The sequence below is a fragment of the Corynebacterium gottingense genome, assembly GCF_007559235.1.
In the GTDB taxonomy this organism is placed as follows: domain Bacteria; phylum Actinomycetota; class Actinomycetes; order Mycobacteriales; family Mycobacteriaceae; genus Corynebacterium; species Corynebacterium gottingense.
Map to the genome: position 1 here is coordinate 1 of NZ_VMHH01000006.1, position 55,947 is coordinate 55,947.

General features: G+C 66.1%; 56 protein-coding genes (1 of these 56 only partly in view). 39 read left to right on the forward strand and 17 right to left on the reverse strand.

The window, feature by feature from the left end:
* The 9 genes from alr to groL form a co-directional block, all read left to right on the forward strand.
* Nucleotides 1-811, forward strand: an 811-nt coding sequence (gene alr, locus FPH17_RS07710; RefSeq protein WP_154879612.1) for an alanine racemase, incomplete at its 5' end; no start/stop codon positions are given.
* A gap of 20 nt (nt 812-831) precedes the next feature.
* A complete protein-coding gene (tsaE, locus tag FPH17_RS07715; RefSeq protein WP_244288081.1) occupies nt 832-1,341 on the forward strand; it encodes a tRNA (adenosine(37)-N6)-threonylcarbamoyltransferase complex ATPase subunit type 1 TsaE in 510 nt (169 codons plus the stop codon).
* Nucleotides 1,342-1,351: 10 nt separating this feature from the next.
* Nucleotides 1,352-1,885 (forward strand): hypothetical protein, encoded by a 534-nt coding sequence (locus FPH17_RS07720; RefSeq protein WP_154879614.1) that lies wholly within the window; start codon nt 1,352-1,354, stop codon nt 1,883-1,885.
* Nucleotides 1,885-2,601: a tRNA (adenosine(37)-N6)-threonylcarbamoyltransferase complex dimerization subunit type 1 TsaB gene (tsaB, locus tag FPH17_RS07725; RefSeq protein ID WP_154879616.1), complete on the forward strand. Its 717-nt coding sequence runs from the start codon at nt 1,885-1,887 to the stop codon at nt 2,599-2,601. The genes FPH17_RS07720 and tsaB overlap by 1 nt, the downstream gene beginning before the upstream one ends.
* Nucleotides 2,602-2,610: 9 nt before the next feature.
* Nucleotides 2,611-3,135 carry a ribosomal protein S18-alanine N-acetyltransferase gene (rimI, locus tag FPH17_RS07730; RefSeq protein WP_154879618.1) on the forward strand — a complete coding sequence of 175 codons (525 nt, stop codon included), beginning with the start codon at nt 2,611-2,613 and terminating at the stop codon, nt 3,133-3,135.
* Nucleotides 3,132-4,184 carry a tRNA (adenosine(37)-N6)-threonylcarbamoyltransferase complex transferase subunit TsaD gene (tsaD, locus tag FPH17_RS07735; RefSeq protein WP_154879620.1) on the forward strand — a complete coding sequence of 351 codons (1,053 nt, stop codon included), beginning with the start codon at nt 3,132-3,134 and terminating at the stop codon, nt 4,182-4,184. Before rimI ends, tsaD begins: the two co-directional genes overlap by 4 nt.
* 113 nt (nt 4,185-4,297) lie before the next feature.
* Nucleotides 4,298-4,792: a hypothetical protein gene (locus FPH17_RS07740; protein ID WP_233125644.1), complete on the forward strand. Its 495-nt coding sequence runs from the start codon at nt 4,298-4,300 to the stop codon at nt 4,790-4,792.
* Nucleotides 4,793-4,969: 177 nt separating this feature from the next.
* Entirely contained in the window at nt 4,970-5,269 is a 300-nt protein-coding gene (groES, locus tag FPH17_RS07745; RefSeq protein WP_038588532.1) for a co-chaperone GroES, read from the forward strand.
* A 22-nt stretch (nt 5,270-5,291) separates the two neighbouring features.
* Entirely contained in the window at nt 5,292-6,917 is a 1,626-nt protein-coding gene (groL, locus tag FPH17_RS07750; RefSeq protein ID WP_154879622.1) for a chaperonin GroEL, read from the forward strand.
* A 76-nt stretch (nt 6,918-6,993) separates the two neighbouring features.
* On the opposite strand, the gene FPH17_RS07755 is transcribed toward groL, so the two are convergent.
* Nucleotides 6,994-7,311: a WhiB family transcriptional regulator gene (locus FPH17_RS07755; RefSeq protein WP_095546773.1), complete on the reverse strand. Its 318-nt coding sequence runs from the start codon at nt 7,309-7,311 to the stop codon at nt 6,994-6,996.
* Between the two features lie 386 nt (nt 7,312-7,697).
* On the opposite strand from FPH17_RS07755, the gene FPH17_RS07760 reads away from it, so the two are divergent.
* Nucleotides 7,698-8,285, forward strand: coding sequence for a sigma-70 family RNA polymerase sigma factor (locus FPH17_RS07760; RefSeq protein WP_154879624.1), 588 nt, complete (start codon nt 7,698-7,700; stop codon nt 8,283-8,285).
* Nucleotides 8,269-9,264: a hypothetical protein gene (locus FPH17_RS07765; protein ID WP_154879626.1), complete on the forward strand. Its 996-nt coding sequence runs from the start codon at nt 8,269-8,271 to the stop codon at nt 9,262-9,264. The genes FPH17_RS07760 and FPH17_RS07765 overlap by 17 nt, the downstream gene beginning before the upstream one ends.
* A gap of 18 nt (nt 9,265-9,282) precedes the next feature.
* On the opposite strand, the gene FPH17_RS07770 is transcribed toward FPH17_RS07765, so the two are convergent.
* The gene (locus FPH17_RS07770) at nt 9,283-9,654 is read right to left on the reverse strand and encodes a DUF5319 domain-containing protein (protein WP_203085461.1); all 372 of its coding nucleotides are present in this window, start codon (nt 9,652-9,654) and stop codon (nt 9,283-9,285) included.
* A 124-nt stretch (nt 9,655-9,778) separates the two neighbouring features.
* On the opposite strand from FPH17_RS07770, the gene guaB reads away from it, so the two are divergent.
* The 5 genes from guaB (at nt 9,779) to guaA (ending at nt 19,249) form a co-directional block, all read left to right on the forward strand.
* Nucleotides 9,779-11,302: an IMP dehydrogenase gene (guaB, locus tag FPH17_RS07775; RefSeq protein WP_095277789.1), complete on the forward strand. Its 1,524-nt coding sequence runs from the start codon at nt 9,779-9,781 to the stop codon at nt 11,300-11,302.
* 20 nt (nt 11,303-11,322) lie between these two features.
* Nucleotides 11,323-12,468, forward strand: coding sequence for a GuaB3 family IMP dehydrogenase-related protein (locus FPH17_RS07780; protein ID WP_154879628.1), 1,146 nt, complete (start codon nt 11,323-11,325; stop codon nt 12,466-12,468).
* Nucleotides 12,469-12,509: 41 nt separating this feature from the next.
* On the forward strand, nt 12,510-13,802 hold the full coding sequence (locus tag FPH17_RS07785; RefSeq protein WP_154879630.1) for a PAS domain-containing protein: 1,293 nt from the start codon (nt 12,510-12,512) through the stop codon (nt 13,800-13,802).
* Nucleotides 13,803-13,937: 135 nt separating this feature from the next.
* Nucleotides 13,938-17,615, forward strand: coding sequence for a Rib/alpha-like domain-containing protein (locus FPH17_RS07790; protein WP_154879632.1), 3,678 nt, complete (start codon nt 13,938-13,940; stop codon nt 17,613-17,615).
* Nucleotides 17,616-17,683: 68 nt separating this feature from the next.
* On the forward strand, nt 17,684-19,249 hold the full coding sequence (gene guaA, locus FPH17_RS07795) for a glutamine-hydrolyzing GMP synthase (RefSeq protein WP_244288082.1): 1,566 nt from the start codon (nt 17,684-17,686) through the stop codon (nt 19,247-19,249).
* 97 nt (nt 19,250-19,346) lie between these two features.
* Here the strand turns inward: guaA and FPH17_RS07800 are convergent, their stop codons facing one another.
* From FPH17_RS07800 to FPH17_RS07815, 4 genes are read right to left on the reverse strand one after another with little or no spacing between them, the layout of a single operon-like run.
* Complete coding sequence (locus tag FPH17_RS07800; RefSeq protein WP_154879635.1) at nt 19,347-21,089, reverse strand: FtsX-like permease family protein; 1,743 nt, start codon at nt 21,087-21,089, stop codon at nt 19,347-19,349.
* The gene (locus tag FPH17_RS07805; protein ID WP_095553399.1) at nt 21,086-21,760 is read right to left on the reverse strand and encodes an ABC transporter ATP-binding protein; all 675 of its coding nucleotides are present in this window, start codon (nt 21,758-21,760) and stop codon (nt 21,086-21,088) included. Before FPH17_RS07805 ends, FPH17_RS07800 begins: the two co-directional genes overlap by 4 nt.
* Nucleotides 21,750-21,968, reverse strand: a complete 219-nt coding sequence (locus FPH17_RS07810) for an ATP-binding cassette domain-containing protein (protein ID WP_154879637.1) — start codon at nt 21,966-21,968, stop codon at nt 21,750-21,752. The genes FPH17_RS07805 and FPH17_RS07810 overlap by 11 nt, the downstream gene beginning before the upstream one ends.
* Nucleotides 21,969-22,019: 51 nt before the next feature.
* Nucleotides 22,020-23,186 carry a PspC domain-containing protein gene (locus tag FPH17_RS07815; RefSeq protein ID WP_167496795.1) on the reverse strand — a complete coding sequence of 389 codons (1,167 nt, stop codon included), beginning with the start codon at nt 23,184-23,186 and terminating at the stop codon, nt 22,020-22,022.
* A 132-nt stretch (nt 23,187-23,318) separates the two neighbouring features.
* On the opposite strand from FPH17_RS07815, the gene FPH17_RS07820 reads away from it, so the two are divergent.
* On the forward strand, nt 23,319-24,515 hold the full coding sequence (locus tag FPH17_RS07820) for an ATP-binding protein (protein WP_154879641.1): 1,197 nt from the start codon (nt 23,319-23,321) through the stop codon (nt 24,513-24,515).
* Between the two features lie 20 nt (nt 24,516-24,535).
* Complete coding sequence (locus FPH17_RS07825; protein WP_154879643.1) at nt 24,536-25,195, forward strand: response regulator; 660 nt, start codon at nt 24,536-24,538, stop codon at nt 25,193-25,195.
* Here FPH17_RS07825 and FPH17_RS07830 read toward each other — a convergent pair whose 3' ends face one another.
* Complete coding sequence (locus FPH17_RS07830; RefSeq protein ID WP_154879645.1) at nt 25,196-25,603, reverse strand: hypothetical protein; 408 nt, start codon at nt 25,601-25,603, stop codon at nt 25,196-25,198.
* Between the two features lie 205 nt (nt 25,604-25,808).
* Here FPH17_RS07830 and FPH17_RS07835 point away from each other — a divergent pair, with 205 nt between their 5' ends.
* From FPH17_RS07835 to FPH17_RS07845, 3 genes are read left to right on the forward strand one after another with little or no spacing between them, the layout of a single operon-like run.
* A complete protein-coding gene (locus FPH17_RS07835) occupies nt 25,809-26,492 on the forward strand; it encodes a DnaE2-dependent mutagenesis accessory factor ImuA' (protein WP_203085462.1) in 684 nt (227 codons plus the stop codon).
* Entirely contained in the window at nt 26,493-28,040 is a 1,548-nt protein-coding gene (locus FPH17_RS07840; protein WP_154879647.1) for a Y-family DNA polymerase, read from the forward strand.
* 55 nt (nt 28,041-28,095) lie between these two features.
* Nucleotides 28,096-29,034, forward strand: a complete 939-nt coding sequence (locus FPH17_RS07845; RefSeq protein WP_154879649.1) for a sucrase ferredoxin — start codon at nt 28,096-28,098, stop codon at nt 29,032-29,034.
* Here FPH17_RS07845 and FPH17_RS07850 read toward each other — a convergent pair.
* Nucleotides 29,000-29,776 carry an HAD family hydrolase gene (locus FPH17_RS07850; RefSeq protein ID WP_154879651.1) on the reverse strand — a complete coding sequence of 259 codons (777 nt, stop codon included), beginning with the start codon at nt 29,774-29,776 and terminating at the stop codon, nt 29,000-29,002. The genes FPH17_RS07845 and FPH17_RS07850 overlap by 35 nt on opposite strands.
* A 78-nt stretch (nt 29,777-29,854) precedes the next feature.
* Between FPH17_RS07850 and FPH17_RS07855 the strand changes: the two genes are divergently transcribed.
* Nucleotides 29,855-31,015: a hypothetical protein gene (locus tag FPH17_RS07855; RefSeq protein WP_095277752.1), complete on the forward strand. Its 1,161-nt coding sequence runs from the start codon at nt 29,855-29,857 to the stop codon at nt 31,013-31,015.
* Nucleotides 31,016-31,173: 158 nt separating this feature from the next.
* On the opposite strand, the gene FPH17_RS07860 is transcribed toward FPH17_RS07855, so the two are convergent.
* The 5 genes from FPH17_RS07860 to FPH17_RS07880 form a co-directional block, all read right to left on the reverse strand.
* On the reverse strand, nt 31,174-31,854 hold the full coding sequence (locus FPH17_RS07860; protein ID WP_095277750.1) for a methionine ABC transporter permease: 681 nt from the start codon (nt 31,852-31,854) through the stop codon (nt 31,174-31,176).
* Nucleotides 31,851-32,882 carry a methionine ABC transporter ATP-binding protein gene (locus FPH17_RS07865; protein WP_095277747.1) on the reverse strand — a complete coding sequence of 344 codons (1,032 nt, stop codon included), beginning with the start codon at nt 32,880-32,882 and terminating at the stop codon, nt 31,851-31,853. Before FPH17_RS07865 ends, FPH17_RS07860 begins: the two co-directional genes overlap by 4 nt.
* A complete protein-coding gene (locus tag FPH17_RS07870; RefSeq protein ID WP_095277744.1) occupies nt 32,882-33,766 on the reverse strand; it encodes a MetQ/NlpA family ABC transporter substrate-binding protein in 885 nt (294 codons plus the stop codon). Before FPH17_RS07870 ends, FPH17_RS07865 begins: the two co-directional genes overlap by 1 nt.
* 21 nt (nt 33,767-33,787) lie before the next feature.
* Nucleotides 33,788-34,678, reverse strand: coding sequence for a MetQ/NlpA family ABC transporter substrate-binding protein (locus tag FPH17_RS07875; protein ID WP_154879653.1), 891 nt, complete (start codon nt 34,676-34,678; stop codon nt 33,788-33,790).
* Nucleotides 34,679-35,425: 747 nt separating this feature from the next.
* Nucleotides 35,426-35,773, reverse strand: a complete 348-nt coding sequence (locus FPH17_RS07880; RefSeq protein ID WP_095536509.1) for an ArsR/SmtB family transcription factor — start codon at nt 35,771-35,773, stop codon at nt 35,426-35,428.
* Between the two features lie 115 nt (nt 35,774-35,888).
* On the opposite strand from FPH17_RS07880, the gene arsB reads away from it, so the two are divergent.
* The gene (arsB, locus tag FPH17_RS07885) at nt 35,889-36,935 is read left to right on the forward strand and encodes an ACR3 family arsenite efflux transporter (protein ID WP_203085520.1); all 1,047 of its coding nucleotides are present in this window, start codon (nt 35,889-35,891) and stop codon (nt 36,933-36,935) included.
* Between the two features lie 9 nt (nt 36,936-36,944).
* Nucleotides 36,945-37,352 (forward strand): arsenate-mycothiol transferase ArsC, encoded by a 408-nt coding sequence (locus tag FPH17_RS07890; RefSeq protein ID WP_154879657.1) that lies wholly within the window; start codon nt 36,945-36,947, stop codon nt 37,350-37,352.
* Between the two features lie 160 nt (nt 37,353-37,512).
* Here FPH17_RS07890 and FPH17_RS07895 read toward each other — a convergent pair whose 3' ends face one another.
* Complete coding sequence (locus FPH17_RS07895) at nt 37,513-38,541, reverse strand: helix-turn-helix transcriptional regulator (RefSeq protein ID WP_154879659.1); 1,029 nt, start codon at nt 38,539-38,541, stop codon at nt 37,513-37,515.
* Between the two features lie 88 nt (nt 38,542-38,629).
* On the opposite strand from FPH17_RS07895, the gene FPH17_RS07900 reads away from it, so the two are divergent.
* The 6 genes from FPH17_RS07900 to FPH17_RS07925 all read left to right on the forward strand — a co-directional run bounded on the left by FPH17_RS07900 (nt 38,630) and on the right by FPH17_RS07925 (nt 44,914).
* The gene (locus FPH17_RS07900) at nt 38,630-39,187 is read left to right on the forward strand and encodes a mycothiol transferase (protein ID WP_095277736.1); all 558 of its coding nucleotides are present in this window, start codon (nt 38,630-38,632) and stop codon (nt 39,185-39,187) included.
* Nucleotides 39,188-39,220: 33 nt separating this feature from the next.
* Nucleotides 39,221-42,358 carry an error-prone DNA polymerase gene (locus FPH17_RS07905; protein ID WP_154879661.1) on the forward strand — a complete coding sequence of 1,046 codons (3,138 nt, stop codon included), beginning with the start codon at nt 39,221-39,223 and terminating at the stop codon, nt 42,356-42,358.
* Nucleotides 42,359-42,439: 81 nt separating this feature from the next.
* Nucleotides 42,440-42,676 (forward strand): type II toxin-antitoxin system RelB family antitoxin, encoded by a 237-nt coding sequence (relB, locus tag FPH17_RS07910; protein ID WP_154879662.1) that lies wholly within the window; start codon nt 42,440-42,442, stop codon nt 42,674-42,676.
* Complete coding sequence (locus tag FPH17_RS07915; RefSeq protein WP_244288093.1) at nt 42,672-42,893, forward strand: type II toxin-antitoxin system RelE family toxin; 222 nt, start codon at nt 42,672-42,674, stop codon at nt 42,891-42,893. Before relB ends, FPH17_RS07915 begins: the two co-directional genes overlap by 5 nt.
* Before the next feature lie 102 nt (nt 42,894-42,995).
* A complete protein-coding gene (locus tag FPH17_RS07920; protein WP_238397052.1) occupies nt 42,996-43,508 on the forward strand; it encodes a PH domain-containing protein in 513 nt (170 codons plus the stop codon).
* Nucleotides 43,505-44,914, forward strand: coding sequence for a PH domain-containing protein (locus FPH17_RS07925; RefSeq protein ID WP_244288083.1), 1,410 nt, complete (start codon nt 43,505-43,507; stop codon nt 44,912-44,914). Before FPH17_RS07920 ends, FPH17_RS07925 begins: the two co-directional genes overlap by 4 nt.
* 8 nt (nt 44,915-44,922) lie before the next feature.
* On the opposite strand, the gene FPH17_RS07930 is transcribed toward FPH17_RS07925, so the two are convergent.
* Complete coding sequence (locus tag FPH17_RS07930; protein WP_154879664.1) at nt 44,923-45,888, reverse strand: chymotrypsin family serine protease; 966 nt, start codon at nt 45,886-45,888, stop codon at nt 44,923-44,925.
* 80 nt (nt 45,889-45,968) lie between these two features.
* On the opposite strand from FPH17_RS07930, the gene FPH17_RS07935 reads away from it, so the two are divergent.
* Nucleotides 45,969-46,637: an MOSC domain-containing protein gene (locus FPH17_RS07935; RefSeq protein ID WP_095277725.1), complete on the forward strand. Its 669-nt coding sequence runs from the start codon at nt 45,969-45,971 to the stop codon at nt 46,635-46,637.
* 18 nt (nt 46,638-46,655) lie between these two features.
* On the opposite strand, the gene FPH17_RS07940 is transcribed toward FPH17_RS07935, so the two are convergent.
* The gene (locus FPH17_RS07940) at nt 46,656-47,126 is read right to left on the reverse strand and encodes a tRNA (cytidine(34)-2'-O)-methyltransferase (RefSeq protein ID WP_095277722.1); all 471 of its coding nucleotides are present in this window, start codon (nt 47,124-47,126) and stop codon (nt 46,656-46,658) included.
* A gap of 23 nt (nt 47,127-47,149) precedes the next feature.
* Between FPH17_RS07940 and FPH17_RS07945 the strand changes: the two genes are divergently transcribed.
* The 7 genes from FPH17_RS07945 to FPH17_RS07975 all read left to right on the forward strand — a co-directional run bounded on the left by FPH17_RS07945 (nt 47,150) and on the right by FPH17_RS07975 (nt 54,570).
* Nucleotides 47,150-48,019, forward strand: a complete 870-nt coding sequence (locus tag FPH17_RS07945; RefSeq protein ID WP_186439346.1) for a bifunctional methylenetetrahydrofolate dehydrogenase/methenyltetrahydrofolate cyclohydrolase — start codon at nt 47,150-47,152, stop codon at nt 48,017-48,019.
* Nucleotides 48,020-48,033: 14 nt separating this feature from the next.
* Nucleotides 48,034-48,351, forward strand: a complete 318-nt coding sequence (locus tag FPH17_RS07950) for a DUF3017 domain-containing protein (protein WP_095277717.1) — start codon at nt 48,034-48,036, stop codon at nt 48,349-48,351.
* A gap of 69 nt (nt 48,352-48,420) precedes the next feature.
* Nucleotides 48,421-49,278 (forward strand): hypothetical protein, encoded by an 858-nt coding sequence (locus tag FPH17_RS07955; protein ID WP_133064808.1) that lies wholly within the window; start codon nt 48,421-48,423, stop codon nt 49,276-49,278.
* A complete protein-coding gene (locus FPH17_RS07960; RefSeq protein ID WP_233125501.1) occupies nt 49,266-50,255 on the forward strand; it encodes an ABC transporter ATP-binding protein in 990 nt (329 codons plus the stop codon). Before FPH17_RS07955 ends, FPH17_RS07960 begins: the two co-directional genes overlap by 13 nt.
* A gap of 73 nt (nt 50,256-50,328) precedes the next feature.
* Complete coding sequence (locus FPH17_RS07965; protein WP_095277710.1) at nt 50,329-51,399, forward strand: ABC transporter substrate-binding protein; 1,071 nt, start codon at nt 50,329-50,331, stop codon at nt 51,397-51,399.
* 51 nt (nt 51,400-51,450) lie between these two features.
* The gene (locus FPH17_RS07970) at nt 51,451-53,211 is read left to right on the forward strand and encodes an ABC transporter permease (protein WP_244288084.1); all 1,761 of its coding nucleotides are present in this window, start codon (nt 51,451-51,453) and stop codon (nt 53,209-53,211) included.
* Between the two features lie 63 nt (nt 53,212-53,274).
* Nucleotides 53,275-54,570 (forward strand): hypothetical protein, encoded by a 1,296-nt coding sequence (locus tag FPH17_RS07975; RefSeq protein WP_154879666.1) that lies wholly within the window; start codon nt 53,275-53,277, stop codon nt 54,568-54,570.
* 322 nt (nt 54,571-54,892) lie between these two features.
* Here the strand turns inward: FPH17_RS07975 and FPH17_RS07980 are convergent, their stop codons facing one another.
* A complete protein-coding gene (locus FPH17_RS07980; RefSeq protein ID WP_244288085.1) occupies nt 54,893-55,357 on the reverse strand; it encodes a DDE-type integrase/transposase/recombinase in 465 nt (154 codons plus the stop codon).
* A 252-nt stretch (nt 55,358-55,609) separates the two neighbouring features.
* Between FPH17_RS07980 and FPH17_RS07985 the strand changes: the two genes are divergently transcribed.
* A protein-coding gene (locus FPH17_RS07985; protein ID WP_154879670.1) for a MarR family winged helix-turn-helix transcriptional regulator crosses the window boundary here: on the forward strand, nt 55,610-55,947 show its 5' portion. The gene runs 136 nt beyond the window's last position; the window shows 338 of its 474 coding nt (coding positions 1-338); the start codon lies at nt 55,610-55,612; the stop codon falls past the right edge of the window.

Consider the following 55,947-nt stretch of genomic DNA (forward strand, 5'->3'; position numbering starts at 1 on the left):
TGCCCACCGCCCGCCGGCCCACACCCCCACCCGCGTTCACCTCATCGTGGACACGGGCATGAACCGTTCCGGGCTGGACGAGGACGCGTGGCCGGAGGCCTTCGCGCGGGCGGCGCGCGCCGAGGCAGAAGGGGCGATCCGCGTCGTCGGCTTGATGAGCCACCTGGCCTGCGCGGACGACCCGGGCAACCCGTTTACCGCGGAGCAGCTCGCCGCGTTTGCCCGCGCCCAGGCGCAGGCGCGGGCGGCGGGCCTGGACCCGCGGGTCAACCACATCGCAAACTCGCCGGCCCTGTGGACCTGCCCGGAGGCGCACTGCGAGCAAGTACGCCCGGGGCTGAGCTTGTACGGCGATGAACCGGTGCCGGGCCAGAACCACGGGCTGCGGCCCGCGATGACGTGGGCGGCCCGCGTGGTGGCGGTCAAGCCGATCGCGCGCGGGGAGTCCGTGAGCTACGGCCTGACCTGGCAGGCGCCGGAGGACGGGTACACGGCGCTGGTCCCGGTGGGCTACGCCGACGGGGTGGGGCGTTCGTGGCAGGACCAGTTCGGCGCCACTATCGGCGGGCAGTGGTACCCGCAGGTGGGCAGGGTGTGCATGGACCAGATTGTGCTGTGGCTTGGCGCGGATGGTGCCACCGGTGCCAGCCCCGTGCGCCCGGGGGACGAGGCGGTGCTCTTCGGCGACGGCGGCGTGAGCGCGGACGAGCTGGCGGGCGCGGTGGGCACGATCAATTACGAGGTGCTGTGCGCGCCCAAGGGCAGGACGGTGCGGGAGTATGTTGGGGAGGGAAGAGAGGGGCGTCGATAAGCGAAAGGCGAGGGAGACACGTGCAACGAGTGTGCGAAACTGCGGCTGAGACGAAGGCGCTCGGCCGCGAGCTCGGCGCGACCCTGCGCGCGGGCGATGTAGTGATTCTGGACGGGCCGCTCGGCGCCGGGAAGACGACGCTGACGCAGGGCATTGCGGACGGGCTCGGCGTGAAGGGGCGGGTGACCAGCCCGACGTTTGTGATTGCGCGGGAGCATCGGTCGCTGTCCGGCGGCCCCTCGCTGATTCACGTCGACGCGTACCGGCTGCTCGGTGAGGGCTCGAGCGGCGACCCGCTCGGCGAGCTCGACGCGCTGGACTTGGATACGGAGCTGGACCGGGCCGTGGTGGTTGCGGAGTGGGGCGGCGGGCTGATCGAACAGCTCGGGTCGCGCTACCTGCTGGTCACGCTGGACCGCGAGACGATGGTGCGCGAGGACCCCGACTCGGAAGGGCGCATTATTGGCTGGGAGTGGCGCGGCGGCGAGCCGGGTGAGGGGCAAACTGGCGATCCTGGTCAGTCAATGTAGGCTTTAGCCCATGCTGAAGCTCTCCAACACCAACCGCGGATGGGTTGCGCTGGCCTGCGCTTTGTGGGTCGTGCTGCTCGTCGCGATGATTTTCATCCCTATGTCCCGCTCGAATGCGCAGGCGGCCTCCGCGACGCCGACGAACTCGCTGCAGGACTCCATCGAGGAACTCAACCCTAGCGGCGACGCGCTCATGGGGCAGATGCTGGACCCGAGCCAGATTTACGACGCAGAGCAGTACATGGGATTTACCACCCTGTGCCCGACCGAGCCGCCGGAGCTGCTGAACAGCAAGCTGGAGGCGCTGCACCTCTCCCAGGATGACCTGGAGATGAGCGCCGACGAGAACGCCAGCGATGACGAGAAGAACACCGCGTACGTCGCGCTGCTGAAGCAGGATGAAAACGCCGAGCCGGGTCTGGACAAGGTGGATCTGCGCTACGTGGACATCTGCCAGGCCCCGGCCACCACTGCGTACCCGCTGCAGACCCCGATCATCGTGGGCAAGCAGGACGGCAAGTGGTTCATGATGCCGGCGCAGTAATGCTTGTACTCGCACTCGACACGGCAACGACAGACCTGGTCGCGGGCCTGGCGGAGGTCTCCGACCCCGCTGACCCCGCCAGCCCTACTTCCTGCGAGGTAATCGCGGAATCCGTGACCGCCACCCGCGCCCACAACGAGTTGCTCGTCCCCACGGTGACGCAGCTCCTTCAGGGCGCGGGTCGCGCGTTTGCGGATCTCGACGCCATCGTGGTCGGCTGCGGCCCCGGCCCGTTCACCGGCCTGCGCGTGGGGATGGCAACGGCGTCCGCGTTCGGCCAGGCCCTGGGCGTCCCCGTCCACGGCGTGGTCACGCACGACGCGGTCGCCGCTTTGCTGGACGCCCCCTCGGCCCTCGTGGTCACCGACGCCCGCAGGCGCGAGGTGTACTGGGCGCGTTACGACGCCGGCGCGCGCGTGGACGGCCCCGACGTGGTGGCCCCGGCGGCGTTGAAGTGCCCGCCGGTGGCGGTCTGCTCGGTCCCCGGGCAGCTCGCCGAGCAGCTCCCCGAACGACTCACAGCGCAGGCGGAGCGGGTGACCTACCAGGCGCCCACCACCGCCGGTCTTCTCGCCGCCGCCGACCTCACCGCGACTCCCGGCCCGCTGGTGCCGCACTACCTGCGCCGCCCGGACGCCGTCCCGCCGAAGGTGACCCCGAGGTCGCCCGCCCTGCCGGAGGTGGACCTCTCCCAGTTCCGCGCGCCGGGGAAGTAAGGGGAGCACGTGCAGTTTCGGGAACTGGTCCCGGCGGACGCCGTACGCGTGGCCGAGCTGGAGCAAGCCCTGTTTGCGGGCGATCAGCCGTGGACCGAGAAGATGCTGCTGGCGGAGTTTGCCCAGCGCCACACCTTCTACGTCGGCGCCTTCGATGGCGGCGACACTGACGGCGACACTGACGGTGGCGTGCTCATCGGCTACGCCGGCCTGGCCATGCTGGGCCCGCGCGAGGACCCCGAGTTTGAGATCCACACCATCGGCGTCGACCCGGCGCACCAGCGCCGCGGCGTCGGCCGAGCACTGATGGACCAGCTCCTGCACACCGCCGACCTGCTCGACGGGCCCGTGTTCCTCGAGGTGCGCACAGACAACGCCCCCGCGATTGCCATGTACGAGCGCTACGGCTTTGCCACCACCGGCGTGCGCAAGAACTATTACCAGGCGTCGGGCGCGGACGCGTACGCTATGATGCGCCCCCGCAGGACCGCGCGGGGAAGTCATACATCACCAGAAGGGGAGCAGGAAGCATGATCGTGCTGGGGATTGAATCGTCGTGCGATGAGACCGGCGTGGGCATCGTGGATCTGCACCCGGACGGGACGATGGAGGTCCTCGCGGACGCCGTCGCGTCCTCGATGGAGCAGCACTCGCGCTTCGGCGGCGTGGTACCGGAGATCGCCTCGCGCGCCCACCTCGAGGCCATGCCGCAGGTCATGGAGGCCGCGCTGCGCGAGGCCGGCATTGCCAAGCCCGATGCCGTCGCCGCGACCGTCGGCCCGGGCCTCGCCGGCGCGCTGCTGGTCGGCGCGTCCGCGGCGAAGGCGTACGCCGCCGCCTGGGGCGTGCCCTTCTACGGCGTGAACCACCTCGGCGGCCACGTCGCGGTGGCCAATCTGGAGGGCGAGTCCGAGCTGCCGCACTCCATCGCCCTGCTGGTTTCCGGCGGCCACACCCAACTGCTCGAGGTCCAGGCCGTGGGCCGCCCGATGCGGGAGATGGGCTCGACACTTGACGACGCCGCCGGCGAGGCCTACGACAAAGTCGCCCGCCTCCTCGGCCTCGGGTACCCGGGCGGACCCGTGGTGGACAAGCTGGCGGTGCAGGGCGACCCGAATGCCATCGCGTTCCCGCGCGGCCTTTTCAAAGCGCAGGACCTGCGCGGGGAGCACCGTTTCGACTTTTCCTTCTCTGGGCTGAAGACCGCGGTCGCCCGCTACGTGGAGGCCGCTGAACGAGAGGGGCGCGTCATCAGTATGGAGGACGTGTGTGCCTCCTTCCAGGAAGCGGTGTGTGACGTGCTCACCGCCAAGGCCGTCATGGCCTGCGAGGACACCGGCGCGCGGACGCTGCTGCTCGGCGGCGGCGTGGCGGCCAACTCGCGGCTGCGCGGGCTCGCGCGCGAGCGCTGCGAGGCCCACGGCATCGAGCTGCGGGTACCGCGTTTCACGTTGTGCACGGATAACGGCGTGATGATCGCGGCGCTGGCCGGCCAGCTCATCCACGAGGGCGCGCGGCCCTCCCCGCTGTCCACTGCCACCGACACGTCGCTCGAGGTGGAAACGCCGCTCGTCGGCGCGTGACCCTGGCTCAGAGGAAATTTTGCTCCTGCACAGATGCTGGGGAGTGACTATGTTGGTGGGCGAGAGTAGATCACTGCACCAGAGCAGCACTGCGCCAGGGAGGATTGCTGACCATGACTGATGCATCACACGCCACGGGCCACACGCCGGAGACCACGACGAATCCGGAGCAGGCGGACCGGGAGCGGTTCGGCTTCCTGGTGTCGCCGGACCTGAGCTACCGCCGCATTGTGTTTGATGAGGACACGGCGCGTGACTTCCTTGGCGGGATGCACGACGACTTCGTTGACGTCGCGTTTGAGCAGGAAGGCAACCGCTTCCACGCGCTGTTCAACCCGGAGGCACGCGCTCAGGGCGCGGAGCCGAACCCAGTGGCCTCCTTGGCGCGCAACACCGCGGCGACGAACAACCCGGCGTTTCTCACGGACCCGACCCGCGCGATCTGCGGGCCGGTCATCTTTACCAACCGCGAGGGCAAGAGTGTGGAGGAGCGCACCATCGAGTCTGTGGATCAGGCGATCCGCGCGGTGCAGAACTACCGCGAGGACAATCCGGAGGAATACGAGCTCTGGCGCAACGCAGTGCTGAACGCGGATCACGCGCAGTAGCGATTTCGGGGGGCCGTGTTGTTGTGACTTAGCACTCGTGTGGGTAGAGTGCTAACCAGGTTGTGTAGAGCACAGTTGTTTACCCGCGACGACGGCTGCGCATCGAGACAATCGAGACAACTGCAAAACCTGCAAGATTGCAACGCAACATCACGAAAGGTCACCAAGGTACCGATTATGGCAAACGTCAATATCAAGCCGCTGGAAGACAAGGTTCTCGTCCAGATCGCAGAGGCTGAAACCACCACCGCCTCCGGCCTGGTTATCCCGGACTCTGCCGCTGAGAAGCCGCAGGAAGCCGTCGTCATCGCTGTTGGCCCGGGTCGTCTGGACGACAACGGCAACCGCGTCGCCCCGGACGTCAAGGAGGGCGACACCGTCGTGTTCTCCAAGTACGGCGGCACCGAGCTGAAGTACAACGGCGAGGAGTACCTGCTGCTGTCTGCTCGCGACCTGCTCGCTGTCGTCGAAAAGTAAGCGAAAGGGGGCTTAGCCACCAATGGCAAAACTTATCGCTTTTGAACAGGAAGCCCGCGAGGGCATCCAGCGCGGCGTGGACATCCTCGCCGACGCAGTCAAGGTCACCCTCGGCCCGCGCGGCCGCAACGTGGTCCTCTCCAAATCCTGGGGCGGCCCGACCGTGACCAATGACGGCGTGACCATCGCGCGTGACATCGACCTCGAGGATCCGTTTGAGAACCTCGGCGCGCAGCTGGTCAAGTCCGTCGCCGTCAAGACCAACGACATCGCTGGTGACGGCACCACCACCGCGACCCTGCTCGCGCAGGCGCTCGTGTCCGAGGGGCTGCGCAACGTCGCCGCCGGCGCGAACCCGATCGAGCTGAACAAGGGCATCGCCGCCGCGGCGGAGAAGACCGTGGAGGAGCTGCGCGAGCGTGCGACGCCGGTCTCGGCATCGTCGGAAATCGCGAACGTGGCCACGGTTTCCTCCCGCGACCCGGAGGTCGGCGAGATGGTCGCCGGCGCGATGGACAAGGTGGGCAAGGACGGTGTGCTCACCGTCGAGGAGTCCCAGTCCATCGACTCCTACGTGGACCTCACCGAGGGCATCTCCTTTGACAAGGGCTTCCTGTCGCCGTACTTCATGACGGATCCGGACGCCGGCCAGGCCGTGCTCGAAGACGCGCGCGTCCTGCTGGTCCGCAACAAGATCTCGTCGCTGCCGGACTTCCTGCCGCTGCTGGAGCAGATCGCGGAGGCGTCCGTGCCGCTGCTGATCATCGCGGAGGACGTCGAGGGCGAGCCGCTGCAGGCCCTCGTGGTCAACACGATGCGCAAGACCCTGAAGGTCGCCGCCGTCAAGGCGCCGTACTTCGGCGAGCGCCGCAAGGCGTTCATGGACGACCTGGCCGTGGTCACCCAGGCCACCGTCATTGATCCGGAGGTCGGCGTCAACCTCAAGGACGCCACCCTCGACCAGCTCGGCCGCGCACGCCGCGTCACCGTGACCAAGGACGACACAGTGCTTGTCGACGGCGCGGGGACGGCCGAGGCCATCGAGGAGCGTCGCAACCAGATCCGTCGCGAGATCGAGTCCACCGATTCCACCTGGGATCGGGAGAAGGCAGAGGAGCGCCTGGCCAAGCTGTCCGGCGGCGTCGCTGTCATCCGCGTCGGCGCTGCCACCGAGACCGAGGTCAACGAGCGCAAGCTGCGCGTCGAGGACGCCATCAACGCCGCGCGCGCCGCGGTGCAGGAGGGCGTGATCGCCGGCGGCGGTTCCGCGCTCGTGCAGATTGCGAAGGAGCTTGAGTCCTACGCTGAGCAGTTCGCGGGCGAGCAGAAGGTCGGCGTGCTGGCCGTGGCCCGCGCGCTGCGCAAGCCGGCGTACTGGATCGCTGACAACGCGGGCCTGGACGGCTCCGTCGTTGTCTCCAAGATCGCCGAGATGAACAACGACGAGGGCTTCAACGCCGCCACGCTCGAGTACGGCAACCTCGTCGAGCAGGGCATCATCGACCCGGTGAAGGTGACCCACTCCGCAGTGGTCAACGCCACCTCCATCGCCCGTATGGTGCTCACCACGGAGGCATCCGTGGTGACCAAGCCTGCCGAGGAGGACGAGGCCGCAGGTGCCGCTGGCCACGCAGGCCACGCGCACTAGCGGGACGCACACCGCGCGCCGGTTGGACCGGCAAAATGCCCCGGGACTTAAAGTCCCGGGGCATTTTGCGTGGGCGCTACTTTGCGGAGGCCGCAGCAGGCACCTTCACGCTGCTGCCGTGCCCGCCGCGCAGGATCACCTGGCGCTCGGACTCGCTCATGCCGCCCCAGATGCCGTACGGCTCAGCGACGCGGAGCGCGTGCTCGCGGCACTGCTCGAGGACGGGGCAGGTGTAGCAGATCGCCTTCGCGCGGTTCTCGCGCTGTGCGCGGGCGCGTCCGCGCTCTCCATCCGGGTGGTAGAACACCTCGGAAGCTTCGCCACGGCATGCGCTGTGGAGCTGCCAATCCCAGAAGTCTGCGTTCGGTCCGGGAAGCTGATGCGGCAGGGACATTATCGTAGAGGCTCCTTGTAGAGAATGTGCTGAAGAGAAAGCGTGTGAAGTTGTGCAGGCGGGCCGCGCGGGGCGTCACCGATTTCGAAGTGTCCACCGCCTTGGTAAACGATAGGTTTCCCATGGGTGTCCCACAGCTGTATTCGCGCAAGCAACGCCGAAAAAATGCACTGTGAGCAGGGTGGATGATAAAGGTAAAGCGCTGGTGAACTTTAAGGGAACCTTGGAAGAGGTGCGGAAAATGCCGGGGAGGTGGCGTCGATAAGCGCTCTGTGGGCGTGTGTGCCTACTGGACCGCGGTGCAACATTATGGTCTGCGACCTATTACACTTCCTACGGTTACTTAAAACGGTGGACCTTAAGCCGGCGAGCGAGCAAGGAGCGAGATGACGACTCCCCACGATGAGGACGAGCTGCAGCGGCTCGTCCCTCTCGCCGTCGACGGGGACAAGCGGGCGCTGCAGCGGGTGCTGGCCATCGTGCACCCGATGGTGCTGCGCTACACCCGCGCACGCATTGGCGGGCACCGCATGCCCACGGCGGAGGACGTCGCGCAGGAGATCTGCCTCGCGGTGGCCACCTCGATCCACCGCTACGTGGACCAGGGCAAGCCGTTTATGGCGTTCGTGTACGGCATCGCGTTTAACAAGGTCGCTGACGCGCACCGCGCGCTCTCGCGCGATAAGCTCACCCCCACCGAAGAGGTGCCGGATGCGGAGTTTCACGGCCTGACTCCGGAGGAGTTTGCACTGGTGGGGGACGGGAGTAACAGAGCGCGCGCGTTGCTCGATGTACTCAATGACAAGGCGCGCGACATCATCATCCTGAGGGTGTTCGTTGGCCTTTCCGCAGAGGAGACGGCGCAGGCTGTGGGCTCGACCGCGGGTGCGGTGCGAGTTGCCCAGTACCGTGCGCTGGCGACGCTGCGTAAAAAACTGGAGGAAGGGGAGTTGCACAATGACTCGGCGCGATGATGAGGCCACCGAGGAGTTCGCCGCGGTAGCCGACGTAGACGCTTGGCTTGATGCGATCGCCGCCGGCGAGGACCCCTCCGGCGGCGAGGATGAGCTCGCGGCACTCTTCCTGGACTTGAAGGGCGAGGTGGATCGTCCTGCGTCGGAGCCGCTGCTTATCGACGCCACGTCGACCCCCTCCGACAACCCCGACGCCTCCGACGCCCCCGACGAGACCGGTACAGCAGGTTCCGTCATCCCGTTCCGCAGCGTGTCCCGGAAGCCGCGCCGGTCGCGCCGTGGTGTGAGCCCGTGGGTCTCCGGCCTGGTCGGCGCTGCCGCGGCGACCGCCGTCGTCACTGGTAGCGGGGCGGCGCTCTACAATGCGACCCCTGGTTCGCCCCTCTGGGGCCCGGCGACCGCAGTCTTTGGTGACCGCACCGCGGCCGTCGAGCTGGCCGCCACGCTCGACGAGCTCGAGGCGGCCAACGACTCCGGCGACAAGGACGCGGCTTCCGCGCTGTTCGAGCAGGCCAGGGCGCTGCTTGCATCCATGGAGCCGCGGGCAAATCAGGGCCGGGACGGCGAAGAGGGCCGGGTCCCGATCACCACGATGCGCACCAAGGTCTCCACGGTGACGGTCACCCCGTCGCCCGCTGAGCCGCCGGCTTCCGCTCCGGAGCCGCAGACCGTGACGGAAACGGTGGTGCCCTCAGCCAGCCCGCAGCCGACCCTGGAGCAGCCGGCGTCCAGCGCTGCCGCCCGGCCGAGCGCTCAGCCGTCCAGCCAGGCCGGCCAATCCAGTGCCGTTCGCCCGAACCCACTACCTCAACCGAGCGCGGCTGCGCCAAGCCAGGGCACAGAGTCCGGCAACGAGGAAAACGCTACGGACGGGGCGGTCGCGCCGTCGCAGGTGGATTCGGGTGCAGCCGGGGAAAGCGAGGGCGCCGGGGCGGTGGAGGACCACAGCGACGCGCTTGGTCAGGCGCAGAACTACTAGGAAGCGCCGGGCCCGAAGTTAGCGGGCCTCCAGGCCGTCGAGGAACCCCATGGCGTAGTCCCAGGTGACGTAGGCGTCGTAATCAATCTCCGCGCTCGGTTCGTGCACCGGCGGGAGCTGGTTGCGCAGGGTGGCCAGCATGTTGTGTTCCATGATGGCCCAGTCGTAGTAGTGCCATTGCTCGCAGTCTTCGCACATGAAGTAGATGCCGCGGATGCCGCGGGGCTGCAGGCGGCGGATGCAGTCGCGAACGCACTGCAGGTCGCGCAGCACGTCGGCACGCTCCTGCGGGGAGAGGGGTTCCGGGAGCGCGTCATCCTCAATAAACGACGCCGGATCGTTCGGGTCATCCGCGAACGGGTCCTTGGGCATCATGTCATCAAAGTTCACACCACCAACCCTATGTGCTTTGCGGGCCCGTGCCAATTCCCCCGCCTTACGTGAAACGGCGCTGACGATATATCATGACGGAAAGTAAACGGTGTGACCCGCGCGGGAGAGGAGACGCAGCAAAATGGCAAATGAACGAGTTCTCACAGGTGGCGACGACCCGAACAAGGTGGCGCTGCGGGGCCTGACTTTTGACGATGTGCTGCTCCTGCCGGCCGAGTCCCACATCGTGCCCGCCGAGGTGTCCACGACGTCCAAGTTCAGCCGCAACATCACCCTCGGCATGCCGATTGCGTCGGCGGCGATGGACACCGTCACCGAGTCGCGTATGGCCATCGCCATGGCCCGCCAGGGTGGTATTGGCGTGCTGCACCGCAACTTGAGCGCGCAGGACCAGGCGGAAAACGTCGACGTGGTCAAGCGCTCTGAGTCTGGCATGGTGACCAACCCAGTCACCGCGCGCCCGGACATGACCGTGAACGACGTGGACGCGCTGTGCGCCCGGTTCCGGATCTCCGGGCTGCCGGTCGTGGACGAGGACGAGCGCCTCGTGGGCATCATTACCAACCGTGACATGCGTTTCGAGCGCGACTACGAGCGCAAGGTCGCCGAAATCATGACGCCGATGCCGCTGGTCGTTGCAGAAGAGGGCGTGACCAAGGAGAAGGCGCTCGAGCTGCTTTCCGCAAACAAGGTGGAGAAGCTGCCGATCGTGTCCAAGGACGGCAAGCTGGTCGGCCTGATCACCGTGAAGGACTTTGTGAAGACGGAGCAGTACCCGAACGCGTCCAAGGACGCGAACGGCCGCCTGCTCGTCGCCGCCGGCATCGGCACCGGTGAGGACTCCTACGACCGCGCCGGTCTGCTGGCCGAGGCCGGCGTCGACGCCCTCGTGGTCGACTCTGCCCATGCGCACAACAACCGCGTGCTGGAGATGGTGGCGCGCGTACAGAAGGACTTCGGCGACCGCCTCGACGTCATCGGCGGTAACCTGGCCACCCGCTCCGCGGCGCAGGCGATGATCGACGCCGGCGCGGACGCCATCAAGGTGGGCATCGGCCCGGGCTCGATCTGCACCACCCGCGTTGTCGCCGGCGTCGGCGCGCCGCAGATCACCGCGATTATGGAGGCCTCCGTGCCGGCGCACAAGGCGGGCGTGCCGATCATTGCAGACGGCGGCATGCAGTTCTCCGGCGATGTGGCCAAGGCCCTGGCCGCCGGCGCATCGACCGTCATGCTTGGCTCCATGCTCGCCGGTACCGCCGAGGCCCCGGGCGAGATCGTCGTGGTGGGCGGCAAGCAGTACAAGCGTTACCGCGGCATGGGCTCCATGGGCGCCATGCAGGGCCGCGGCCTGACGGGGGAGAAGCGTTCCTTCTCCAAGGACCGCTACTTCCAGGCCGATGTGACCAGCGAGGACAAGCTGGTGCCGGAGGGTGTTGAGGGGCGCGTGCCGTTCCGCGGCGAGCTCGACTCCATCACCCACCAGATCGTCGGCGGCCTGCGCGCAGCGATGGGCTACACCGGCTCCGCATCGATCGAGGAGCTGCAGACCAAGCAGTTCGTCCAGATCACCACGGCTGGCCTGCGCGAATCTCACCCGCACGACATCACCCAGACCGTCGAGGCACCGAACTACCGCCACTAGGATCGAGTTGTAACAACACCATGCACGAATACGTGGAAATTGGCAGCGGCCGTGAGGCGCGCAAGGCCTACGACCTCCGCGATCTGTCCCTGGTCCCGGCGCGCCGCACGCGCTCGTCCAAGGACGTCGACACCACCTGGCATATCGACGCTTACACGTTCGACCTGCCACTGTGCTCGCACCCGACGGACGCGCTGGCCAGCCCAGAGTTTGTCATTGAGATGGGCAAGCAGGGCGGCCTGGGCATCCTCAACGCGGAGGGCCTGCTGGGCCGTCACGCGTCGTTTGCGGACTCCGTGGCCAAGGTCGTCGGCGCGGCGAGCACCGACTGGCACGAGATGGAGACCATGCTGCAGTCCCAGTCGCGCGGCACCGCCGTGCTGCAGGAACTGCACCAGGCGAAGTTGGACATGGACCTGTTTGCGGAGCACATGGCGCGCGTGCGCGACTCGGGCGCGACCGTCGCGGTGCGCGTGAGCCCGCAGAACGCGCGCGAGCTGGCGCCGCACCTGATCAAGGCGGGCGCAGAGATCCTGTTTATCCAGGGCACCATCATCTCCGCCGAGCACGTGCAGCAGGGCGGCGAGCCGCTCAACCTGAAGGAGTTCATCGGCTCCCTCGACGTCCCGGTGATCGCCGGCGGCGTCTTTGATTACAGCACCGCGATGCACCTCATGCGCTCGGGCGCGGCCGGCGTGATCGTCGGCTCGGGTCAGTCGAACCAGAACATGGCGCTGGACGTCCCGCTGGCCACCGCGATCGCCGACGTGGCCGCGGCGCGCCGCGACTACCTGGATGAGACTGGTGGCCGCTACGTCCACGTCCTCGCTGACGCGGACGTGCGCACCTCTGGCCAGATTGCCGTTGCGCTCGCGCTGGGCGCGGACGCGGTCATGGTGGGCGAGCCGCTCGCTCGCGCCGCGGAGGCCTCCGGCGAGGGCATGTACTGGGAGTCGGTGCTGGGGCACCCGCGCTTCCCGCGTGGTGAGATGCGTCGGGTGGTTGCTGCCGAGGAGCGCCAGCCGCTGGAGATTGTGCTGCACGGACCGTCGCACGACCCGTACGGCACCATGAACCTGGTGGGTGGCCTGCGCAGGATCATGGCGAAGTGCGGTTACACGGACACCAAGTCGTTCCAGAAGGTGAGTCTGACCGTCCGAAACTAATCGGATATTGCGCACAAATACCTGATAGATTGAGACCCACTATGGCCTACGACGTGATTCTGGACCGGGACGTGACGGACGGCCCGCAGCACCTGGTCGAGGTGGATGACATCTTCTTCTCGGTCACGGATGCCAAGGGCATCATGACCGACGTGAACGAGGTGTTCATCTACTACGCCCAGTACCCGCTGGAAGAGATGATCGGCAAGCCGCACAACCTCATCCGCCAGGACGAGATGCCGGGCGGCGCGTTCAAGGCCATGTGGGACTGGATCCAGGCCGGCAAGCCGTTCGCCGCCTACGTGCGAAACTTGGCCAAGAGCGGTTCGGCGTACGACGTCTTGGCCACGGTCACCCCGCTGCCGGGGGACCGCTACCTGTCGGTGCGCACCCGGCCGATGACGCACTACTTCCAGGACGCCGCGAAAGTGTACCAGGAAGCGAACGTCGTTGAGCACAAGGCGAAGGCCGAGGGGGTCGGGCGCCGGAGGCGGGCCGAGCTCGGGTGGGAGCGGATCTGCGAGTTCATCCCGGACTACGACGCGTTCATGGCGGAGATCCTGCCCGCCGAGGTCGCCGCGCGCGAGGAGGCCGGCTTTGTCCTCCCCGAGGGCGAAGGTGAGGTATACGAGGCCACCGCGGCGCTGTACGCGGAGCTGGAGAGTTTCATGGGCATCCAGACCTCCATCAAGCAGTCGGCCGAGGAGCTCTCGCGCGCCTGCCAGACCCTGTTGGAGGAAAACGCCGTGACCAACCGGGTCAAAGGCGAGATGGAAAACGTGGTGGCGGAGGGCGCCACCCGCACGCTGTTGCTCGCACCGCTGCAAGTGTGGGCCACCATGCGCGGGATTATTGATGAAAACGCGCAATCGCTCGCCGAGGTCGCCGAGGAACTCCAGGACCGCGCGGCGAAGGCCCGCACTGCGATCGCCCTGGCCCGCCTCCACGCCGCGCAGACGGCGACGTTCTCCGCGGAGGAGGACCGGATTGAGTCGATGCAGATGCTTTATGACGCGATGGAGGTCGCCCTCCGCGACATGGACAACGCGGTGTTCCTGCACTCCTCGCTGGCCAACCGCGTGGAGCTGAAGGTGAACTCCATCTCCGAGCTGACCAAGATGCCGCTGGAGATGATCCGCCGCTGGTCCCAGTCCACCGCGCAGCAGCCGGTGGGCCAGAGCATCGACCCGCTGGTCGCGCAGGTGGAGCAGGCCATTCAGGCTGCCGACGCCTCCATCGCCCAGCTGCAGCTCTCGTCCAAGGACCTCGGCGAGGACCCCTCGGTCGACGGGGTGCACGACGCGCTTGAGCGCCTTCGCCGGGCCGTCTACTAGGCGTGCGCACGCACGGGCGCGCCGCTTCCTATGGAATTTTGCGCCAACGCCTACTAGTTTCTATGGAAGGCTCATGCGCCCCTTTCTCTGGCGCGTGTCGTGCTCTAGTCCGGCGGAAAGTTTGGGAGAACTGAAATGCGTGGACGGATTGTTCGTTCTGCAGTAGCACTTGTCACCACCACCGTGACTGCCGTCGCGTTGTGCGCGCCGCCAGCGTCGTCAGCCCCTGCGGCCTCCGACGTGTCTAACCTGGCCGAGGCACCGCTTGGCGACGCCGGCGCGAGCGATTACCCCCTGTTCACCTACTACCGGCCCGAGTTTGGCAACTGGCTGTACGTCCTGCGCGACCAGGTCAATCGCGGCGACGCGTTCAACCCGCCGGTGTACGCGCACTTCATCCCCGAATACGAGCAGGTGACGCCACCGCAGCCGCTGACCTACACCAAGCTCGACGGCCCGGAGTGGCTGGAGGTGGACTCCAACACCGGGCAAATCCGCATCACCAACGACATCTCCGCGTACCTCCGCATGACCAACAGGCTGACTACGCCGGAGCAGGTGACGTCGCTGAGCGTGAAGGTGACCTACCCGGACGGTCACGACTGGGCGCAGCACCTGACCGTGGTGCTGTTTGACAACGAGGAGAGCTACGAGGCGTACAACAACCCGGCCACGGTGGAGGAGCCGCGGTTTGCGCGCCGCCCGATCCCGCTGACCCCGGGAGAGACGCTTACGCTGACCCGGAAGGACATTTCGTGGAAGGACCCGCAAGCACAGTGCGGGGAGAAGCCGGGCGAGGAACTGGTGCGGTGCAAGGAACGCGAGACGCCAGGGTTCTGGCCGGACGGGATCTGGGACGCCGACCTGGTCGTGGAGCCGCAGCCGCAGGAAGAAAACCCTGGCAATCCGCTCCTTGATCCCCAGTACGTCAACGTCGAGGTGGTCAACGACGCGAACGGCCAGTTCCAGGAGCTGCGCATCCATGCGGAGAAGAAGCTGGAGGAGCTGACCAACCAGGGCTACGCGGGCGGCGCGCTGCCGATCCGCTTCCGCTGGAAGGCCCACGACGGCGAGTCCTTCACCACGTTCGACGACAGCACGATGGAAGAGGCGTGGGACACCGTCCCGCTCTACGTCTTCTTTGGCAACCTGTCCGACAAGGACAACTACGTCCCCCGCGCGGTCGCTCCGATCACCACCGCGACGGGGCAGGAGGGAAGCGCCGCGCTCCCGGAGTTTGATTCCGCCGGCATCGCGGGCGACCTGGAGCAGCCGGTGAACCCCACGTTCACCGTGGTTGGCAAGGACGCCGAGTGGGTATCCGTGGAGAACGGCCGCATCGTGGCGCGCCCGACCGCGCCCGAGCACGTGGGCAAACACAAGGTCCAAATGCGGGTGGACTTCCAGGACGGGTCGCACTCCCGCTTCGGTGTCGACGTGACCGTGACCCCGCTGGCCGCCCAGTACGAGCCGCGCTGGGACGACGCCACGCTGGAGCGCGGAACGACCACGATGCGCGTCCCGCTTGCCGGTACGCTGCCGGGCGAGGACGCCACGACTTCGGTCGCAGCCGACACCGACGGGTTCGCCGCCACCGCCAACGCGGACGGCTCCATCACCGTCACCGCGCCCGCCGACGCCAAGGTCGGCACGACCGCGACGCTCACGGCGACAACGAAGTACTCCGATACTACGGAGGGCAAGCCCGACACGGTTGACACCGACACCTTCACCGTCACCGTCGTCGCGCCCCCGGGGGATAACGTCGCTGACCTGGGCGATGCCCCTTACCCGACGCAGCGGGTCGCCCGCGACGAGGAGCGCGAGGTCGCCGCCCCCGCGGGCGAAAACATCGCGTTCGCGCCGGTCACGGAGGCTGACTCGGGCGCGCCGGGCTACACCGGGCCGACGCCGACGTGGGCGCAGGTAGACGCCGACGGCGCGATCACGCTGCGCCCGGACGCGAAGGTCCCGTCGGGCCTGGTGCGGGTGCCGGTGCGCGCGGAGGATGGCAGCGGCAACGTCCGCATCATCGAGGTCCCCGTCACGGTCGGCGCGAACCGCTCCGAGGTTGCCTACCCCACGCGGACCGAGGCGCAGGTGGGCGAGCCGGTGACCATCGCGCCGCTCGAGGGCGTGCGCGAGGGGTTGGAGTTTGCGGTTGTTGGGGGTGAGGGGAGCGTCGATAAGCAAGGCACCATTTCGTACACCCCGAAGCTTTCGCAGGCCGGCGAGCGGACGCTGCGCGTGCGCGTGACCGACCACAGCGGCGCGACTCGCGACATCGAGGTCCCGGTGACGGTGCGCACGGTCAGCGACCGCACCGCGCCGACCTGGGCCGATGCCAGCGCGCCGCAGGGCGAGCCGATCGAGGTCGCCAATTCGGGCGACTCGGTGGAAGGTGCGGTGGTCGAGGCATCGCTTATCGACGCCACATCTTGGTCCGCCTCCGCCAACGGCGACTCCGTCACCGTGCACCCCGGCGCGGGCGCGAAGGCGGGGGACCGCGCGACGCTGCGCATCACCGCCACCTACGGCGACGGCAGCAGCGACACGCAGGACGTGACCGTGCGGGTGACCGACGCGCGCGCCTACCCCGAGGGGACGGTCGTGGCGCCCGCGGGGGAGACAACCCGGTCTGAGGCCCCGGGCGGGTTCGGCGACTCGGCCACGTTCGCCCTGGCAGAAGGCTCGCCGTATGGCAACTGGGTGGCGATCGACCCCGCCACCGGCGCCGCGACGCTCACGCCCGCCGCGCGGAAGCGCGACCCCGAGTTCGTCGCGGCCGGGTCCTACGACATCCCGGTGGTGGCCACGCTGCCCGGGGGCGAGCGCGTCCAGCTGACCCTGCCGGTAGCGGTGACCTCGCTGGCCGCGAACCTGCACCCGAAGTGGCGCGACGTCGCGGGCGCCGCCGGGGCGCAGTTGTTGTCCGCGAACGTCGGCGACGCGCTGCCGGAGGGCACCGTCGTTGCCGCGACCGGCCCCGGCGGCTGGGACGTCGCGCTCACGGACGGCGAGGGCACCGTGACGCTGCGCCCGCCCGCCGGTGCGAAGGTCGGGGACGCCACCCCGGTGCGCGTTGCGCTGACCTACCCGGACGGCAGCACGCAGGACGCGGCGTTTACCGCGAAGGTGGCGCGCGGCGGCCAGTCGACTACGGCGACCCCTCAGACGACGCGGGCGACTGCGACGACGCAGGCGGCTGCGACAACGCAGGCGACTACGACAACGCAGGCGAGCGCCACGACCGTGACCGCAGAGCCAACAGCGACTGCGCAGCCCGCAGAGTCGGCGCAGACTGCAAAGCCGGTTCGGCCGACGGCCACGACGCCCGCTGTGCCGACAACCGCGACAACTGAGGCGTCGTCAACGACAACGACCACTGTCACGTCTCACACGACAACCTCTGTGCCCACCACGGCGCCAACCACCACCCCGCCGCGGGACGGGGTGCAGGGCAAGCCGGGCTCGTCGAGTAGTGGGTCTACGGGGAGTGGGGTCGGCGGGTCGTCGACAAGCATGCTCCTCGCGCTGGCGGCCAGCCCGCTGCTGCTGCTCGTCCCGATTGCGCTGGCACAGCAGGTACAGGTGCCGGGGCTGACACCGGCGCTTGATGAGCTCGACGCGCAGCTGCGCGCGCTGCCACCCGAGGTCACCGGTGCGCTGGATGCTGCGCTGGAGGGGTCAGGCTTCCACCTCGGCGGAGCCGCTGCCGCTGGCGGGGTGGTGCTGACCAGCATCGTTGCGCTTAGTATTGCGATTGCGGCGGGTCAGGCGCAGGGGCAGGGAGGATCGTCGGCCCCGCAGTAGGCCGCGGTAGACAGGGCCAACTGGGCGCGCGTGGTGCCGCGGCGGGGCCGTGGGCTAGACTCTGTGCCGTGACTACTCCGCAAAATCGCCCCGTTCTTGTCGTCGACTTCGGCGCCCAGTACGCGCAGCTCATCGCCCGCCGCGTGCGCGAGGCTCGCATTTACTCCGAGGTCGTCCCGTCCACCATCTCCGCCGCTGAGGTGCGCGAGAAAAACCCGGCCGCGCTGGTGCTCTCCGGCGGCCCGTCGTCGGTGTACGCCGAGGGTGCCCCGCAGCTGGACCCGGAGATCTTCGAGTTGGGTCTGCCCATCTTTGGCATCTGCTACGGCTTCCAGATCATGACCCAGACGCTCGGCGGCAAGGTCGCCGAGACCGGGGCCAGGGAGTACGGCCGCACCAATATGCTTGTCGACGGCGGCGTGCTCCACGCCGACACCCCGAACGAGCACCCGGTGTGGATGTCGCACGGCGACTCCGTCACCGAGGCGCCGGAGGGCTTCACCGTCACCGCGTCCACCCCGGGTGCACCGGTGGCCGCCTTCGAGTGCGTGGACAAGAAGCTCGCCGGCGTGCAGTACCACCCCGAGGTCATGCACTCCCCGCACGGCCAGGAGGTGCTCACCCGCTTCCTCACCGAGGTCGCCGGCCTGGAGCAGAACTGGACTGCCTCCAACATTGCGGAGCAGCTGATCGAGCAGGTGCGCGAGCAGGTCGGCGACGGCCGCGCTATCTGCGGCCTGTCCGGTGGCGTGGACTCCGCCGTCGCCGCGGCGCTGGTGCAGCGCGCGATCGGCGACCGCCTGACGTGCGTGTTCGTGGACCACGGCCTGCTGCGCCAGGGCGAGCGCGAGCAGGTGGAAAACGACTTCGTGGCTGCGACCGGTGCGAAGCTGGTCACCGTGGACGAGCGCGAGGCCTTCCTGGGCAAGCTCGCCGGCGTGACTGAGCCGGAGGCGAAGCGCAAGGCGATCGGTGCGGAGTTCATCCGTTCCTTCGAGCGCGCCGTCGCCGGAATCCTGGCGGATTCCGGCGAGGATGAAAGCGTTGACTTCCTCGTCCAGGGCACCCTGTACCCGGACGTGGTGGAGTCCGGCGGAGGCACCGGCACCGCCAACATCAAGAGCCACCACAACGTCGGCGGCCTGCCGGACGACGTGGAGTTTGAGCTCGTCGAGCCGCTGCGCCTCCTGTTCAAAGATGAGGTCCGCGCTGTCGGCCGCGAGCTCGGCTTGCCCGAGGAAATCGTGAACCGCCAGCCGTTCCCCGGCCCCGGCCTGGGCATCCGCATCATCGGCGAGGTCACCCAGGAGCGCCTGGAAACCCTGCGCGCAGCCGACGCCATCGCGCGCGAGGAGCTGACCAAGGCTGGCCTGGACGAGCAGATCTGGCAGTGCCCGGTCGTGCTGCTTGCCGACGTCCGCTCGGTCGGTGTCCAGGGCGACGGTCGCACCTACGGCCACCCGATCGTGTTGCGCCCGGTTGCCTCCGAGGACGCGATGACCGCCGACTGGGTCCGCGTGCCGTACGAGACGCTCGAGGCGATTTCCACCCGCATCACCAACGAGGTCGCAGAGGTCAACCGCGTTGTGCTGGACGTGACGTCCAAGCCGCCGGGGACCATCGAGTGGGAGTAACTCCCGCCTCGACGAAAGCGCCGCCCGCCTTGCAGAACCTGCAGGGAGGCGGCGCTTCGCGTTGCAGGGGTCTCTTTAGGCGCCGGCACGCAAGTGTCTAGGGCGCATCTGCGCCACGCTCGTCCTTGTCTGGAGTTGGCAAGAAGGCAGTCGCACTCGTGCCTAAGAAGACGAGGACGAAGAGCACCCATAGCCCTGGGGGAAGGTAAGGCAGCAGCGCCCCCGGGTACGCCGAGACTGCGACATGGACGGCGACCGTGTACCAGATGCCCACTAGGAGCGCTGTCAGCATGGCAACACAGTACGGAAAGAGGATTGCCCAGAACTCTGCTCGCTGGATCGCGCCTTGGGTACGGCCCAGAAGACGCAGTGGTGAGAAGAACGCATGCAAATTGGCCCGCTTGCCCATCACAGAGACCGCGAGGACCAGGCAGATCGCCAGCAGAGTGTAGGCCGCGGTGGGTACGAAGCCGGCGGTTCCGTCGCCGTGGGGCCCGTACATGATCTGGCTATCCATATCCACATGCCGTACCCAATCCTGCGCGGACTCCACTCGGAGATGATCCGGTGCGCTAGCCGATTCTGCGACCACGGGAAGCCCCCATTCCGGTTTGACCGGAGACTCGCTAGAAATACCGGAGAACGGCACCATGAAGTCTGGGTAGAAGGGGCTGTGAGCTTTCACCGGCGCCGCGGGCGAGAGTAGCTGCCCTATCACGTGGTCATTCGATCCGGCCAGAGAATAGTCATTCGCCTTCTCCATCGGTACGGAGGTCTCCCCCGCGGATTCGAAGTCCGAAGGCTGCCAGTAGACGACCCCACGGCAGTCGTCGCCGATCTCCTCACATACACCGTCTGCTTCCTGCGCTTCCAGTAGGCGAAAATCTTGGCCAACGACGACTGGGACCGTTTGGAAATTCTGGGAGCCTACGTAATTTGCCGCCCATAACGAGGTCTGTGCACCTGTGAAGCTTGCCAGCGGAATGGCTACGAGCGCGGTAGCAAGCCCCACCCTCGAGGTCGTCCCGACGGTTTCGGAGGAGCGGATGCCTAGCGCGGGTGCCGACCATCCGCTCACCTTTTTGATCGCTGCGGCTGCCCAACGAGCTAGCGCCCGGGCGAAGGTGCCGGCAAGTGTGACAGCGAGGAACGGCAAGGTGAAGACGAATATCAACACGACAGGCCCTGGCGGAGTCGTCACCATACACCAGATACCCGCGGCAATATTGACCACTGCGAGCACTAGGCCAACCAGCCCCACCAAGGATTTGGACTTACCTTCTGTCGCCGCTCCCAGATCCCCGGTTTTGGCCAGCACCTTGTCGACGTTGAGAATCCCCACGCCGAGGAGGTACAAGGGGACTAAGACCAGCAGTGACGACCAGGCAACGTCAATGGGCGAGCCCCAGTGATCTGGCAGCTGTTTGTTGAGCCCTAGCAGAATCACCTTGAAAAGCGGCGCCGCTAACAACCGTCCCAACACGACCGCCGAAGCGCTTGCCAGAAGCGCCAGGCACGCCCCTTGCAGGAGCAGGTGCCTGGTGAAAAACGCCCTACCTATGCCGAGAATCCGCAGCGCTTGCACGGTATTTCGGTGGTCAGCGATAAAATTCTGATGCGCCAACCGGACCCCGGCGAATGCCGGGATGATCGCAATCAGGCTCATATTCGTCACGCCGGCCTTGAAGTCGCTGCTTCCGCCAGTCGAGAATGCGACGTAAAGGATGGTGCCGACGAGCGTGCCTATTACTACCGCAGCCAGTACGATTCCCCCGATGAAGGGGCGCGCCGTCACCGACAGCTCTCTCCGGTAGGCGGCGGTGGGAGTCATGGTCTTCATGAGCTATGCCCCATCTGCAGCAGCGTTTTTGCCTGCCCGTCGAAAAGCTCACGGTGGGAGCAATAGACCACTATCGCTCCCCGCTTCGCCGACTGGCGCAACAAGTCCTCGACCACGGTGACATTCGCTCCATCAAGCGCGCTGACGGGCTCATCCATGAGCACCAAGTCCGGTTGGGAAGCTAGTGCCTGGGCCACCGCAACGCGCTGGCGTTGACCCCCGGATAGCTCCCCCGGCAGGGCTTCTGTGAAAGGCTGCATGCCCAACGTGCCAAGTAGCTCATCCCTGCCCTGGGCGTCGAGGCCCTGTCCGGCGACGTGAACTGCCAGCTCGAGGTTCTCCCGGCAGCTGAGGCTAGGCAGGAGGGTCGGTGCCTGTGGTGCGTACCCGACGTGCGCGGCCCGCCACGAGGTTAGCTTCTTGGCCGCGCCCTTTCCGAACCGTTTACCGTCGATGGTTACCCTGCCTTCACTGGGTGAGCGCAGACCGGCTAACAGATCCAGAACCGTGGATTTACCGCTTCCCGATGGGCCCCGGACTTCGTAGATGCCAGGCCGTGACAACGACAGCGCGGCATCCCGCAGAATATATGGCCCATATTTCGAGTATCGAAAAGAGATTTTATTCCAAACTATTGCGACCATCACAATTCCTATCTTGTTAGAGCGCATACGCTACCCAAGTACGGGTGCTGCGATATTCACGTAGCGTTGTCAAAAGGCGTTCGACAATTTCATCGTTTAAACCGTTCGTCGGCGCATCCAGAATGATCCCGCGACGGCCCAATGTCAGGGCATAGACAATTGACAATCTTTTCATTTCGCCACCCGAAAAAGCGGCGCCAACCTCAACCACTACATCTTGCGGTGCCTGATCCACTCCGGACAACTACAGGACAAAATCAACGCACTCTAAAACCGGAAGGGCCCCTTAAGGCTCGCGGACGGTGACGTTGCCGATGTTGGTGGTGGCGTTGATACGCAGTGTCTTGCCCGGTGCATCGGGGTTGACGGTATCGGTGGGGCAGTCGGTCGAGCCGAGGTTGGTCGAGCAGTGCACCTCGACCGGCACGTCCTTCGGCAGCACGACGTCCACGTTGCCGATGTTGGTGTGCAGCGTGGCGGTGCGCTCCTGATCGAGGGGCGGGAGGTCGCGATAGTCCACGTTCACGTCGCCCATGGTCTCGGAGACGTCGTTGACCTCGGTTTCCGTGGTGGTGGTGATATTGGAACCGCCGAACATGTTGCCCGCGTTACCGTTCTCGACGACGGCGGAGATCACTCCCAGGACGAGCACGCCGACCACGACGGCGATGGCGATCCACCAGCTGCGCTTGGAGCCTTTCGGAGGCGTGTCGTCGTCGGAAGCGTCGGCCTCGCTGTTCGGATCCGGCAGGTGCCACAGCTCCGGTGCAGCACCGAGTGGGTCCCACGTCGGCGGGGTGGCGGGGTGCGGGAATTCCGGCGGGGTGGTCAGGTTCGCCGTGGCGGATTGCGCGTAAGGGTTCTCTGGGGATTCGGCCGCGTCTGCTCGCCACGCGGTGGATCCGCCTGCGTCGGTGTTACCGGGGGCGGTGTAGGGACCGGACGGGTGAGCGTCGTGAAGCGTGCGCCCCTGCTGCGGCACGAGGAGCCCAGCGGGTGGCTCCGGGGCGCGCTGGTAGAGCAGGTACCAGCCCAGCCCGAAGAGCGCGAAGGTGATGGCGGCGCTGTAGATGGTGGTGCCGTCGCTGGCGTAGGACAGGGACGGGAAGAAGACGAACATGCCGATGAGCAGCCAGATCGCCAGAGTGCGTTCTTTTTTGCCCGTCTTCGACTCGCGCGCGATGTTGCCTCGGCCGGTGGCGAGCGCGGACCAGGGGCTGAACGGGACGCCGAAGCGGCCCATGTTGATCCAGCACAGGAAGTAGAGGAATAGGCCGCCGCCGAAGCAGAGGGTGAGGACGACGAAGGCGATGCGGATGATCACGGGGTCGATGTTGTAGCGTGCGCCGAAGCCTTCGGCCACACCGGCGAGGACCGCGTTGCCGCCCTGGTCCTTCGGGATGCGGGGCGGGCGGGTCTCCCACATCTTGGTGAAGGTCTGTGTCGTTTCCATACCTTCATTATCGCCGGTCAGAGGTGGTGCGACCATCCGGAATTCCCCTGAACTTTGCGCGCGGCGGGGTGCGCGGAAAAGTCAGGGTTGTCCCCGATCCGCGCTGCAGGTGCGGGTGGAAGAATTGAGGGCATGGCAAAATCCACCCCGTACGCAGCGCAGCCCCCCGCACTGTATTCGCGCTTCACCCGCAGCCGCCGCAACCTCATGGTGGCAGGCATTGCCTCGGGCCTGGCGCGGTATCTCGGGGTGGACGAGCGCTGGGTGCGCCTGTTTTTCATCGTTGGCGCATTCGTCGGCGGCGCTGGCGCGTTGGCCTACGCGGCGCTGTGGATGACCACGCCGCTGGAGCCGAAGACCACCGACGCTGAGCCGGCGGTGACACCGGAGATTGTGGGACATCAAAGCTGGACGCGGGTGGTCAACCTCGTGCTGGTGGCGGTGGCGGTCGCGGGCGCGCTCGTCTCGCTGAAGGTGTCGAGCGGCTTCGGTAGCTCGGTGGTGCTCGTCCTCGGCCTGTTTACCGTGGGCGCGGTGCTGGCGCTGCAGGCCTACGACAGGGAGATGGGGACGACGGCGAACGTGATCGCCTTGTCGGTGGGTGCGCTGCTGGTGATGGGCGGGGTGTTTGCAATCGCGATGCTGGGCGAGCGCGCAGGCATCACCGGGGTGGTGGTGTCGGTCCTGGTCACGGTGTGCGGCGTGGCGGTGCTGGTCATCCCGCTGCTGATGCGCCTGACCTCTTCGCTGCTCGCGGAGCGCGAGGCGAAGGCGGTAGCGGATCAGCGCGCGGAGATCGCCGCCCAGCTGCACGATTCGGTGTTGCAGACCCTCGCCCTGATTCAGAAGCAGGCCGAGCACCCCGAGGAGGTCGCCCGCCTTGCGCGCGGCCAGGAGCGCGAGCTTCGCGCCTGGCTTTTCGACGCCCCCGAGCACCCCTCGACGACGCCCACCTCACTCTTCCAGGCGCTCAACCTGGCGGCCGGGGAGGTCGAGGACGCCTTCGGCGTGGTGATCCGACCCGTCACGGTGGGCGAAGACCCGGCGCTCACGGAGGGCAACGAGCCGGTGGCGCTGGCCGCGCGCGAGGCGATGGTGAACGCCGCGAAGCACAGCGGCGCCGAAGCGATCGACGTCTACGCCGAAAACCTCGCCGGCCAGCTCGCCGTGTTCGTGCGCGACCGCGGCGCGGGCTTCGACCAGGGCTCGATCCCGGAGGACCGCCACGGGGTGCGCGACTCCATCGTTGGACGCATGGAGCGCGCCGGCGGGACGGCCCGGATCACGTCGACGCCGGGGGAGGGGACGGAAGTGGAGCTGACGCTGTAGGCACCGTTAGCCTTATGGGTATGGTTCGCGTCTTTCTAGTTGATGATCACTCCGTGTTCCGCGCCGGCGTGCGCGCCGAGCTGGCGGAAAAGGTCGAGATTGTCGGCGAAGCCGGCACCGTCGCCGAGGCGATCGAGGGCATCCGCGCGAGCAACCCGGACGTCGTGCTGCTCGACGTGCACATGCCGGACGGCGGCGGGCTGGCGGTGTTGCGCGCGGTGCAAAAGACGCAGCAGGCCGCGAAGTTTCTGTGCCTGAGCGTGTCCGACGCCGCCGAGGACGTCATCGCGTTGATCCGCGCAGGTGCGCGCGGCTACGTGACCAAGAACATCGACGGCGCGGAGCTCGCCGAGGCGATCGCCCGAGTTGACGGTGGGGATGCGTACTTCTCGCCGCGCCTGGCCGGTTTCGTCCTCGACGCCTTCGCCTCCGGCGGGGTGGTCGAGGACCCGGCGGGCGAGCCGGTCAAGGTGGAGGACCCTGCGGTGGACGCGCTGACCCGCCGCGAGCTGGAGGTGCTGCGCCTGCTCGCCCGCGGCTACACCTACAAGGAGATTGGCAAGCAGCTGTTCATCTCGGTGAAGACGGTGGAGACGCATGCGTCGAATATCTTGCGCAAGACGCAGACCTCCAACCGCCACCAGCTCACCCGCTGGGCTGCGGACCGGGACTTGGACTAGCTAGGCGTAGGCGAGTCGCCGCGACCCGTCGACGTGAGGAAATAGTAGCCACGCGAGCGCGAAGAGTCCCACGAACACGAGCAGCGCGCCCCACACCGGCCACTGCAGTAGCGGCGCAAGCATGAGCAGCAGCCACCAGAGCATCAACGGCACGAGCATGCTTATCGACGCCACCGTGGACGCACCTTTCTGCGCCGCAAATTCGCGCATCGCGCGCCGGTAGGGGTGCGCAAGCGTCACGCCGAGCGCCACCGCGATGCAGGCAAGCGCGACGCCCGCCCGGACCGCGATTGGTGCCGACGACGCCATGACGGCCACCGACCCGGCCACCCCCGCGGACCCCGCGGCGCGCACGGCGAGCGGGGTGGGGATTGGGGTGACGCGGGAGCGGATGTCGCTGGGGAACATGGGCAGTACTGTAGCAGGGGTAGGTGGGGTGGCGGAGGGTGCGGCGTCGAGAAGCGTAGCTCGCTATATTCGCAAACCCGTGCGACCTCGGCGGTTGCTCATGTTTGGGGTGGGGTGCATACTATGTGGCGTGAACAGAACGTCCATTCGAGCGCTCGGCGGGGTGCAGAACAGCACAGGTCAGGGTGTGGAAAGTGTCCCTGAAGTGGATCGGCATGCCCGGATTGCGCAGCTCCGCGCCCGGATGGCGGAGATGGGCGGGCAGGCAGCGCCGAACGTTGTGGTGGGCGAGGATGTGCTGCCTGTGGGCGGCGGTTTTTCGCAGGTGTTGCCGAATGGCGGGCTGCCGCGCCACGCTGTCACGCAGGTGAGCGAGACGCCCGCGCTGGTAGTCGAGCTGCTCGACCGCGTTGCCGGGGCGGGAGGCAGCGCGGGCGTGATCGGGTGGCCGGAGCTCTCGTACGCGGGCGTGGCGGCCAGTGCGCTCGAGCGGGTGATCGCGGTGCCGGAGCCGGGGATCGAGGACCTCGCGGTGGCGGGCGTGCTCGCAGAGGGGCTCGACCTGGTGGTGCTGCGCACCCGGACTGCGCTCCAGCTGAGCCCGGTGCGCTCCCGGCCACTGCTCGCGCGACTGCGCAAGGGCAACGCCGCGCTGGTGGCGGTGAACGTGTCGGTGCCTTCGCCCGCGCTGCGGGTCACCGGGCAGATCGCGCAGTTCCACGGCATCGGCCGAGGCACGGGGCGCATCCGGGGGATCGACGTGCGCGTGCGCGCCGAGGCGAAGGGATGGCCGGGCGCGACGGCGACGCTCACCCTCGGCGCAGGTGCTGCGAGCGCTGCGGGTGCTGCGAGCGCTGCCCCCGGCCGTCGCCTGAAGGCGGTGCCTTAAATGCGGGTGGCGGCGCTGTGGTTCCCCGACTGGCCCGTGCAGGCCGCCACCCTGGACGCGGCCGATACGCTGCAAGAACCGATTGCCATTGCCGCGCAGCACCGGATCAAGGTGTGCTCGCAGGCCGCGCGCCGGGCGGGCGTGCGCCGCGGCATGCGGGTGCGCAACGCCCAGGCGCTCGCGCCCGAGCTCACGGTGGTGGAGGATAACCCGGACCGCGACGGGCGCATGTTCGCCTCGCTCGCCGGCGGGCTCGACGACGTCGCCGCCTCCGTCGAGGTCTTGCGCCCCGGCCTGATCGCGGCGGACCTGCAGGCGGCGGCCCGCTTCCACGGCAGCGAGGACACGGCGCTGGAAATGATGCTGGACGCCGCCCAGCGCAGCGGCATCGAAGCCTTCGTGGGCGCCGCCGACGAGCTGGCCACCGCGGTGATTGCCACGCGCACCTCCCAACTCGTCGCCCCGGGCGCGTCCGCGCAATTCCTCGCGCAGCAGCCACTGAACACCCTGGTCGCGGAGGTGGCGCTCGGCGCGGACATCCCGACCGTCAACGCGCTCGGCCAGCTGGGCATCACCACGCTGGGCCAGCTCGCGCAACTGCCCCCGCAGGCAGTAACCACCCGCTTCGGGGCCGGCGGGATGCGCATCCACCGCATCGCGAGCGCCGCACCGGATCGCCGCGTCGCCCCCGAACTCCCGGCCGCGGACCTGGCCGTCGGGCTGACCCCGGAGGACCCGATCGAGCGCGTCGACGCCGCCGCGTTCGCTGCCCGCGCGCTGGCCGCCACGCTGCACGAGCGCCTCGCCGAGCGCGGCGCGAGCTGCCTGCGCCTGAAGGTGATCGCGGAGCTGGCCACCGGCGAGCGCGTCGAGCGCGTTTGGCGCACCCGCGAAGCACTCACCGAGTCCGCCACCGCGGACCGCGTGCGCTGGCAGCTCGACGGTTGGCTCACCGGCGGCGGCGCCGGCGCGATCACCTCCCTCATCCTGGAGCCGCTCGAGCTGGCCGCGCCCGAGGCGCGCGAGCTCTTCGGCGGCGGGGCGGCGCAGACGCGCGGCGAGGCGCGCCGCGTGATCGAGCGCGTGCAGTCCCAGCTGGGCATCGACGCAGTAGTCCAACCGCGCGCCGTCGGCGGCCGCGGAGTGGCCGAGCGCATCGTCTTTTCCCCCTTCGGCGAGCAGCCGCCCGCTACGGCCGCGCGTCCCTGGCCGGGCGCGATCCCCGCGCCGCTGCCGGCTCGCCTCGGCGGCGGCATCGACCACCCGGCCTCGCGCATCATGCTTATCGACGCCCACGCCAACCCCATCACCGTCACCGCCGAAGCCCTCCTGTCCTCGGACCCCTACGCGCTGGCCTGGGGCACACACAAGTACCTGGTCACGGGCTGGGCTGGTCCCTGGCCCGTGGACGAGGGCTGGTGGGGTGCAGCCGGGCAGCGCGTGGCGCGACTCCAGGTCGTCGGCGAGGAGCCGGAGGCGGGCAGCGCCGTGGAAGCCTGGCTGCTGGTGTGGACTCGGCGCAGCTGGCGCGTCGAAGCGGTGTATTGAGGTGGTGTATTAGGGCCGTGTATTAGGGCACCCTAAAGGTTGTAGGGTAGAGGCCATGAGTGAGGAAACGTTGACCAGTACCCCGGCCGCGTCCTGTTCCGACGTCCAGGTCGAGTCGCTTCCCGGCACGGCGAAGCCGGGTTCGACGTACGTGCTCTTCGAGTGGCCGCACGCCTGGACCCACGACGTGCTCGACGGCGGCACGCTCGGGGCAGAGCTCACCGAGAAGCTCAAGGCGCACCTCGCCGAGTACGACGCCTCGCTGCTCCTCATCCGCCACCCCACGCGCGAGGGCCGCCAGATCGACGACCACCACGTCTACCTCGTCTTCGCCGAGGACGAGGCCACCGAGGTCATGCACGTCGACGGCCCCGAAGCACTCCTGGAGCTGGACCTGTCCGGCCCGGGCAAGAATGCCGCAGTGGGCGCGACTGCGCGTACCAAGCCACTGCTGCTTGTATGCACGCACGCCAAGCGCGACCGCTGCTGCGCGGTGAAGGGCCGCAGCATGATCAACAAGCTGGTGCAGAAGTACCCGTTCGGCCACGGCAACGACGTGGTGTGGGAGACCTCGCACATCAAGGGCCACCGCTTCGCGCCGACGATGCTGCTCATGCCGTGGGCCTATAGTTTTGGCCGGATGACGTTCGAGGCCACCGACGCCATGCTGGAGGCCGCGTTGCACGGCAAGTACTTCGTCCCCGGCAACCGGGGGCGCGGCACGCTGAGCGCGCCGGCGCAGGCCGCCGAGGTCGCGGTCGCGGCGGAACTGGCGCGTGCCGGCGAGCAGGTCCGCTACGGCGAGCTAGAGGTCACCGACGTTGCGGTGACGGGTGATGGGGGTTACGTGCGCGTCGATAGGCACGGGGCGTCCTACACCGTGGAGCTGGCGCGCAAAGAGATTTCGGGGGTCGTGCCATCGTGCGGCAAGCCCGCGAAGGACGGCGAGAGCTGGGTGCCTACCGCGGTGACAGCGCGTCCGCCACGCGCCTAATCACGTGGTCGGTGGCCGCGCGGACATCGGCCGGGGAGTGAGTGAAGCTGTGCGAATGGTCCGCGATGGTGTGCATGGACATGTCGTTCCATGAGTCGCCGAACGTGTAAAGCTCCACGTCGGCGCGGTCGATGTGCAGGCGGTCGAGGAGCTCGAGGATACCCGCGCCCTTCGTACGGCCCGGCGCCATGATGTCCACGTACTGCTGGTTCTGCGCGACGGTGTAGTCCCCGGCAAGCGACTCGCCCCAGGCCACGACCTCGCGACGCAGCGCCTCATCCGTGGGCACCCAGATCGGCACCACCGCGAACTGATGCTCCGGGATGTCCGCGCGGGTCATGGGGGTGAAGTGCTCGGTGAAGTGGCTCACCCCGCCGGTGTTGTCAGCGAAGACGCCGTCGACGGGGCCGATCGTCGTGCCGTAGATGGCCAGGCCGGCGCGCTCGCCGAAGGCGTCCAGCGCGGCGAGGAGCACGTCCGGGTCGATGGTGTAGCCGAAGATGAGCTCGCGGTTGTCGCCCGTGGTGGCGGACGCGCCATTGGAAAGGACCTGGTAGTCGAAGGCGAGCGTGCTGCCGCGCATGCCGTAAGCGAGGGCGGAGCGGGAGCGGCCCGTGGCGGAAATGGCGAGGTGGCCGGCGTCGCGCCACGCCTGGATCGCGGCGAGGTCGGCGGGGCTGAACCCGTTCGGTTCGTCGGGGTGGTGGAGGGTGCCGTCGAAGTCAAAGGCCGCGATCTTCATACTGACGAGTCTAGGGGTGCAGCACGAGGCCATGAACTTGCACCGACAGCATCGCGTCCGCGCCCATATACTTCCCGTATGGCTATCGCACAATGGGAAACAAATGCTGGCGGCGCACCCCTGCAGATCCAGGCCGAGGTCGCGCCGCGTTTCTTCCGCCCCGAGGACGAGGAGCAGGCGGAATTCGCGCAAGCGCTCGTCGACGCGGTGCGGGAGGCCGCGGACGAATACACCGGCTCCGAGGAGCTGCCGACCGAATACCCGGATGAGGCGGTCGAGTCGCTGGCACACACGCTCAACGGCATCGGGGAGCTGCGCGAGGCGCTCGACGAGGGGATCTCGCCCGCAGAGGCAATGTTGCGCCTGAACCGGATCGACCAGGAACTGGCGCGGCTGTCGGAGCTGGACCCGCGCTTTGTCCCGGCTCGGTACTTCGCCCGCCGCGGGTGGATTGCGGCCGGCGACTTCGACCTGGGCGCGGTCGAGCAGGTCTGCGCGGAGCTGCCGGGCCTCCTTCCCGCGCCGGAGCAGACCGACGAGGGGCTGGCGTTCCACGCCTCGCTCTGGACCGAGGACCCGGCGCCCGAGCTGGAGGTGTACGCCGAGGTTGCGGACATCATGGCGGCCGTGACGCTGCGCACCGACGGCCCAGCGTTCGGTGTTCTCCGCGCGCTCGCCGCGGTGCCCGAGCGCATGCTCGACGCCCTCCCTGGCCTGCCTCCCGCGTCTTTCTACGCCGAGGCGGCCTATGCCAAGCAGGTCAGCGATCTGCGCTTCACCGACGCCTTCCAGGAGGACAACGCCTATCGACGCCTTGTCATCGACGCCCTGGCGCAGTCCCTGAGATTCCTCGCGGCCCACTCGCCCCGCTATGAGTTCCCTCTGAAAATGGCGGACGTTGTGGACAGGATGGCCGAGCGGACCGAGCCGGAGGCGCTCGGGCTGGACGCGCTGATGGGGCTCCTCGAGCACATTCAGTCCTGGCTGCCGCGCGCCGTGAACGACCTGGTGCCGCCGTGGTGGTTCGGCGAGGACAACGAGGACACCATTGAGGGCCTTGTTGCCAGCCTGACCGCCGACCAGTACGTCCGGATGGTCGCTGTGATGGACGCCAGCGCCGGGCAGCTTACCGACGAGGGCCTGCCCGACCGCGCGGCGTTCCAGGCCATCCCCGTCGACGACCTGACCATGGAGATGCTGGCCGCAGAGAACGTCACGCTCTTCGCCGAGGAGCTCTAGGCTGACCGTCGGGCTGCGGGGGCCACGGGGTTGCGCGGCCGACGGGACGTGCGCGGCCCCGACAAGACACATGACGAGAACCCCTTGACGAGATCGCTGGTGAATCCCAGCACCTTCGTCAAGGGGTTCTCGTCAAATAGAACCGGCGCAGCCTACACCTACCGGCGCATGACCTTCTTCGACAGCACGTTGCCCAGCAGCTGCGCGAGCTGGACCACGACCACGATGACGATCACGGCCGCCCAAGTGACCTGCGGCTCGAACTGGCGGTAGCCGTAGACGATGGCGAAGTCACCGATACCGCCGCCGCCGATGTAGCCGGCCATCGCGGACATATCGATCACGGCGATGAAGATGAAGGTGTAGCCCAGGATCAGGGGACCGAGCGCCTCAGGCAGGATCACGGACTGGATGATCTTCCACGGTCCGGCGCCCATGGAGCGGGCCGCCTCGATCACGCCCGGGTCGATGGCCACCAGGTTCTGCTCCACGATGCGGGCCACGGTGAATGTGGCGGAGAAGCACATGACGAACGTGGCGGCGCCGCGGCCGATGGTCGTGCCTACCACACCGAGCGTGATGGGGTAGAGCATGGCGATCATGATGATGAACGGGATCGGCCGGAAGAAGTTCACGGCGATGTTGATGATCCAGTACACCACCGCGTTCTGCAGAATGCCGCCCGGCCGGGTGGTGTAGAGGAAGATACCCAGAAGCAGGCCGAAGAAGCCGCCGACGACCATGGTGATGCCCACCATCCACATGGTGTCGCCGATGGATTCGATGAAGGTGGGACCGAGGCGGTCCCAGTCGGGTTCGGCGAGGATCATTTCGTTCATCGGGTGATCTCCTCAATGTCGGTGGTGGACTGCAGGGTGTGGAGGAACTCGTTGATGGCGTCGTCGTCGCCGTTGAGACGCACCGTCATCTTGCCGAAGGAGTGCGACTGCAGGGTGGCAATGCCCGCGTGCACGGGCTGGACGCTCACGCCGCGTTCGCGGGCCTTGGAGGCTGCGCCGAAGAAGCCGGAGTCCTCGGAGAGGTCGACGGTGAAGAGGCGGCCGGGTTCGGCGTCGAGAAGCTCTTGTGCCTCTACCTCGTTGGGGGTGTTGCGCAGGCTGGTGGAGACGAAGCGCTTGGCCACCGCGGTTTGCGGGTCGGAGAAGACGTCGTAGACGCTGCCGTACTCGACGACCTGGCCGGCCTCCATGACGGCGACCTTGTCGGCGATGGAGCGGATCACGTCCATCTCGTGAGTGATCACCACGATGGTGATGCCGAGCTCTTCGTTCACGCGGCGCAGCACCTCGAGGACCTCGTGCGTGGTCTCGGGGTCGAGCGCGGAGGTCGCCTCGTCGGCGAGCAGCAGCGAGGGGTTGGTGGCCAGGGCGCGCGCGATGCCGACGCGCTGCTTCTGGCCACCCGAGAGTTGCTCGGGGTAGTTCTTGCCGCGCTCGGCCAGGCCCACAAAGTCGAGCAGTTCGTTCACGCGGCGTTTGCGCTCTTGCTTATCGACGCCCGCGAGCTTCAAGGGGTACTCAATATTGCCAGCAGCGGTACGAGAATTGAAGAGGTTGAACTGCTGGAAGATCATGCCAACATTGCGGCGAATGCTGCGGAGCTGGCGCTCGGACTTGCCGACGACGTCGGTGCCGTCGAGAAGCAACTGCCCGCCCGTGGGGGCATCGAGGCCGTTGATGAGGCGAACCAGCGTGGACTTACCGGCACCCGAGTAGCCGATGACGCCGAGGATTTCACCCGGCTCGACGGTGAGCGTGACGCCGTCGACGGCGGTGACTTCGCGGTTGCCGGTTTTGAAGACCTTGGAAACGTCCCGGAACTCGATCCGGGTGCCGGTGGTGGACATTACTTGTACTCCTCCACAAGCTCATCGAGGATCTTGTTCAGGTCCTCCTTGGAGCGCTGGACCTGCACGGCGGTGCCGTTAGAGTCCTCGTTGAGCGCCTCGGTGACCTCGGCGGACTGCCAGATCTCCACGAGCTTCTCGTAGGTCGGGTTGTCCACCTCGTCCGCCTTCACGGTGAAGACGTTGATGTACGGCTCGGCCAGCTCGGAGTTCGGGTCGTCCGCGGCGACGGAGGAAGCCGGGTCGATGCTGGCGCGCTGCAGCCAGTTGTTGTTGATGATCGCCGGGCGGCCCTCGTGGTACGCGTTCGGCGTCTGGGAGGCGTCGACGGCGACGACCTTCACCTTGGAGGCGGCCTCGTCGATGTCTGCCGGGGTCGGCGTGAGCTTCGGCGCGCCCTCCTTCAGCTTCAGCAGGTCGGCCTGGACGAGCACGTTGATCGCGCGGCCCTGGTTGGACGGGTCGTTCGGGATCGCGACCTCCTGGCCCTCGATGCCGTCGACGGAATCGTGATCCTTCCAGAACAGGCCCAGCACGTTGATCTCGCCGGAGCCGACGATGCGGAGATCCTCGTCGGAGGTGGCGTTGTACTGCGCCTGGTAGTTGATGGTCTGGAACTTCGACACATCCATCTGGCCCTCGGTGTGCGCCGGGTTGACCTGCGGGTACTCGGAGAAGCGGACGATGTCCAGCTTGATGCCCTGCTCCTTGGCCTGCTCCTCAAACACGGACCACGCTTTCAGATCGGCGTCGGTGGTGCCGATCTTTACCGTGGTGGTATCGCCGGAGCTATTCGACGAATCCGACTCGGAGCCGCACGCCACAAGGCTCGTCGCGGCGATAACGGAGGCCGCTGCTGCGGCGAGGAAACGGTTGGTACGCATGACGGTAAATTCCTTTGCTAACTACTTGCTCTGCAGGCGGTCGAGGATGTCGTTGAGCTCGTTGGCCGGGCGGCTGACCTCAACGGCGGTGCCGCGGGAGTCCTCCTGGACCGCCTCGGTCACGGCCGGGTCGTGCCACAGCTCGGCGAGCTTGACGTAGGTCGGGTTTTCCACGTCCTCGGCGCGGGAGGCGAACACGTTGATGTACGGCTCGCCCTGCTCGGAGCCCGGGTCGTCCTGGAAGATGGCCTGATCCGGCTCGATGCCGGCGCGGTCCAGCCAGGAGTTGTTGATAATTGCCGGGCGGCCCTCGCCGTACGCAGACGGGGTCTGGGATGCGTCCACCGGGACCACGGAGACCTTGGACGCCTCGGTGTCTACATCGACCGGAGCCGGCGCGTACTCGTCAGCGCCGTCCTTCAACTCCAGCAGGCCTGCCTGGACCAGCACGTTGATGGCGCGGCCCTGGTTGGTGTCGTCGTTGGGGATGGCCACCTCTTCGCCCTTAATGCCGTCGAGGGAGTCGTGATCCTTCCAGAACAGGGCGAGCGGGTAAATCTCGGAGGAGCCAACGACCTTGAGGTCGTTGCCGGAGTCCTTGTTATAGGAGGACAGGTAGAGGATGTGCTGGAACTTGTTCAGGTCCAGCTCGCCCTGCGCGAGCGCCTCGTTGACCGGGGCGTAGTCGGAGAACTGGACGATGTCCAGGTCGATGCCCTCGTCGGCGGCTAGGTCCGAGAAGACGGACCACGCCTTCTGGTCTGCATCCGTGGTGCCGATCTTGACGGTGACGGTGCCGTCGCCGTCGGTGTTCTGGCCGGCCGTGTCGTCGGACTCGCTCGAGCAGGCGACGAGGCTGGTGGCAAGAAGGGTGGAGGCCGCGATCGTGGCGAGAGTGCGCGGGATACGCATGTTGGCTCCTTTGTTGAGTATGGGAATTGTTGACGGATAGAAATCTAGCACCCAATGTACCGCTTAGTCTATTTTCACGGCATATTGCTTACTAAGCTGTCTATATTGTCTTTGGAATTGGCCCATGCGTATCTTTGCGAGCTGTGTTTGCTTCGGCATTTTGCGCGTCCGTTGCAATGCGGCGCAGTGCGTCGCGCAGATGGTCGGCTTCGGGGCTGGAATCCATGAGTAGTTGAGTGTCTAAATCGCGACATACCCAGAGCAAATGCCATGCAAGATCGTCCCAGTCCGGCGCACCGGTGATGAAGCTAGAGCCGTGATCAGTAGCTTCGATCTCTGAGCGGTACGGGGAGGGGATTCGGGCGGCGACTTCTTCCGGTGCCGCTGTGAGTTGGACGCGAGCCGCGCAGCTGAAACGTTGCGCGATATTGGTGCTTGATGCTGGGAATGGGGCTGCGCGAGGGTTAAACCTTCCACAAGTTCCCCGGCCACAGCGTGATCACTGGCGTCGACGGCGTGCTCTGCCCGCCTGGCATGGCCATTCGTCTCGTCGAGCGGCACCGATTTTCTGGACGTTGCACCGCGTGCAGACGACGTCTGGCTCAACCACTGCGCGCTGCGCGCCGGGTACGTCTGTCGCAAGTGAACCTCTCCGGCGGTAACGACCCCAAATCGCCGCGACGTATGCATTAGAAGACGTGGCCAAGCTACGTGCTGCGGGAGTTAGAGGGTCTGTGCCCGTTAGTCTCAGTCCATCTGGAGCACGGTGCGAAGCTCCTCGAACAGCTCTGGGCGCAGCCGGTGTATGACCGTCCTGCCCTGGCGGCTCTTTTCTAGGAGACCGGCCTCGGTAAGCATTTTGAGGTGGTGGGAAACTGTCGGTTGGCTTAGCCCAGAGCGCTGCGTGAGTTCGCCCACGCTCATCGGTTCGCAGCCATCTTCGGCGATCCTGGAAAGGAGTTGCAGCCGGCCGGGGTCCGCTAAAACTTTGAATAGGGCCGCGTAACGCGTCGCGTCGTCTTCGGAGAGCAAGCCGGAGCCCAGCGAGCAGCAGTCAAGGCCAACGTCTTCTGTGGCGGGGACGTAATCTTTCATGCTTCCTACCTTGTCATATTGACAGTGATAAATATGATGCCTAGTGTTCGTGTTGATTGTTGTCAAAAGATAAGGATTCCAGATGGAAGACACAACCTCTCAGCCAGTAGAGCGTATGTCATTTCTTGACCGCTTCCTACCGGTGTGGATCATGCTCGCCATGGCAGCGGGCCTCGCCCTCGGCCGAGCGGTGCCGGGGCTTTCGGGCGCACTTGAGCGTCTCGAAGTCGGAAGCATCTCGCTGCCGATCGCGCTCGGCTTGTTGGTGATGATGTACCCACCTTTGGCCAAGGTGCGCTACGACAAGACCCGCGAGATTGCCACCGATAAACGGCTCATGACCGTGTCCATCATCTTGAACTGGATTGTCGGCCCCGCGTTCATGTTCGCGCTCGCCTGGATCTTCCTGCCCGACGCCCCGGAACTGCGCACCGGTTTGGTCATCGTCGGTCTCGCCCGCTGCATCGCCATGGTGTTGGTGTGGTCCGACCTCGCCTGCGCTGACCGGGAAGCCACCGCAGTGTTGGTGGCCATCAACTCGGTGTTCCAGGTGGTCATGTTCGGCGTGCTCGGCTGGTTCTACCTGCAAATCCTGCCGAGCTGGCTGGGGTTGGAGACCACCTCGGTGGAGTTCTCCTTCTGGGCGATCGTGTCCTCCGTGCTGGTCTTTTTGGGCATCCCGCTGCTCGCCGGTCTGCTGTCTCGCATCATCGGCGAGCGCACCAAGGGCCGCGACTGGTACGAAAACACCTTCCTGCCCCGGATCTCCCCACTTGCGCTTATCGGCCTGCTGTACACAATCGTCCTGCTCTTCTCGTTGCAAGGCGACCAGATTCTCTCCCAGCCATGGACGGTGGCTCGGGTAGCGATCCCGCTGCTGTGCTACTTCGTCGGCATGTTCACTATTGCGCTCGTGGTGGCCAAACTGTCCGGCATGGACTACGCCGAGTCGGCCTCGGTGGCATTCACGGCCGCTGGTAACAACTTCGAGTTGGCCATCGCAGTGGCTATCGGTACCTTCGGCGCCACCTCCGCCCAGGCGCTGGCGGGCACCATCGGGCCGCTCATCGAGATCCCCATCCTCGTCGGCCTCGTCTACGTCATGCGTGGGGTAGGCCCGAAATTGTTCCCGGGTGACCCAACCCTTCCCAAATTGTCCTAAGGAGACGTTATGAAGCCCTCAGTCCTGTTTGTGTGCGTCGGCAACGGCGGAAAGTCCCAGATGGCGGCGGCGCTCGCCGAGAAGCACGCGGGTAGCCAGCTCGGTATCCACTCCGCGGGCACGAAACCTGGCACGTCGCTGAACCAGGAATCGGTCGAGGCGATCGCAGAGGCGGGCGCCGACATGTCGCACGGCACGCCCAAACCCATCGATCCGGAACTGCTGCGCAGCGTTGATCGCGTCGTGGTGCTCGGCGAAGACGCGCAGGTGGAAATGCCCGACGACGCCCGCGGCACGCTGGAGCGCTGGCGTACCGACGAACCGTCGCTCCGCGGCATCGAAGGCATGCAGCGTATGCGCCTCGTACGCGACGACATTGACAATCGCGTGCGCTCGCTTATCGATGAACTCCTGTAGCGGACCTTTACTACGCCGGGGATCATCGGGATTCGCTGCTTATTGCGGAACCTCGCCGCCTGCATGCGTGCCGGCGACGTGCCGCGGAAGTGGGTGGTGGAGGGGGAGGCTGCGCACTTCGGATTACTGGACGGTTTTCGGCAGCGTTGCTTCTCGATCCTCACACCCCCGCATTGTGGCACGAATTACACCGCTGTACTTTGTGAGCTGTGTTTGCTTCGGCATTTTGCGCGTCCGTTGCAATGCGGCGCAGTGCGTCGCGCAGATGGTCGGCTTCGGGGCTGGAATCCATGAGTAGTTGAGTGTCTAAATCGCGACATACCCAGAGCAAATGCCATGCAAGATCGTCCCAGTCCGGCGCACCGGTGATGAAGCTAGAGCCGTGATCAGTAGCTTCGATCTCTGAGCGGTACGGGGAGGGGATTCGGGCGGCGACTTCTTCCGGTGCCGCTGTGAGTTGGACGCGAGCCGCGCAGCTGAAACGTTGCGCGATATTGGTGCTTAAAGCTGGAGGTGGGGCTGCACGAGGGCTAAACGTCCATGTAGTGACGTGGGGCTCTGCTATCCGGTCGAGTCGGAACGTTCGCCAGTCGTTGCGGCCTCTGTCGAAGGCTTGGAGGTACCAGTACTCTCCTTGGGTTAAGAGCTTGGCTGGCTCAACCTCGCGCTCCGTAGGGGTGGCGGACGGTTTGTGGTACGTAAAGCGCACCAGTACGTGATCTCGGAGAGCGTTGGTGAGCTGCTGGAGCAGCTTTAGATTGCTTTTTTGTTGTTGCTGGGTAGCGGAACCCTCGTGATTGAGTGTGGTCGAGGCGCCTGTGAGCGTATGCGTGATGGCTCGCAGGCGTGGCGGCATGACGTGGTCGAGTTTGGTAAGGGCTCGGAATGCGGCCTCGCCGAATTCGTCGGTGCCGGAAAGGGCGTTCATACGCAGACTGGCCACGAGTGCGATGGCTTCGGAATCGTCGAGCAGGAGTGGCGGTAGATGTCGGCCTGCGCCGAGCTGATAGCCGCCGTCAAGACCGCGGCTCGAATGGACTGGATAACCGAGGTCTCTCAAGCGAGTGATGTCTCTGCGAACCGTGCGTTCCGTGACGCCGAGTTTCGCTGCGAGCTCGTGTGCCTGCCAAGTGGCGCGCGCTTGCAAGAGTCCGAGGAGTTGGAGGACTCGCTGTGTTGTATCCGCCATTGCTCTATTGTGCTTCACACTGCGGACAAGAGCTGTCCGGAAGGCATTTTAGGGTATCGGTGTCATCGTTCGACAGAAAGGAAACCTGATGTACTTCCCACGCAAGGACAATGAGCTGGATACTCTGTGCAACTACCTCGATGCGCAACTCGATGCGGTCCGTGCCAGCGCCTACGGGCTTGATGATGCCGCTGCGCGCCGCACACCACTGCGTAGTGATCTGAGTGTCAGTGGCATTCTCAAGCACGTCACGTTTGTGATGGCACAGTCGCTCTCCCGAGCCGGAAACGAAGGTTACAAGGATGCGGCTGTGGACTTTGCCTCGAGCTTTGTGCCGACCGAGGAAGAAGTGCTGGAGGTTTTGTTGGAGCGCTTCGATGTGGTTCGTGCTGACTTTATGCAGATGAGTCGTGGCGGCGACTTGGAGGCGGAGCTGCCTGTCGGCCCCTTCCCCTGGTATGGCATGGATGAGGCGCGTCCGGCGAAGCTGCGTTACCTCTATGTGCACTATGTGGAAGAGTTCGCGCGGCATGCGGGACATGCGGACATCATGCGCGAGGAACTTGATGGCGCGCAGGCGGCTGAGCTTCTTGCCGCAACCGAGGGGTGGGAGCCTAACGAGTACGTCACCCCCTGGGCGAGGTAGCACGGAGGTTCGAAACCTGTTAGCGTTTCGAACATGCGATTCAATGGAGGCGCGCCACTTTCGTGGTCCAAGCTGGAGCGGATCCTCTCCGGCGCGGAGACGGCTGCACCCGTGCCGGTGCAGCACACCGCGCCTGCTCAGAGCCCGCAGCGCGTGTCGAGCACCTCGCGCGTCCCGTTCGCCGAGCTCCACGCCGTGAGCGCCTACAACTTCCTCTCGGGTGCGAGCGAGCCGGAGGAGATGGTCGCGCGAGCCGCGGCACTGGGCGTCGAGACGCTCGCGCTGCTGGACAGGGACGGTTTTTACGGGGCGGTAAAGTTCGCGGAGGCCGCCGCGGCTGCAGGAGTGGGTACCGTCTTCGGTGCGGAGCTGACCCTGGACGGGCGCGTCCTCCCCGTCATCGCACGCGGGCCCGAGGGTTACAAGCGCCTGTCGCACCTCATGGCGGAGGCGCACATGGCAACGCGCGAGAAGGATAAGGTGGCCTACCCGCCGTTGGAGCTGATCGGCGAGGAACTCGGCGGGACCTGCGTGGTGCTGGCGGGCTGGCAGTGGGCAGAAGAAAAGGGTGCCATCGATCGTCTGGTCGATGCGTTCGGGCCCGGAAACGTCGTGCGCGAGTATGAGGCGTCCATGACCCCGCAAGACGCGGAGCACCACGAGCTTTTGGACCGTCACGACACACTGCCCGCCATTGTTACTGCCGCTCCCGGCGCAGCCACGCGGGAACACGCGCGCCTCGCGCAGGCCAAGCGCGCGCTCGCCAGGCGCGACTCGCTCGCCCAGGCCAACGGCTACCTGCATCCGATGGGCGCGAATTGGCTGCGCTCCGGCGAACAGCTCGCCCGCATGCTCCCGGGCTGCGAGGACGCGCTCGCCTACACAGTGGAGCTGGCGAAGCAGTGCGCGTTTACGCTCAACCTGGTCGCCCCGGAACTGCCGCGCTTTGATACCCCGGACGGGCGCAGCGAGATGGAGCACCTGCGCGCGCTCACCCTCGCCAGCGCGAAGCTGCGCTACGCCTCCTGGTCGGAGGAGGTCCGCGCGAGGGCGATGGCGCAGATCGGCTACGAGCTGGATGTGATTCAGGAGCTGAACTTCCCCGGCTACTTCCTCATCGTCCACGATTTCGTGGAGTTCTGCCGCCGCGAGAACATCCTTTGCCAGGGCAGAGGCTCGGCGGCCAACTCGGCGGTGTGCTTCGCGCTTGGCATCACGAACGCAGAGCCGATCTCGGCGGGGCTGCTTTTCGAGCGCTTCCTGTCGCCGGACCGGGAGGGCCCGCCCGATATTGACATCGACATCGAGTCCGGCCGCCGCGAGGAGGTCATCCAGTACGTTTATGCCAAGTACGGGCGCGACAACGCCGCGCAGGTGGCCAATGTGATTACGTACCGCCGCAAGGGCGCGGTGCGGGACGCGGCTCGCGCGCTGGGGTACGCGCAGGGGGCCGCGGATGGGTGGGCCAAGGGCGTTGAGGAGGTGCCTGGTAGCGTCGATAAGCTTGCTACACAGTTTGAAGGGCAACCCCGCCACCTGGGCATTCACTCGGGCGGCATGGTGATCTGTGACCGCCCGATCGCCGATGTGGTGCCCGTGGAGTGGGCGCGTATGGAGGGGCGCTCGGTGGTGCAGTGGGACAAGGACGACTGCGCGTCGGCAGGCTTGGTCAAGTTCGACATGCTGGGCCTGGGCATGCTCGAGGCGCTGCACCACATGATTGACGCCGTGCGCGACACCACCGGCCGCGAGGTGCACCTGTGGGAGCTTTCGCTTGACGACGCCCACGTCTACGACATGCTCTGCCGCGCCGATGCCGTCGGCGTGTTCCAGGTGGAGTCGCGCGCGCAGCTGGGCACCCTGCCCAGGCTCAAACCGCGCGTGTTCTTCGACCTGGTCGTGGAGGTCGCGCTCATCCGCCCCGGGCCGATCCAAGGCGGGTCCGTCCACCCCTACCTGCGCAGGCGCGATGGCCTCGAGCCGGTGGTGTACGACCACCCCGTGCTGGAGAAGTCGCTGGGCAAGACGCTCGGCATCCCGCTGTTCCAGGAGCAGCTCATGCAGATCGCCGTCGACGCCGCGGGCTTTTCCGGCCGCGAGGCGGACGCGTTGCGGCGCGCCATGGGCTCGAAGCGCTCACCAGCGAAGATGGCGGCGCTGAAGGCGCGCTTCTACCGCGGCTGCTGGGAGACCAACCAGATCGGGGAGGAAGTGGCGGAGAAGCTGTGGACCAAGATCGTCGCCTTTGCCGCCTACGGGTTCCCGGAGTCGCACTCGCAGTCGTTCGCCTCCCTGGTGTACTTCTCCGCCTGGTTCAAGTGCTACTACCCGGCGCAGTTCTGCGTGGGCCTGCTGCGCGCGCAGCCGATGGGGTTCTACTCGCCGCAGTCGCTCATCCAGGACGCGCGGCGCCACGGCGTGACCGTGCTGCCGGTGAGCGTGAACGAGTCGGGCCGCGAGGCGCGCTGCCTGGACAACGAGACGATCCGGGTGGGGCTGAACCTGGTGCGCGGGCTTGGCGACGCGGCCGCCGACCGCGTCGAGGCCGCCCAGCCGTTTAGCGGGATCCCGGACCTGTCGCGCCGGGCGGAACTGAAGGTGGAGCAGGTCGAGGCGCTCGCGCGGGCAGGCGCACTGGACTGCTTTGACGTGGACCGCAGGCAGGCGCTGTGGCAGGCGGGCGTGGCCGCCACCGAGCGCGACGGGATGCTCCCCGGCCTGTCCGCGATTAGCGCGCCCGCGCTGCCGGGCATGAACGCGTTCGAGCTGCTCGCCGCCGACGTCGCCGCCACCGGGGTGACCCCGGGAATGCAGCCGATGGAGGCGCTGCGCGAACAGCTCCACGCCGCGGGGATCCTGCGCGCGACGGACCTGAAGCGCGTGGAGGACGGCACGCGCGTGCGCATCGCCGGGGTGGTGACGCACCGGCAGCGCCCGCACACCGCCCAGGGCCTGACCTTCCTGGGCATGGAGGACGAGACGGGCTTGCTCAACGTGATGGTCTCGCCCGGCCTGTGGGGCAGGCAGCGTGTGCTCGCGCGCACGTCGCGGGCGCTGATCGTGCGCGGCATCGTGCAAAACGCCACCGGCGCGGTCAGCGTGGTGGCGGACAAGTTCGAGCCGCTCGAGTTAGGGGAGTGGCTCTCGCGTGGCTCCCGTGACTTCCGGTAGGTGGATGTTTTTCCGGCCCGAGGCGCCGGAGAAAAGTAGTGGTCCTGTTCTGAGCTCTTGCAAGACTGTAAACTTTCACGCATGAACGGGTCAGTAATTCGATTGCGTGTGGACGCGGAACAGAAGCGGCGACTGGATGAGCTAGCTGCGAAAACGGGGCGGCCTGGTTCCTACTATGTTCGACAGGCGCTTGAGGCTCACCTCGATGAGCTGGAATACGTACAAACGCTTGAAGCAGAAGCTGGGGCCGTACGTCGAGGTGAAGTGAAAACCCTTTCACTCGATGAGCTTGAGGCTGAGTGTGGCTTAGGAAATTAACTTCACTCCACGAGCGGCGAAAGCATTTCGAAAACTCGATAAAGCAGCGCAGCGCCGAATTTCTTCAACGTTGCGTGAAATAGCAGAGCTGGAAGACCCACGTTCGCGAGGAAAGCCACTTGTAGCGAACAAAGTAGGGTTATGGCGATGGCGAGTGGGGAATTTTCGGGTCATCGCAGGATATTCACGATCAGCAGGTGATTATTGTTGTCATTGACGTAGGACACCGCAGCAGCATCTACGGCTGAAATTATGACCGCACTCGTCACGCGGACCCGCGCCGCTTCACCGGTAGGGGGCTTTTGGTAGGTTGACCACCATGTCAACCACCCCGTCTCCGCTTGAACCCGCAGTTCCGCAGCTGCCGACATCCGTGGAACAGATGCACCGCGTTTCGCCAAAGCTGATGGTGCCCAAGCTGGTATCCAACACCATTTGGGCCCTGATCGTCCTGGGGTTTCTGGGGTTCGCGTGGTGGAAGTGGGGCTGGGGCTGGGCCATCCCGCTCGGGGTGTGCGCGGTCTATTTTGTCTGGCAGTACTTTCTGATTCCGTTCCAGGTGCGCAACATGGGGTGGTTGGAAACCGATGATGACCTGGTGCTGAGCAAAGGCAAGATGTGGCACACCATGACGGTTGTGCCTTACGGGCGTGTGCAGTTTGTCGACGTCACCTCCGGGCCGGTCTCGCGCGCCCTGGGGCTGAAAAAGCTGGAAGTCAACACGGCGTCGACTACCTCGGATGCGAGTCTGCCTGGACTTCCCGCAGCGGATGCGGACGCGCTGCGCGACCGGCTGGCCGTCAAGGCGCGCGAACGGATGAGTGGCCTGTGACTCAGTCTGCGCAAGACCAGAAACAGCACCAGCCCGAGTACCGCCGCGTCCACCGCCTGACCCCGCTGTTGCGCGTGTGGACGACGCTGCTGGCCCTCCTGGCGATCGCGGTGTTCAACTTCACCATGCCCATCTACAACTGGCTGGATGAAGAAGACGTTGGGCTCACCGAGGCGGGCTGGGCGCTCGGCGCCGTCGTGCTCGCCCTACTCGTCATCTTCGGGGTATCGCAACTGTGGTGGGCGCGCACGGGATTCCGCGTCGACGACGAGGAGATCGAGATGCGCCGCGGCGTGCTCACTACGCAGATCCGCACGGCGCGCTACGACCGAGTCCAAGCCGTCGACATTGTCGAGCCGTTCGCCCCGCGTCTGTTCGGCCTGGCCGGCGTGCGTATCGAGGCCGCCGGTGGTGCGCAGGCCAACATCGAAGTCGCCTTCCTCCCGCGTGGCGAGGCCGAGTCGCTGCGCAAGGAAATCCTTGCGCGTATGCAGGGCCACGCCCCGCTTGGCGACGCAGCATTTTCCGCCCCTGTCACACCCCCAGATCTCGTCGCGCCGATCCCCATCAAGCGCTCGCTCGCCGCGGCGGCGTTGCAGTTTTCCACCCTGTTTACCGTTGCGTGGGCGATGATCCCCGTCTTCTCCGGGCTGACAATTGCCGCGGTGCTGCCAGTGCTGGTGAGTTTTATGCCACAGATCTGGCGCACGATCGACCAGTCGTGGCGCTTTAACTCCTCACTCGACGGCGACGTGATCAACCTGACCTACGGGCTGGCCAACCGTCGCCGCCAAGCCGTCCCCGTGGACCGGATCCACGCGGTGCAGCTTAAGCGCCCGATGCTGTGGCGCCTGTTCGGCTGGTGGCAGGTCTCTGTGACGGTTGCGGGGTACGGCTCGGAGATGAACAAGGCCACTGGCACCTCGAAGCTCCTGCCTGTGGGCACCTACGAGCAGGCCGCCCGCGTGATCGACGCGATCGGCCCACTTACCGCTGCCGAACTCACCGCACCTCGAATTTCCACCGCGACCGTCTCAGCGCGCAGCCCGCGCCAGGCACGCTGGGTCTCCCCGGTGGACTGGCGGCAGCAGAGCGTCGCAGTAGATAGCGGCCGAGGCGTTGCGCGTGTGACCTTCGGGCGGCTGACCCGCCGCTTCCAGGCAGTCAAGATCCCGCACATCCAGGAGCTTACCTACAGGCAGGGCCCGTGGCAGCGCCGGCTCGGCCTGGCGCACGTGCGCTTCGACCTCGTCCCAGGCGCGGTGAAGGTCACCGCCCGCGACCTAGACGACGCGCAGGCGCGCACGCTTGTCGACGCCTTCCGCGCCCGCACCCTGCCCGCCCTGGAGCCCACGGACGTGATGGGTGAGGATGCGGTTGATGGGGTGGCAGAGGGGCGTCGATAAGCGGTGAGCTAGGTGTGGAGGGTGAGGCCCCAGTGCTCGAGGGCGCCGGCGATCTCCATCCCACCCAGCATGGTCTTGTTGGTGTCCGAGCCGTTGGAGGTCACGCCGAGCGCCCACGCGCCCTGGTTGTTGACAGCGAAGATCGCGCCGCCCGAATCGCCGCGGTCCGAGATGTTGCGGAAGTAGAACTGCCCGTCGTGGCCGATCTCGGTGAACTCGCCGCAGGAGTAGCCGGTGGTCGCGCCGAGGCGGCAAATCGCCATGCCCTGGCGCTGCGCCTCCTGCGGGGTGATCCAGCCTTGCAGCGGGCGGTCCAAGGGCAGCGAGGACGAGTACTGGGATTCGCCAGAAAGCTCGATGAGCCCGATGTCCGTGCCGAATTCGGTGGTCCGCTGGTCCTGCTGCCACAGCGACTCCACCATCGTGCCCGCGCGCGTCCAATTGCCGTTGGAATCCTTGACGTAGAAGTCGTCGCCAACCAGGCCACAGTGGCCCGCGGTGATGATAAAGAGACGGTCGCCCTTGGATGCGAGAAAGCCCGTTGAGCACTCAGTGTCCGTCGTGGCGTTGTGGATCATGCCGCCTGGAACGACCCCGCCCGGCGCCTGGAGCCATTTCCAGTCCGTGGAGTTGTGGTAGTAAATGCCCAGGTTATCGTCGCGTCCGCGCTGGCCGGACGCGTCGTTTTCCGGGTCGATCGCGCGCCGATCGATGGGTGGCTCGGCCGAGCGCTGCGCGGAGGACGTGGTCGATCTGGACGTGGTCGGCTTGGATGAGGTCGAGGTATCCGCCTCGACGGGCGCATTGAGCATCTCCGAGATCTCGGCGGCGGCGGAATTCTGGGAGGAGGTCGTGGGCTCTGAATCGCCCGGGTCGCCCGAGTCGCCGCAGCCGGCCAACAGCGCCGCGGTGCTGAGCGCGGCCGCGACTGCGGCGAGGCTGCGACGACGCTGTGCCGTCAGAGTGGGAAACATGTGCGCCTCTTTTCAAAGCGTTGTGTGTAAACGGGGGAACAGGGGCAAATCCTAACAGTCGGGGTGTACGCTACATCACTATGAGCGGATCTGAGTCGCACGAACGTGCGACAGTGCTGAGTGCAAACGTCGCCCGCCCGCAGCGCGACCCGGGCGGGGCGGCGCGGCAGAGTGGCATTCATAAGCAGCCTGCCGAGCGGCTCGACGTGATCATTCCGGGGCCGCACTACGGCGACGGCAGCGGCGTGGTCGGCGACACGGTGGGGGACACCGCTCACCACGGCGGGCTGCAGAAGGCGGTCTACGTGTTTAGCCGCGAGCGCCTCGACTGGTGGGGCAACCAGCTGGGGTACCCACTGGACAACGGCATGTTTGGTGAGAACCTTACGACCCTGGGCATCGACTGGACCGCAGTGCTGATCAACCAGCGCTTCCGCATCGGCGAGGTGGAGCTGGAGGTGAGCGTGCCGCGCTCGCCGTGCCGCACGTTCGCGGCGTGGATGGGGGAGCCGCAGTGGGTGAAGGCGTTTACCTTAAGCGGGGACTGTGGCTGCTACTTTCGCGTGAACAAGGAGGGCGCGATCACGCCGGGCGATGCCATCGAGGTGCTGGACGAGCCTTCGCACGGGTTCACCATGGGCGAGGCGTTCCGTGCGAAGATGGGCGACGCGGAGTTGTCGCGGCGCTTGTGGGAGCTACGCATCATGCCACCGATGTATCAGCAGCGGTTGGACGCCCGGTTCGGGTGAGGCTTGGCCTAGACAGGCCTACACCCCACCGGGGAACCCCAGCTGCCGCCACGCCTCAAATACTGCGACGGCCGCCGAATTAGACAGGTTCATTGACCGCCGGCTGGGCAGCATGGGAATCCGCACCTGGTCAGTGACCTTTGGGTGGTGGCTGTGTGCCTCGGACAGCCCGGTGGGTTCGGTGCCAAACAGGAGCGCGTCGCCGTCCCGGTAGGCAACGTCGTGGTAGTACGTGGTGGCCTTGGTGGTGAACGCGAAGATGCGCGCTCCGTCCAGCGCGGCAAAGCAGGCCTCTATATCTGGGTGGATCTGCACGTCCGCGAGGTCGTGGTAGTCCAGGCCCGCGCGCTTGAGGTGCTTGTCGTCGAAGTTGAAGCCGAGGGGCTCGACCAAGTGCAGGACGGCACCAGTATTGGCGCACAGTCGGATCGCGTTGCCGGTGTTGCCGGGGATGACTGGGTTATCAAAGATGACGTGAAGTGCGCACACACCGACAGTCTAGGATGGGGTGCGTGACTGCGATCAAATTGGACGGAAAACTCTACCGCGAGGAGATTTTCGCGGACCTTGAGGCTCGCGTTGCTCGTCTCAAGGAGGAACACGGCGTGACCCCGGGCCTGGCCACCGTGCTGGTGGGGGAGGACCCGGCGAGCCAGAACTACGTGCGTATGAAGCACCGCGACTGCGAGGAACTCGGCATCGCCTCCATTATGAAGGAGCTGCCAGGCGACACTACGCAGGAGCAGCTCGAGCAGGTGATCACGGAGCTGAACGAGGACGATGCCGTCACCGGCTACATCGTCCAGCTCCCGCTGCCCAAGCACCTGGACGAGAATCGCATCCTCGGGCTCATTGATCCGGCCAAGGACGCCGACGGCCTGCACCCGGTGAACCTGGGCAAGCTCGTCCTCAACGAGCCCGCCCCGCTGCCGTGTACCCCGAACGGCTCGATCAAGCTGCTCGAGCGCTTCGGCGTCGACCTGGACGGCGCGATCGTCTGCGTCATCGGGCGCGGGGTGACCGTCGGCCGGCCGATCTCGCTGATGCTCACCTCCCGCGACGTCAACGCCACCGCCGTCCTGTGCCACACCGGCACGAAGGACCTCGCCGCAGAAACGCGCCGCGCCGACGTTATCATCGCCGCCGCAGGCAAGCCGCACATGATTACGGCCGACATGATTAAGGAGGGGGCAGCGCTTCTCGACGTCGGCGTGTCCCGCGTCGACGGCAAGACCGTCGGCGACCTGCACCCGGATGTGTGGGACAAGGCCGGCTGGGTCTCCCCGAACCCGGGCGGCGTCGGCCCGATGACGCGCACCTTCCTGGTGCGCAACATCGTGGAAAGCGCTGAGCGCGCCGCCGGCATCGCGTCCGACGCGTAAAGGTTGGGGCATTCGTGCTCTCACTCGATAACCCCCACGACATCGGCAACCCTCCCTCGCGCCTCCCCGATTGGGCACAGTGGGCGATGGTTGCCCTCTTTGTCGTGGGGTTTGTCGCCTCCGCACTGTTCGCGGCCACGGAGCACTGGCGCCGCGCGACGTTTGTGCTGGGGGCGTCGATGATGTGGCTCGCGGTGATGCGCTACGCCTGCGACTCGCGCATCGTCGGCTTGCTCGCCGTGCGCTCGCGCCGGGCGGACGCCGTCTTCTGTGTGTGCTGCGGGCTGGCCATGGTGCTACTCGCGGGTACCGTCGACTCGCTGGGGTCATGATTTGTGGCGGCCACCGGCGGACCGTGTTCACACAAACTTCATACGGGATTTTCCCGGAAGTAACATTGAATGCCTACCGTCTACCGGGTGTTTGTAAAGAAACGGTCACTTCCCGCGCTTGCGCTTTGCGTTGCCGCAGCGCTCGCGCCCTTTCCGCACGCGGGTGCCGCGGCGGTTGCGGCCCCCGACTACCAGGTAAAACTCCGCCTGAGTGATACCGCCGTCGGCGCGGACGGCGCACCGTCCGCGCAATTCCGCTCCTTCTTCGACGTCCGTGAATCCTCTGGGGCGGAGCAGTCAGTGTACTTCGACACCGCCGACGGACTCCTGGCCAACCACGGGTGGACGGCGCGCCTGCGATACAAGGACGGCGCGCAGGGATACGACGTGACGTATAAATATCGCCTGCCACTCGAGGGCAATTCGGTGTCCTCCGAAAGCGTCGGTGCCGGGCTGGAGGAGGCCCGCAAGCAGAACTTTGACGCGTCGGACACCAACTACGCGGCGCAAGTGAACGCGAGCTACGCGACGTCGACGCTGGACTTCAGCACCAAGAAGAGCGCGGCGTGCGTGACTGCGCAGTGCGAGATTCCGTCTGCCGATAAGGCCGTGGCAATTGTGAAGGACCTGGAACCCGGGAAGTTTGCAAAGGCGACCGGCACTACGCTGGCGGCGTCGGACCTCAAGATGACGCAGACCGTCGAGCAGCGTACGTGGCGCGTCGAGATCGGCGGCGTGAAGACGGATCTGGAGATCGCCACATTCGGCGGCCAGGTGTGGGCCGAGATCTCCGAGGAGGAGACCTCCCGCAAGGACGCGGTGCGCAAACGCGACACACTAGTTGCGGAGCTGGACCGGGCAGGCCTGCTCGTGCACGAGGACGCATTTAAGACCGGCAACGTGATTGAAAGCGGGTGGCAGCAGTGACGACGGCGCAGGTCGAATTGGACAGCGTGCGGCGGGAGTTTCCTGACGGGACGGGGTTGCACGCGACGTCGATAAGCATTGCGAAGGGCGAGTTCGTCTCCATCCTCGGGCCCTCTGGCTGCGGCAAGTCCACGATGCTGCGCTGCATCGCGGGGCTGGAGACGCCGGATGCCGGCACGATCACGTTTGCCGGGCGCGAGGTGTTCGGGCCGAAGACGAACACCCCGGTGAACAAGCGCAACCTGTCGATGGTGTTCCAGGACCTGGCGCTGTGGCCGCACATGACCGTGGCGAAGAACGTGGAGTTCCCGCTGACCACGGGGGCCGCGAAGGTGGACGCGAAGGAGCGCGAGCGCCGCGTGGCGGAGGCCATGGAGATGGTCAATATTGCCTCGAAGGCGGACCAGCGGCCGAACGAGCTGTCCGGCGGGCAGCAGCAGCGCGTGGCGATCGCGCGTGCGCTGGTGTCGCAGCCCGACCTGCTGCTCATGGACGAGCCGCTGTCCGCGCTGGACGCGGCGCTGCGCACCCAGATCCGCAGCGAACTCACCCGGCTGGCGTACGACCTGGACCTCACCGTCATTTACGTCACGCACGACCAGGCCGAGGCGCTGGCCATGTCGGACCGCGTCGCCGTGATGAACGAGGGCGAGGTCCGTCAGTTCGCCGCGCCGGTGGAACTCTACGACCACCCGGCGGACTCGTTCGTCGCCGGGTTCGTCGGCGTGACCAACACGCACGACACGCTACCGGACAACCGACCCGAAAACGTGCAGGTCACGGTGCTGGATGATGGAAAGCGCCCGGAATCGCTTCCGGAGAACTCCGTCATTGGCGAGGTCGTCGAGCGGCAGTACACCGGCGGGCGGTACGAGATCCGCTGCCTGGTGGACGGCGCCCCCGAGCCGTGGCTCGCCTACACCCGCGCGCCGATCGGGCGCGGGGATACCGTCCTGCTGACGGTGACCACACCGTAACCACCCGTCATCACGTCCTCCTCCTGGGCCGACCGGCCTGCGAGCACTGAACAAGAACTTTTAGGAGACAACAATGAAGAAGATTGCTGCCGCCATCGTCGGCCTGACCGCAGCGCTCACCATGACCGCCTGCGGTTCCGTCGAGTCCGCCGACAACGCGGAATCCACCGGCTCCGAAGGCGCCTCCGAGAGCCAGGCCGTATCCGCCGAGAAGTGGGAGGCCCCGGAAGGCCTCTCCGGTGAGCTGGACTACTACTCCGCGAACCCGCAGGGGCTTACCGACGCCCTCGTCGAAGCCTTCGAGGAACGCACCGATGTGAAGGTCAACGTATTCGCCGACACCACCGGCAAGATCACCGCCAAGCTCAAGGCGGAGGAAGCGAACCCGCAGGCCGACGTGGTCTACCTGGCGTCCTGGAAGGCGGCCGCGAAGCAGGCAGAGGCCGGCGCGCTCGAGGCGTACAAGCCCGCCAACATTGAGAACTCCAACCCGAAGTGGAACGCGCAGGACGACACCTTCCACGGCCGCGACGGCTCCGCGCTGACCCTGGTGGCCAACACCGACGTCATCGACGAGGCCCCGACCGACTGGGAGGACCTGGCCGACCCGAAGTACAAGGACATGGTCATCATGCCTGACCCGCGTGAGTCCGGCACCGCCGCCGACCTGCTCGCCGCCATGGTTGCAGAGTGGGGCGAGGACAAGACCTGGGAGCTCTTTGACAAGCTGTTTGACAACGGCATGATCGTCGAGGGCGCCAACGGCCCGGCGCTGGACAAGGTCACCTCCGGCTCCAAGGGCATCGTGCTCGGCGGCGTGGACTACTCCGCGTACTCCAAGAAGGACAAGGGCGAGGCGTTGGAGATCAGCCTGCCGCTGTCCGGCACCACGGTCTCCCCGCGCCCGGTGATGATCATGAAGACCTCCGACAACAAGGAGGCAGCACAGGCCTTCGTCGACTTCATGTTCTCCGAGGAAGCGCAGCAGATCTCCGCGTCCAAGTACATGATCCCGGCGAACCCGGAGGTCGAGCCGAAGGAAAGCCCGAAGCTGGACGAGATCACGCAGATCTCGGACGACTGGGAGGCCATCTCCGCTGAGTCCAAGAACGTTCGCGAGCAGTTCGCCGAGCGTTACCTGTAACACCCACCCGCGGCGCGACTGGCGCCGCCTGCGCGAGGAGCGAGGAAGTACGTGACGACCTTGAACACGGGAACGCCGGGAACGCCGCTGGCCGAGCCGGGAACGCTGTCGGCCGAGCCAGGAAGCAACAACGCGCGGGCGGGGCGGCGCCCGGGGCGTAACACCAGGCGGGGCAACGGCCCCGGCATCTACGTGGTGCTGCTCCTTCTCCTCGTCCTCGTCGCTGCCCCGCTGCTCTCCGTGCTGGTCACCGCGGTGACCGGCTACCGCGATGAGCCGTCCGCGCTCGGCGAGCTGGTCGAGCCCGGCATGCTCAAGGTCCTGGGTAACACGATTGTGCTCTCGCTCATCGTCGTCCTCTTCGCCACGCTCTTCGCCGCCCCGCTCGCCCTGTTCCGCGCCTGGACCCCCATGCGCAAGGCGGGCTGGGTGGAGGTGCTCATCATGGTGCCGTTCATGACCCCGCCGTTCGCCGCGGCGATGGCGTGGATGGACTTTACTCGCGTGCGCGGCGTGGCCGACATGCTGCTCGGCGAGACGCTCGGCGGGTTCGCCCACGACGCCATCTACTCCGTCTGGGGCATGGGCTTCATCATGGCGGCGGAGCTCTTCCCGTTCCTCTACCTCATCCTGCGCAACTGCTTCGAGGGCATCCCCGCCTCGCAGCTGGAGATGGCGCAGGTGGCGGGCGCGTCCCGCTGGCAGCAGTTCACCCGCATCATCGCGCCGATGGTGGTCGGCCCGTACTCGTTGGGCGCGCTCATCGTCTTTATCAAGGCGGCCGGCGAGTTCGGCACGCCGGTGACGCTGGGTAACGCAATCGGCTACAAGGTGCTCGTGTCCTCGATCTACGAGGACGTGACCATCGACCCGCTTAGCTTCAGCAGCGCGGCCGCGACCTCGTCCGTGCTGTTCGCCCTCGGCGTCACAGCGTGGGCCATCCAGCAGTGGGCGAGCCGGAAAGACCTCACCGGAGGGGGAAGGGCGTCGCGGCCGGTGCGACTGCGGGCGTCGAAAAGCGCAATGGCCCTCGCTTGGGTGTACAGCATGGTGGTGTTTGCCCTGTCCGTATTCATCCCGTACATCTCCATCGTCCTGGCGGCGATGACGATCCTGCGGTCCAAGGCGCCGACGCCGAACAACCTCACCTTCGACTACTTCGCCATCGTGCTGTCCATGCCGTCTGCGCAGGAGGCGCTCACCCGCTCGATTCTGCTCGGCGCGATCGGCGCGACGACCGCGGTGCTGGTCGCCCTCGCGATCACGCTGCTGACCATGCGGCGCTCCACTATCGTGGCAAAGCTCACCGACTTCCTCGCCGTCGCCCCCGACACCGTGCCCGGCATCGTCCTGGCCATCGGCTTTATCCTCCTGTGGAACTCCCCCAACCTGCCGTGGACACCCTACGGCACCCAGATCATCCTGGTCATGGCGTTTACCGTACTGTTTACGCCGATGGCGGTGCAGAACGTGAAGACGTCCGCGGCATCCATGTCGCCGACGATGTTGGAGGCCGCCGCGATCTGCGGCGCCACCCCGGCGCAAACTTTCACGCGCGTGACCGTGCCGCTGCTCGCGCCGGGCCTGTTCGCCGGCTGGCTGCTCGCCTTCTTTGTGGGCATCCGCGAGCTGGTCATGTCCTCACTGATTCGCCCGAGCAATATCAACCTGCTCGCGCCGTGGATCATGAACCAGTACGACCAGGGCCACCGCGCCGAAGCGATGGCGATGACGCTCATCGGCGTCGGCACCTCGACACTCGTGCTCGTGCTCGTGCGCTGGTGGCAGGGGCGTAGCACGTCCGTTCGGTAACTGGGCGCTGCGTGTCGGCGGGCTTCGTAGGATTGAAGCTGTCGTTTCCCCAGGAGGTCCCGCATGGCAGATTCCCACTCGAGTTATTTCACATTCACCACCGATTTACCCGGCACCAAGATTGAGGTGACCGTGATGGTGGACTCGCTTTTTCACGACTCCACTTCGCCTCGGCAGAATGAATTCGCCCGCGAGTTGGCAGCGACGCTATCCCTAGCGGCGTCCGAGTACACACCGACGGAGCCGTGGCGCAACGAGTCGTTGGACGCCTACGTCGTGCTGGCCAACACCCACCAGCTGCTGGACCTCGCGCGCAATTCTGTGGAAGCCACCCCGTCGCAGGCGCGCCGCTACTTCGCGGAGGCCGCAGACAACCTTGAGGTGCTCAAGGAGTGGAACCCGCGCTTCACTAATGCCTACTACCAGGCAAGGAAGTGTGAGCAAGCGGCCGGCAACTTCCTCATGGATGACCTCGAGGAGTTTCACGATTGCTTAGAGACGTGGCTGCCAGCGCGACTGCTAAGCACCAGCCCCACGGAGCGAGTCGTGGTCGTGGATGATTTGCAGACGCCAGAGAGTTTCGCCGCCACGCTCACCCCGGACCACGAGGCCGTGAGCGTGAACATGCTGGACGCCGACGAGGTGGATAGCTATACCGCTGTGGGCCGCACGGTCTACCCGGTGCCGATGTACCCGGACGGAACGATTATGTCACGGCTTGGCACGTCCGTTTACGTCGACGGCATGCGCCTGACCTACATCGTCGACACGGAAGATGAGGCGTTCCCGCTGTTGAAAAAGCTTGGCGAGGCAGCCGAGGAATTCTGCAGCGTTACACGCGGTTACACGCCGGTGGAGTACTACACCGAACTCGCTTGCGCGAAGCAGCTGGACAATCTTTGCTACTCCCCGCGTTTCGAGGAGGACGGGGTGTACCGCCGCAACCTGCTGGAGATGTACGCGTATTCGCTGTCCGTGCTGAACGACTTCGACGCGTCGTTCGAAGTACCCCGCGACCTGGCCCGCAGTGCAGCCGACCTCAACGAGGAGATGCGCATAGAGGCGGCGGTTGAGCTGACCCGCACGATTGGGCACTGGCTGCCTCGCGACATTTCGGACCTCATCCCCCGCGGCTGGACCGACGATTCTAACTACGAATTCGCGATGTTGCTTGAGGACGGGCTGAACATGCTACCGGGGCGCCGCTTCATCGTGGTGCTGGACCACCAGTCGCCCGAAGAGTACGAGCAGACGCGCCTGCCCAACCGGGAGAAGCTGTACCCGATGGTCTACGGGGAGATTGCGGACGTAGACATCTTCGGGTGGCGCAACGCGCAGATTTTCCTGGGCGACATCTAGCTTGCGGGCTCCGCATTGCGGACAATTCGGCGTCCACCAAAAGTTGGTCTGCTCCAAGTTTTTGTACGAATCGATCGTTTAGCCGTTTCGGGCTTGCAAATCCCCAGGTCAGTTTTTGGCCGCTTTGTGTCAAGTGGTTGTGAACGGGTTTGGGTGTTAGATCGTGATGGGTGGTGGGGTTAGGGCGGTTTGGGTGGTGGTGCGGATGATGCTGACTTCTGCCGGTAGGCCTGTGCCAGCTTTGACGTCCGGTAGTTGTGTGATGGTGCCTTCGCTTAGTGCGTTTTCGCATCCCTTCTTCTCGCTTGCGTTGCAGTTTGGTTTAGGTGCCGTCGAGGCCTGCTTGTGGTGGGGAGTAGTTGATTCCGCTGTGTGGGGTGGTGTTGTAGACCGGCACCCAAGCGCTGACCCAGGTGTTAGCTTCGCCCAGCGTGGTAAAGGTTTTTGGATAGTAAGTCCTGGTTTTCAGGGTCTGGAACACCGACTCGGTGTGCGGGTTGTCCTTGCTGGTGTGCAGCCGGTTCAGCGAACGGGCCACACCGTGCGCGGCGAAGAGTTTGCCGAGTCGTTTGCTGGTCATCGCAGCTCGGTTGTCGGAGTGCACGGTGTGCACTTCAGGAAAGCGAGTGAAGATGTCGGCGAACATCGCTGCTGCAAGTTGGCTATTTTCTCGTTCTGCGACGACGAACCCGACGATGGCACGCGAGTACAGATCGATCACCATGTGCAACGCGAAGGTTTGTCCGTAGCACCGGCCAGGCAAAAACGTAATATCCCAGCACAACACCTTCCCAGGGTCGATGGGCCATATCTACTTACCAGCGTCAACTAACTTGGCCCGGCACTACCGCTCGTTAGATGTACAACTAAGGGACGCGAAATTAGTGATATAAATCACTTTCTGGAAAATTTCCTTTCGCATTTCCATGTATGTACATACACTCTATCTCGATTGATGTATGTGCATCAATCGAGATTTCCAAGCCGACACCCGACACCCAAGAGGGTCCCCTTCTAGGCCGAACACGAAGGAGCAATCATGTCCCAGACAGCAACGACTGAGACTATTCCCGCCCGCACTCTCAGTGCGTCGTGGGCGCAGGTCGCAGCGATTGTCACTGCGGTCGACACCACACTAGGTAAGTGGCTGCTTGACAACTACAACATCGGCCTTACTGAGTACCGAGCCGTGCTCCATCTGAGCCGGACATCCGATCGGGAACTGCGGATCACCGAGCTCGCGAACCGGGTCGGCCTTACTCAGAGCTCGGTAACCCGACTGGTCGAACGAATGGAGGCTAAGGGGCTGGCATTCCGGGACACCTGCCCAGATGATGGGCGAGGGGTCTTTGCGGTCATTACCGACGCCGGTCTCAA

Bases quoted from the DNA above. Each gene is read 5' to 3' on its own strand.
- FPH17_RS07720 (WP_154879614.1), top strand. From the start codon at position 1,352: ATGCTGAAGCTCTCCAACACCAACCGCGGATGGGTTGCGCTGGCCTGC.
- tsaB (WP_154879616.1), top strand. From the start codon at position 1,885: ATGCTTGTACTCGCACTCGACACGGCAACGACAGACCTGGTCGCGGGC.
- tsaD (WP_154879620.1), top strand. From the start codon at position 3,132: ATGATCGTGCTGGGGATTGAATCGTCGTGCGATGAGACCGGCGTGGGC.
- FPH17_RS07740 (WP_233125644.1), top strand. From the start codon at position 4,298: ATGACTGATGCATCACACGCCACGGGCCACACGCCGGAGACCACGACG.
- groES (WP_038588532.1), top strand. From the start codon at position 4,970: ATGGCAAACGTCAATATCAAGCCGCTGGAAGACAAGGTTCTCGTCCAG.
- groL (WP_154879622.1), top strand. From the start codon at position 5,292: ATGGCAAAACTTATCGCTTTTGAACAGGAAGCCCGCGAGGGCATCCAG.
- FPH17_RS07755 (WP_095546773.1), bottom strand. From the start codon at position 7,311: ATGTCCCTGCCGCATCAGCTTCCCGGACCGAACGCAGACTTCTGGGAT.
- FPH17_RS07760 (WP_154879624.1), top strand. From the start codon at position 7,698: ATGACGACTCCCCACGATGAGGACGAGCTGCAGCGGCTCGTCCCTCTC.
- FPH17_RS07765 (WP_154879626.1), top strand. From the start codon at position 8,269: ATGACTCGGCGCGATGATGAGGCCACCGAGGAGTTCGCCGCGGTAGCC.
- guaB (WP_095277789.1), top strand. From the start codon at position 9,779: ATGGCAAATGAACGAGTTCTCACAGGTGGCGACGACCCGAACAAGGTG.
- FPH17_RS07780 (WP_154879628.1), top strand. From the start codon at position 11,323: ATGCACGAATACGTGGAAATTGGCAGCGGCCGTGAGGCGCGCAAGGCC.
- FPH17_RS07785 (WP_154879630.1), top strand. From the start codon at position 12,510: ATGGCCTACGACGTGATTCTGGACCGGGACGTGACGGACGGCCCGCAG.
- FPH17_RS07790 (WP_154879632.1), top strand. From the start codon at position 13,938: ATGCGTGGACGGATTGTTCGTTCTGCAGTAGCACTTGTCACCACCACC.
- FPH17_RS07800 (WP_154879635.1), bottom strand. From the start codon at position 21,089: ATGAAGACCATGACTCCCACCGCCGCCTACCGGAGAGAGCTGTCGGTG.
- FPH17_RS07805 (WP_095553399.1), bottom strand. From the start codon at position 21,760: ATGCGCTCTAACAAGATAGGAATTGTGATGGTCGCAATAGTTTGGAAT.
- FPH17_RS07815 (WP_167496795.1), bottom strand. From the start codon at position 23,186: ATGGAAACGACACAGACCTTCACCAAGATGTGGGAGACCCGCCCGCCC.
- FPH17_RS07820 (WP_154879641.1), top strand. From the start codon at position 23,319: ATGGCAAAATCCACCCCGTACGCAGCGCAGCCCCCCGCACTGTATTCG.
- FPH17_RS07825 (WP_154879643.1), top strand. From the start codon at position 24,536: ATGGTTCGCGTCTTTCTAGTTGATGATCACTCCGTGTTCCGCGCCGGC.
- FPH17_RS07830 (WP_154879645.1), bottom strand. From the start codon at position 25,603: ATGTTCCCCAGCGACATCCGCTCCCGCGTCACCCCAATCCCCACCCCG.
- FPH17_RS07840 (WP_154879647.1), top strand. From the start codon at position 26,493: ATGCGGGTGGCGGCGCTGTGGTTCCCCGACTGGCCCGTGCAGGCCGCC.
- FPH17_RS07845 (WP_154879649.1), top strand. From the start codon at position 28,096: ATGAGTGAGGAAACGTTGACCAGTACCCCGGCCGCGTCCTGTTCCGAC.
- FPH17_RS07850 (WP_154879651.1), bottom strand. From the start codon at position 29,776: ATGAAGATCGCGGCCTTTGACTTCGACGGCACCCTCCACCACCCCGAC.
- FPH17_RS07855 (WP_095277752.1), top strand. From the start codon at position 29,855: ATGGCTATCGCACAATGGGAAACAAATGCTGGCGGCGCACCCCTGCAG.
- FPH17_RS07860 (WP_095277750.1), bottom strand. From the start codon at position 31,854: ATGAACGAAATGATCCTCGCCGAACCCGACTGGGACCGCCTCGGTCCC.
- FPH17_RS07865 (WP_095277747.1), bottom strand. From the start codon at position 32,882: ATGTCCACCACCGGCACCCGGATCGAGTTCCGGGACGTTTCCAAGGTC.
- FPH17_RS07870 (WP_095277744.1), bottom strand. From the start codon at position 33,766: ATGCGTACCAACCGTTTCCTCGCCGCAGCAGCGGCCTCCGTTATCGCC.
- FPH17_RS07875 (WP_154879653.1), bottom strand. From the start codon at position 34,678: ATGCGTATCCCGCGCACTCTCGCCACGATCGCGGCCTCCACCCTTCTT.
- FPH17_RS07880 (WP_095536509.1), bottom strand. From the start codon at position 35,773: ATGAAAGATTACGTCCCCGCCACAGAAGACGTTGGCCTTGACTGCTGC.
- arsB (WP_203085520.1), top strand. From the start codon at position 35,889: ATGTCATTTCTTGACCGCTTCCTACCGGTGTGGATCATGCTCGCCATG.
- FPH17_RS07890 (WP_154879657.1), top strand. From the start codon at position 36,945: ATGAAGCCCTCAGTCCTGTTTGTGTGCGTCGGCAACGGCGGAAAGTCC.
- FPH17_RS07895 (WP_154879659.1), bottom strand. From the start codon at position 38,541: ATGGCGGATACAACACAGCGAGTCCTCCAACTCCTCGGACTCTTGCAA.
- FPH17_RS07900 (WP_095277736.1), top strand. From the start codon at position 38,630: ATGTACTTCCCACGCAAGGACAATGAGCTGGATACTCTGTGCAACTAC.
- FPH17_RS07905 (WP_154879661.1), top strand. From the start codon at position 39,221: ATGCGATTCAATGGAGGCGCGCCACTTTCGTGGTCCAAGCTGGAGCGG.
- relB (WP_154879662.1), top strand. From the start codon at position 42,440: ATGAACGGGTCAGTAATTCGATTGCGTGTGGACGCGGAACAGAAGCGG.
- FPH17_RS07920 (WP_238397052.1), top strand. From the start codon at position 42,996: ATGTCAACCACCCCGTCTCCGCTTGAACCCGCAGTTCCGCAGCTGCCG.
- FPH17_RS07930 (WP_154879664.1), bottom strand. From the start codon at position 45,888: ATGTTTCCCACTCTGACGGCACAGCGTCGTCGCAGCCTCGCCGCAGTC.
- FPH17_RS07935 (WP_095277725.1), top strand. From the start codon at position 45,969: ATGAGCGGATCTGAGTCGCACGAACGTGCGACAGTGCTGAGTGCAAAC.
- FPH17_RS07955 (WP_133064808.1), top strand. From the start codon at position 48,421: ATGCCTACCGTCTACCGGGTGTTTGTAAAGAAACGGTCACTTCCCGCG.
- FPH17_RS07965 (WP_095277710.1), top strand. From the start codon at position 50,329: ATGAAGAAGATTGCTGCCGCCATCGTCGGCCTGACCGCAGCGCTCACC.
- FPH17_RS07975 (WP_154879666.1), top strand. From the start codon at position 53,275: ATGGCAGATTCCCACTCGAGTTATTTCACATTCACCACCGATTTACCC.